At 65.1% G+C, this 55,068-nt stretch carries 55 protein-coding genes and 2 pseudogenes (1 of these 57 only partly in view); 21 read left to right on the forward strand and 36 right to left on the reverse strand.

The annotated features are described in order from the left end of the window. The first annotated feature begins 112 nt into the window (after positions 1-112). Positions 113-2,533: a Ti-type conjugative transfer relaxase TraA gene (traA, locus tag ACFQ24_RS09875; protein ID WP_429614951.1), complete on the forward strand. Its 2,421-nt coding sequence runs from the start codon at positions 113-115 to the stop codon at positions 2,531-2,533. 18 nt (positions 2,534-2,551) lie between these two features. After that, positions 2,552-3,310 (forward strand): DUF6118 family protein, encoded by a 759-nt coding sequence (locus ACFQ24_RS09880; RefSeq protein WP_380910788.1) that lies wholly within the window; start codon positions 2,552-2,554, stop codon positions 3,308-3,310. A gap of 314 nt (positions 3,311-3,624) precedes the next feature. Here ACFQ24_RS09880 and ACFQ24_RS09885 read toward each other — a convergent pair whose 3' ends face one another. The 5 genes from ACFQ24_RS09885 to ACFQ24_RS09905 all read right to left on the reverse strand — a co-directional run bounded on the left by ACFQ24_RS09885 (position 3,625) and on the right by ACFQ24_RS09905 (position 7,589). After that, complete coding sequence (locus ACFQ24_RS09885) at positions 3,625-4,056, reverse strand: ester cyclase (RefSeq protein ID WP_380910791.1); 432 nt, start codon at positions 4,054-4,056, stop codon at positions 3,625-3,627. 27 nt (positions 4,057-4,083) lie between these two features. After that, a complete protein-coding gene (locus ACFQ24_RS09890) occupies positions 4,084-4,860 on the reverse strand; it encodes an alpha/beta hydrolase (protein WP_380910793.1) in 777 nt (258 codons plus the stop codon). A 68-nt stretch (positions 4,861-4,928) separates the two neighbouring features. Continuing rightward, positions 4,929-6,122 carry an MFS transporter gene (locus ACFQ24_RS09895; RefSeq protein WP_380910795.1) on the reverse strand — a complete coding sequence of 398 codons (1,194 nt, stop codon included), beginning with the start codon at positions 6,120-6,122 and terminating at the stop codon, positions 4,929-4,931. Between the two features lie 70 nt (positions 6,123-6,192). Continuing rightward, positions 6,193-6,795, reverse strand: coding sequence for an NADPH-dependent F420 reductase (locus ACFQ24_RS09900; RefSeq protein ID WP_380910797.1), 603 nt, complete (start codon positions 6,793-6,795; stop codon positions 6,193-6,195). 41 nt (positions 6,796-6,836) lie between these two features. Continuing rightward, complete coding sequence (locus ACFQ24_RS09905) at positions 6,837-7,589, reverse strand: 3-oxoacyl-ACP reductase family protein (protein WP_380910799.1); 753 nt, start codon at positions 7,587-7,589, stop codon at positions 6,837-6,839. A 106-nt stretch (positions 7,590-7,695) separates the two neighbouring features. On the opposite strand from ACFQ24_RS09905, the gene ACFQ24_RS09910 reads away from it, so the two are divergent. After that, positions 7,696-8,625: a LysR family transcriptional regulator gene (locus tag ACFQ24_RS09910; RefSeq protein WP_380910801.1), complete on the forward strand. Its 930-nt coding sequence runs from the start codon at positions 7,696-7,698 to the stop codon at positions 8,623-8,625. A 309-nt stretch (positions 8,626-8,934) separates the two neighbouring features. Here the strand turns inward: ACFQ24_RS09910 and ACFQ24_RS09915 are convergent. The 8 genes and pseudogenes from ACFQ24_RS09915 to ACFQ24_RS09950 all read right to left on the reverse strand — a co-directional run bounded on the left by ACFQ24_RS09915 (position 8,935) and on the right by ACFQ24_RS09950 (position 15,481). Then, positions 8,935-10,286: pseudogene (locus tag ACFQ24_RS09915) on the reverse strand (alginate export family protein). After that, positions 10,279-10,700, reverse strand: a pseudogene (locus tag ACFQ24_RS09920) (DoxX family protein). The pseudogenes ACFQ24_RS09915 and ACFQ24_RS09920 overlap by 8 nt, the downstream one beginning before the upstream one ends. Then, positions 10,697-11,578: a VOC family protein gene (locus ACFQ24_RS09925; protein WP_380910803.1), complete on the reverse strand. Its 882-nt coding sequence runs from the start codon at positions 11,576-11,578 to the stop codon at positions 10,697-10,699. Before ACFQ24_RS09925 ends, ACFQ24_RS09920 begins: the two are co-directional and overlap by 4 nt. Positions 11,579-11,707: 129 nt before the next feature. Further along, complete coding sequence (locus ACFQ24_RS09930) at positions 11,708-13,636, reverse strand: amidohydrolase (protein ID WP_380910805.1); 1,929 nt, start codon at positions 13,634-13,636, stop codon at positions 11,708-11,710. Continuing rightward, positions 13,633-13,818, reverse strand: coding sequence for a DUF1427 family protein (locus tag ACFQ24_RS09935; protein WP_380910807.1), 186 nt, complete (start codon positions 13,816-13,818; stop codon positions 13,633-13,635). The genes ACFQ24_RS09930 and ACFQ24_RS09935 overlap by 4 nt, the downstream gene beginning before the upstream one ends. A 58-nt stretch (positions 13,819-13,876) precedes the next feature. Then, a complete protein-coding gene (locus ACFQ24_RS09940) occupies positions 13,877-14,536 on the reverse strand; it encodes a hydrolase (RefSeq protein WP_380910809.1) in 660 nt (219 codons plus the stop codon). 223 nt (positions 14,537-14,759) lie between these two features. Then, complete coding sequence (locus ACFQ24_RS09945) at positions 14,760-15,257, reverse strand: PIN domain-containing protein (protein WP_380910890.1); 498 nt, start codon at positions 15,255-15,257, stop codon at positions 14,760-14,762. Further along, complete coding sequence (locus ACFQ24_RS09950; RefSeq protein ID WP_380910811.1) at positions 15,257-15,481, reverse strand: type II toxin-antitoxin system prevent-host-death family antitoxin; 225 nt, start codon at positions 15,479-15,481, stop codon at positions 15,257-15,259. The genes ACFQ24_RS09945 and ACFQ24_RS09950 overlap by 1 nt, the downstream gene beginning before the upstream one ends. A 205-nt stretch (positions 15,482-15,686) precedes the next feature. On the opposite strand from ACFQ24_RS09950, the gene ACFQ24_RS09955 reads away from it, so the two are divergent. After that, on the forward strand, positions 15,687-17,051 hold the full coding sequence (locus tag ACFQ24_RS09955; RefSeq protein ID WP_380910813.1) for a cation:proton antiporter: 1,365 nt from the start codon (positions 15,687-15,689) through the stop codon (positions 17,049-17,051). Between the two features lie 3 nt (positions 17,052-17,054). Here the strand turns inward: ACFQ24_RS09955 and ACFQ24_RS09960 are convergent, their stop codons facing one another. Then, positions 17,055-18,545: a tryptophan halogenase family protein gene (locus ACFQ24_RS09960; RefSeq protein ID WP_380910815.1), complete on the reverse strand. Its 1,491-nt coding sequence runs from the start codon at positions 18,543-18,545 to the stop codon at positions 17,055-17,057. A 148-nt stretch (positions 18,546-18,693) separates the two neighbouring features. On the opposite strand from ACFQ24_RS09960, the gene ACFQ24_RS09965 reads away from it, so the two are divergent. Beyond that, positions 18,694-19,368: a peptidylprolyl isomerase gene (locus tag ACFQ24_RS09965; protein WP_380910817.1), complete on the forward strand. Its 675-nt coding sequence runs from the start codon at positions 18,694-18,696 to the stop codon at positions 19,366-19,368. A 6-nt stretch (positions 19,369-19,374) separates the two neighbouring features. On the opposite strand, the gene ACFQ24_RS09970 is transcribed toward ACFQ24_RS09965, so the two are convergent. Then, the gene (locus ACFQ24_RS09970; RefSeq protein ID WP_380910819.1) at positions 19,375-19,611 is read right to left on the reverse strand and encodes a DUF2061 domain-containing protein; all 237 of its coding nucleotides are present in this window, start codon (positions 19,609-19,611) and stop codon (positions 19,375-19,377) included. Between the two features lie 113 nt (positions 19,612-19,724). On the opposite strand from ACFQ24_RS09970, the gene ACFQ24_RS09975 reads away from it, so the two are divergent. Further along, a complete protein-coding gene (locus ACFQ24_RS09975; protein ID WP_380910821.1) occupies positions 19,725-20,465 on the forward strand; it encodes a DUF72 domain-containing protein in 741 nt (246 codons plus the stop codon). Positions 20,466-20,778: 313 nt separating this feature from the next. Here ACFQ24_RS09975 and ACFQ24_RS09980 read toward each other — a convergent pair whose 3' ends face one another. Next, positions 20,779-20,964, reverse strand: a complete 186-nt coding sequence (locus tag ACFQ24_RS09980; protein WP_380910823.1) for a PspC domain-containing protein — start codon at positions 20,962-20,964, stop codon at positions 20,779-20,781. A 35-nt stretch (positions 20,965-20,999) separates the two neighbouring features. On the opposite strand from ACFQ24_RS09980, the gene ACFQ24_RS09985 reads away from it, so the two are divergent. The 3 genes from ACFQ24_RS09985 to ACFQ24_RS09995 are packed head-to-tail and all read left to right on the forward strand — an operon-like array spanning position 21,000 to position 22,653. Next, positions 21,000-21,305, forward strand: coding sequence for a hypothetical protein (locus ACFQ24_RS09985; protein WP_380910825.1), 306 nt, complete (start codon positions 21,000-21,002; stop codon positions 21,303-21,305). Next, positions 21,298-21,705: a gamma-glutamylcyclotransferase family protein gene (locus ACFQ24_RS09990; RefSeq protein ID WP_380910828.1), complete on the forward strand. Its 408-nt coding sequence runs from the start codon at positions 21,298-21,300 to the stop codon at positions 21,703-21,705. Before ACFQ24_RS09985 ends, ACFQ24_RS09990 begins: the two co-directional genes overlap by 8 nt. Before the next feature lie 33 nt (positions 21,706-21,738). After that, positions 21,739-22,653: a dienelactone hydrolase family protein gene (locus tag ACFQ24_RS09995; protein ID WP_380910830.1), complete on the forward strand. Its 915-nt coding sequence runs from the start codon at positions 21,739-21,741 to the stop codon at positions 22,651-22,653. A gap of 46 nt (positions 22,654-22,699) precedes the next feature. On the opposite strand, the gene ACFQ24_RS10000 is transcribed toward ACFQ24_RS09995, so the two are convergent. Beyond that, positions 22,700-23,233 (reverse strand): peroxiredoxin, encoded by a 534-nt coding sequence (locus ACFQ24_RS10000; protein WP_380910831.1) that lies wholly within the window; start codon positions 23,231-23,233, stop codon positions 22,700-22,702. Positions 23,234-23,377: 144 nt separating this feature from the next. On the opposite strand from ACFQ24_RS10000, the gene ACFQ24_RS10005 reads away from it, so the two are divergent. The 4 genes from ACFQ24_RS10005 (at position 23,378) to ACFQ24_RS10020 (ending at position 26,485) form a co-directional block, all read left to right on the forward strand. Continuing rightward, the gene (locus ACFQ24_RS10005) at positions 23,378-23,911 is read left to right on the forward strand and encodes a hypothetical protein (RefSeq protein WP_380910833.1); all 534 of its coding nucleotides are present in this window, start codon (positions 23,378-23,380) and stop codon (positions 23,909-23,911) included. 49 nt (positions 23,912-23,960) lie between these two features. Next, positions 23,961-25,031: a DNA replication/repair protein RecF gene (gene recF, locus ACFQ24_RS10010; RefSeq protein ID WP_380910835.1), complete on the forward strand. Its 1,071-nt coding sequence runs from the start codon at positions 23,961-23,963 to the stop codon at positions 25,029-25,031. Positions 25,032-25,138: 107 nt separating this feature from the next. Then, positions 25,139-25,672, forward strand: a complete 534-nt coding sequence (locus ACFQ24_RS10015) for a CHAP domain-containing protein (protein ID WP_380910837.1) — start codon at positions 25,139-25,141, stop codon at positions 25,670-25,672. Positions 25,673-25,747: 75 nt separating this feature from the next. Continuing rightward, positions 25,748-26,485 (forward strand): CHAP domain-containing protein, encoded by a 738-nt coding sequence (locus tag ACFQ24_RS10020; protein ID WP_380910839.1) that lies wholly within the window; start codon positions 25,748-25,750, stop codon positions 26,483-26,485. A gap of 28 nt (positions 26,486-26,513) precedes the next feature. Here the strand turns inward: ACFQ24_RS10020 and ACFQ24_RS10025 are convergent, their stop codons facing one another. From ACFQ24_RS10025 to ACFQ24_RS10055, 7 genes are all read right to left on the reverse strand, one after another. After that, positions 26,514-26,804: a DUF3297 family protein gene (locus tag ACFQ24_RS10025; protein ID WP_380910841.1), complete on the reverse strand. Its 291-nt coding sequence runs from the start codon at positions 26,802-26,804 to the stop codon at positions 26,514-26,516. A 52-nt stretch (positions 26,805-26,856) separates the two neighbouring features. Continuing rightward, positions 26,857-27,687, reverse strand: a complete 831-nt coding sequence (locus ACFQ24_RS10030; protein WP_380910843.1) for a S1 family peptidase — start codon at positions 27,685-27,687, stop codon at positions 26,857-26,859. A gap of 3 nt (positions 27,688-27,690) precedes the next feature. Then, on the reverse strand, positions 27,691-28,113 hold the full coding sequence (locus ACFQ24_RS10035; protein ID WP_380910845.1) for a DUF350 domain-containing protein: 423 nt from the start codon (positions 28,111-28,113) through the stop codon (positions 27,691-27,693). Positions 28,114-28,176: 63 nt separating this feature from the next. Then, positions 28,177-28,494 carry a hypothetical protein gene (locus tag ACFQ24_RS10040; RefSeq protein ID WP_380910847.1) on the reverse strand — a complete coding sequence of 106 codons (318 nt, stop codon included), beginning with the start codon at positions 28,492-28,494 and terminating at the stop codon, positions 28,177-28,179. A gap of 112 nt (positions 28,495-28,606) precedes the next feature. Then, the gene (locus ACFQ24_RS10045) at positions 28,607-29,848 is read right to left on the reverse strand and encodes a class I SAM-dependent methyltransferase (RefSeq protein ID WP_380910849.1); all 1,242 of its coding nucleotides are present in this window, start codon (positions 29,846-29,848) and stop codon (positions 28,607-28,609) included. A gap of 31 nt (positions 29,849-29,879) precedes the next feature. Then, on the reverse strand, positions 29,880-30,626 hold the full coding sequence (locus ACFQ24_RS10050) for a molybdopterin-dependent oxidoreductase (RefSeq protein WP_380910851.1): 747 nt from the start codon (positions 30,624-30,626) through the stop codon (positions 29,880-29,882). Continuing rightward, positions 30,623-31,339, reverse strand: a complete 717-nt coding sequence (locus ACFQ24_RS10055; protein WP_380910853.1) for a cytochrome b/b6 domain-containing protein — start codon at positions 31,337-31,339, stop codon at positions 30,623-30,625. Before ACFQ24_RS10055 ends, ACFQ24_RS10050 begins: the two co-directional genes overlap by 4 nt. Positions 31,340-31,643: 304 nt before the next feature. Between ACFQ24_RS10055 and ACFQ24_RS10060 the strand changes: the two genes are divergently transcribed. Beyond that, positions 31,644-32,153: a porin family protein gene (locus ACFQ24_RS10060; protein ID WP_380910855.1), complete on the forward strand. Its 510-nt coding sequence runs from the start codon at positions 31,644-31,646 to the stop codon at positions 32,151-32,153. Between the two features lie 51 nt (positions 32,154-32,204). On the opposite strand, the gene ACFQ24_RS10065 is transcribed toward ACFQ24_RS10060, so the two are convergent. From ACFQ24_RS10065 to ACFQ24_RS10080, 4 genes are all read right to left on the reverse strand, one after another. Further along, the gene (locus ACFQ24_RS10065) at positions 32,205-32,627 is read right to left on the reverse strand and encodes a hypothetical protein (RefSeq protein ID WP_380910857.1); all 423 of its coding nucleotides are present in this window, start codon (positions 32,625-32,627) and stop codon (positions 32,205-32,207) included. A gap of 13 nt (positions 32,628-32,640) precedes the next feature. Then, positions 32,641-33,444 carry a YkgJ family cysteine cluster protein gene (locus ACFQ24_RS10070; protein ID WP_380910859.1) on the reverse strand — a complete coding sequence of 268 codons (804 nt, stop codon included), beginning with the start codon at positions 33,442-33,444 and terminating at the stop codon, positions 32,641-32,643. 146 nt (positions 33,445-33,590) lie between these two features. Next, entirely contained in the window at positions 33,591-34,862 is a 1,272-nt protein-coding gene (gene rlmN / locus ACFQ24_RS10075; RefSeq protein WP_380910861.1) for a 23S rRNA (adenine(2503)-C(2))-methyltransferase RlmN, read from the reverse strand. Between the two features lie 35 nt (positions 34,863-34,897). Beyond that, positions 34,898-35,386, reverse strand: a complete 489-nt coding sequence (locus tag ACFQ24_RS10080; RefSeq protein ID WP_380910892.1) for a hypothetical protein — start codon at positions 35,384-35,386, stop codon at positions 34,898-34,900. 183 nt (positions 35,387-35,569) lie between these two features. Here ACFQ24_RS10080 and dnaN point away from each other — a divergent pair, with 183 nt between their 5' ends. Both dnaN and ACFQ24_RS10090 read left to right on the forward strand, forming a co-directional pair. After that, the gene (dnaN, locus tag ACFQ24_RS10085; protein WP_380910863.1) at positions 35,570-36,682 is read left to right on the forward strand and encodes a DNA polymerase III subunit beta; all 1,113 of its coding nucleotides are present in this window, start codon (positions 35,570-35,572) and stop codon (positions 36,680-36,682) included. Between the two features lie 69 nt (positions 36,683-36,751). Continuing rightward, positions 36,752-39,367, forward strand: coding sequence for an EAL domain-containing protein (locus ACFQ24_RS10090; RefSeq protein WP_380910865.1), 2,616 nt, complete (start codon positions 36,752-36,754; stop codon positions 39,365-39,367). Between the two features lie 17 nt (positions 39,368-39,384). Here ACFQ24_RS10090 and ACFQ24_RS10095 read toward each other — a convergent pair whose 3' ends face one another. Continuing rightward, complete coding sequence (locus ACFQ24_RS10095; RefSeq protein WP_380910867.1) at positions 39,385-40,299, reverse strand: bifunctional helix-turn-helix transcriptional regulator/GNAT family N-acetyltransferase; 915 nt, start codon at positions 40,297-40,299, stop codon at positions 39,385-39,387. 89 nt (positions 40,300-40,388) lie between these two features. Further along, complete coding sequence (locus tag ACFQ24_RS10100; protein ID WP_380910869.1) at positions 40,389-43,214, reverse strand: TonB-dependent receptor; 2,826 nt, start codon at positions 43,212-43,214, stop codon at positions 40,389-40,391. A 174-nt stretch (positions 43,215-43,388) separates the two neighbouring features. Here ACFQ24_RS10100 and pip point away from each other — a divergent pair, with 174 nt between their 5' ends. Together pip and ACFQ24_RS10110 are read left to right on the forward strand one after the other, a co-directional pair. Beyond that, the gene (gene pip / locus ACFQ24_RS10105) at positions 43,389-44,327 is read left to right on the forward strand and encodes a prolyl aminopeptidase (RefSeq protein ID WP_380910871.1); all 939 of its coding nucleotides are present in this window, start codon (positions 43,389-43,391) and stop codon (positions 44,325-44,327) included. Positions 44,328-44,350: 23 nt separating this feature from the next. Beyond that, on the forward strand, positions 44,351-44,758 hold the full coding sequence (locus ACFQ24_RS10110; protein WP_380910872.1) for a membrane protease subunit: 408 nt from the start codon (positions 44,351-44,353) through the stop codon (positions 44,756-44,758). Between the two features lie 4 nt (positions 44,759-44,762). On the opposite strand, the gene ACFQ24_RS10115 is transcribed toward ACFQ24_RS10110, so the two are convergent. The 3 genes from ACFQ24_RS10115 to ACFQ24_RS10125 are packed head-to-tail and all read right to left on the reverse strand — an operon-like array spanning position 44,763 to position 48,467. Beyond that, positions 44,763-45,305: a SixA phosphatase family protein gene (locus ACFQ24_RS10115; protein WP_380910894.1), complete on the reverse strand. Its 543-nt coding sequence runs from the start codon at positions 45,303-45,305 to the stop codon at positions 44,763-44,765. Between the two features lie 12 nt (positions 45,306-45,317). Beyond that, the gene (locus ACFQ24_RS10120; RefSeq protein ID WP_380910874.1) at positions 45,318-48,056 is read right to left on the reverse strand and encodes an ATP-dependent DNA helicase; all 2,739 of its coding nucleotides are present in this window, start codon (positions 48,054-48,056) and stop codon (positions 45,318-45,320) included. Between the two features lie 48 nt (positions 48,057-48,104). Continuing rightward, entirely contained in the window at positions 48,105-48,467 is a 363-nt protein-coding gene (locus tag ACFQ24_RS10125) for a PilZ domain-containing protein (RefSeq protein WP_380910876.1), read from the reverse strand. A gap of 130 nt (positions 48,468-48,597) precedes the next feature. Here ACFQ24_RS10125 and ACFQ24_RS10130 point away from each other — a divergent pair, with 130 nt between their 5' ends. Beyond that, on the forward strand, positions 48,598-50,178 hold the full coding sequence (locus tag ACFQ24_RS10130; protein WP_380910878.1) for a lysine--tRNA ligase: 1,581 nt from the start codon (positions 48,598-48,600) through the stop codon (positions 50,176-50,178). 205 nt (positions 50,179-50,383) lie between these two features. Here the strand turns inward: ACFQ24_RS10130 and ACFQ24_RS10135 are convergent, their stop codons facing one another. The 3 genes from ACFQ24_RS10135 to ACFQ24_RS10145 form a co-directional block, all read right to left on the reverse strand. Further along, positions 50,384-50,854, reverse strand: coding sequence for an RcnB family protein (locus ACFQ24_RS10135; protein ID WP_380910880.1), 471 nt, complete (start codon positions 50,852-50,854; stop codon positions 50,384-50,386). Between the two features lie 155 nt (positions 50,855-51,009). Beyond that, positions 51,010-51,684 carry a prolyl hydroxylase family protein gene (locus ACFQ24_RS10140; protein ID WP_380910882.1) on the reverse strand — a complete coding sequence of 225 codons (675 nt, stop codon included), beginning with the start codon at positions 51,682-51,684 and terminating at the stop codon, positions 51,010-51,012. Between the two features lie 104 nt (positions 51,685-51,788). Then, a complete protein-coding gene (locus ACFQ24_RS10145; protein WP_380910884.1) occupies positions 51,789-52,721 on the reverse strand; it encodes an RcnB family protein in 933 nt (310 codons plus the stop codon). A gap of 248 nt (positions 52,722-52,969) precedes the next feature. Here ACFQ24_RS10145 and ACFQ24_RS10150 point away from each other — a divergent pair, with 248 nt between their 5' ends. Together ACFQ24_RS10150 and ACFQ24_RS10155 are read left to right on the forward strand one after the other, a co-directional pair. Then, entirely contained in the window at positions 52,970-53,509 is a 540-nt protein-coding gene (locus ACFQ24_RS10150; protein ID WP_380910886.1) for a biliverdin-producing heme oxygenase, read from the forward strand. Beyond that, a protein-coding gene (locus ACFQ24_RS10155) for an HWE histidine kinase domain-containing protein (RefSeq protein ID WP_380910888.1) crosses the window boundary here: on the forward strand, positions 53,502-55,068 show its 5' portion. Its footprint extends 989 nt past the window's final position; 1,567 of the gene's 2,556 nt are visible here — the first part of the coding sequence; it begins with the start codon at positions 53,502-53,504; the stop codon falls past the right edge of the window. The genes ACFQ24_RS10150 and ACFQ24_RS10155 overlap by 8 nt, the downstream gene beginning before the upstream one ends.

Consider the following 55,068-nt stretch of genomic DNA (forward strand, 5'->3'; position numbering starts at 1 on the left):
GTCCCGAAGGTCCTGTGAAAGTGTTCGCGCCATCCATACTGGCCTCCTCCAACCAGCAGGAAGCGTGAATCACATCAGCACGGACAAGGGAATCCCCAATGATTCAATTCGTGTGGAAACCGCTCTAGAACCGCAAAGCAAGATCGGCGGCCCCGCGCAGCGCATGGAGCAGGCAGGTCAGCTTGCCGACCGCGCCGAGCTTCACCGCGAGATCGCGCGGGAGAATGGCGAACGCATCATCGCCGATCCCGGAATCGCGTTGAATGCGATCACGCATCAACAAGCGACGTTCACCAACCGCGACCTTGCGATGTTCGTCCACCGGCATAGCGACGGCAAGGAACAGTATGACCGGGCGATGAGTGCCGTTCGTGCCTCGCCCGACCTGATCGCGCTGGGCAAGGACGGACGCGGCGATGATCGGTTCACCTCGCGCGACATGATCGAGACCGAACAGCGGATGAGCCGTGCAGCAGAACGGCTTGCGATGGAACGGAGCGATGGTCTCCCGGCGGCAGCGACCTACGCCATTCGCGCCGCCGGGAGTGAAGGTCTTGTTCTGGGAGCAGAGCAAGAATCCGCGCTGCGCCATATAACGGTCGGGCGCGGATTGTCACTGGTGCTGGGCTATGCCGGGACCGGCAAAAGCGCCGTGCTGGGCGTGGCGCGCGATGTGTGGGAAGGCGCTGGCCTTAATGTGCGTGGCGCGGCGCTGGCAGGCATCGCCGCCGAGGGGCTGGAAAACGGCTCCGGCATTGCGTCCCGCACCATCGCCAGCATGGAGCATGGCTGGGCCAACGGGCGCGACCATTTGACGGCCCGCGATGTGCTGGTGATCGATGAGGCGGGCATGGTCGGCACGCGCCAGATGGAGCGTGTTCTTTCCCATGCCGCCGAGGCTGGCGCGAAGGTCGTGCTGGTCGGCGATCCGCAGCAATTGCAGTCGATCGAGGCGGGCGCGGCGTTCCGTGCGCTGCATGAACGGCATGGCGGCGTCGAAATCACACAGGTTCGCCGCCAGCATGAAGACTGGCAGCAGAATGCCACACGGCACTTTGCCACCGGCAGGACCGGCGAAGCCATCGCCGCCTATGCCGACAAGTCCATGGTGCATCAGGCCGAGACGCGCGAGGCTGCGCGGAGCGATCTTGTCGGACGCTGGGACCGCGAACGGCAGGCCAGCCCCGATGCCAGCCGGATCATCCTCACCCACACCAATGCCGAGGTGCGCGACCTCAACGAGGCGGCACGCGAGGCGATGCGCGTGGACAACGAGCTGGGCGACGATGTGATGGTAAAGACCGAGCGAGGGGATCGGCAGTTCGCCAGCGGCGACCGCATCATGTTCCTGCGCAACGAGCGCAGCATGGAGGTGAAGAACGGCACGCTCGGCACAGTCGAAAAAGTCAGTGATGGCCATATGGCTGTCCGCACCGATGACGGGCGCTCCGTCGCGTTCGACGTGAAGGACTATCGCGACCTCGATCATGGCTATGCCGCCACGATCCACAAGGCACAGGGTATGACCGTGGACAGGGCGCATGTGCTGGCCACGCCGGGGATGGATCGCCATGGGGCTTATGTCGCCCTGTCACGCCACCGGGACGGCGTGCAGCTTCATTATGGCAAGGATGATTTTCGCGACCAGTCCCGGCTTGTCCGCACGCTCTCCCGCGAGCGCGGCAAGGACATGGCGACCGACTATGCCAAGGCGGATACGGCGCGCGAGTTCGCCGAGCGGCGCGGCATCACGTTCGGCGAGCGCGTCGCGGTGATCGTGCGGCCCGTGGTCGAGAAGGCGCGCGGGATCTTCGATGGCTTGCGCCTTTCGCTGCCCGGTCAGGATCGCGAGCCATCGACACCGCCCGAACCCCAGCGCGGCATGTTCGATGGTCTCGATCTTGGCCGCGTCACTTCCACGCCGGAGAACGATCCCGCGCGCCAGCAGCGCGACAATGACGCGCAGCCCATGCGGGCGGGCGGCGTGCGCGGCGCGGTGGAGCGTTACGCCAAGGCGGTGGACGCGATCCAGCAGACCCGCGCGCAGGGCTTGGACGCCATGCCGCACCAGCGGCAGGCGCTGGACCGGGCGAGGAATGCGCTCAACGCGGTGCGACCCGAAGGGGCATCCGCCCTCGATAGCGCGTTCAAGGGCAGCCCGGGGCTTGTTCGCGAAGCTGCCGAGGGGCGCGGCCAGGCCGCGATGCGCGCCATGCAGTTGGAGACGGAAATCCGCATGGACCCGTTCCAACGCGCCGACAGGTTTGTCGAAGGCTGGCAGCAGTTGCGGGAGAAACACGCGGAGCTTGTGCGCGACGGCAATTTTCGGGGCGCGAAGACTGCCGCACAGCAGATGGCCGATATGGCGAAAAGCCTTGAGCGCGATGCCCAGCTTGAATCGGTGCTGGGGCTGCGCAGCCGCGAGCTTGGGCTTGAGATCGGCCAGCAGATGGGGCGCGGCCTCTCCCACAACCTCGCATCCTCCATTCCCTTCGATCATGGCCGCGACATCAGCCGCGGCATGGAACGCTGATCCCAAGGAGAAGACGATATGAACGACGAACAGAGTCTTTTGAACGAACCGGAGCCGGACCCCCGGCCCGATACCGCCGCACAGGCGTTCGGGCGGCTTGAGGCGCGTGTCGGCGGCATGGAGCAGCGCCTTGACGGGCGCTTGTCGATGCTGACCCGCGCGGTCGAGCATATCACCGTCGAGAAGCAGAGCCTTGAGATACCCGATTACAGCCCCACGCTTGCCAAGCATGGGGGCCATCTCGCCACGATGGCAGGGCAGATGAAAAGACTCGCCGACGCCCCCGCCATGCAGTTGACGCCGGAGAGCATGGCGGAGCGGATGCTGGCGGCGTCGGAAGCGGCGCGCGAGCCGGAAAAGGCCACCATCAAACAGGCGCAGGCGCTCCATCGCGAAAGCCAAGCGGACCTCATGCGCGCCATCGGCGCGATCCGTACCAAGCAGGAACAGCGCTGGCACTTGCTCTACACCGGCATGGGCACAGCGCTGTCCGTCTCGCTCCTGTGGCTGCTCTATCCCGGCTGGGCGGCCAGCATCGGCCCGCAAAGCTGGAACTGGCCCGAACGGGTCGCACGCCGCGTGTTGGGCGAGGCCACGGCATGGGATGCGGGCATCCGCCTCATGCGCGCCGACAATCCCGACGCGTGGCAAGCCATCGTCAACGCCGCTGATATGGCCCGCGAGAACCGCGACGCCATCGCCGCCTGTCAGAAAGCCGCATCCAAGGCCAAGGAGCCGGTGCGTTGCACCATCAGGATTGGAGCGCCACAACCTTGACCGGAGCACTTGGAGCTACCCCCCAAAACCGACTGGACGCTACGGCGCTTGCTTGGGAGCGCGCGGCCAGTCGATTTCGTTTTGCGTCAAAGAGCGACGGCAAACCCAAAAATCGAGGTTGTCGGACACTCTCCGATCCGGCATTGATTGTCGAACTGGGACGGCCCGATACGCCTATCCGATGCCGGGAATGACGCGTTTCAGGCAAACATTCACCACCGATGTGTGACGTTGATGTGCTGTCCGGCACTATGATTTGCCATCGTGTAGGAGCGAATTTTCAGACGCCCTCTCTCGCGCTTTCCTGTTTAGCGCTATCCAGTTGTAGCCCCAAGTTGCGTAAATAGCCCCATCGCGTCAGCAACAGCCCAGTGGTCGGTGATCTGCCCATTGCGGACACGCATGATGTCAATCACGGCAAAGTGGATTTCCCGTCCGGTGGGTGAAATGCCCAGGAAATTCCCATCATGCCGTCCGCGATAGGTTTTGTAGGTCGTAACGAGGTCGCCTTCGGCAATCTGCTGATGGATATCGGCGTGCCAGCTCGCAAAGGCCGCGCGAAAGGTCTCGTAGATCATCCGGGTGCCGCTGCGATCCGGCGCGAAGTCCCCAAACGGCGTATGGTCGATATAATCCTGCGCGTAGAGACGTTCGAACAGCGCGAAATCACCGTCGCGTTGAACAGAATCGTTGGCGCTGCGAACGATCGCCTTGATCTCGGCGAGACCTGAATCGGGTTGAGACATTGATACCTCCTGCGAACATAGCGTTACTTAGCGAATCTGCGCCTCAACCCAGGCCAACAGTTCATCGGCGATCTCCTCCCACCCTGGGGAGGCGATGAGGAAGTGGCTGCGACCCGGGAAGCTGGCGAAGTCCGTGATCGCGGAGGATACCGAATATCGGCGAAGATTCTGCTGCACCATGCCGGGTTCCACCGTCCTGTCATCCATGCCGCTGACGAGCAAGAGCGGCGCACGGTCAGCCTTCTTCCAATCGATAGAGGCGCCAAGGCCGAGCACCGACTGGTAATAGATGCGCCCCGGGGCAGGCACGATGTGGTCATCAAAGGCTTTCTGCTGCTCTGCCCCGGGCAGGTCGTTAGCGAAGTTCTTCGCGAACTGTTTGAACGACATAGTCAGCGCCCGGCTCCAGCCACGCCAGGCGAGGAACACCGGAAGCGCGGAGAGAAACGCCTTCACTCCAGGTTTGATGCCCGCCGCAGGGCCGGGATCGATCGAAACGCCCGCGACACCGAGCCCACGATCAAGCAGCATCTGTACGATCAACCCGCCATAGGAGTGGCCGATGAGGATTGGCTGTTCCGGAAGATCGGCAATGATCGAGGCATAGTGATCGACTATCCGCGCGAGCGTCAGCTTGCCCAATTCCGGATGGGGATGGGCGCGAAGGTCGGATACGGGCCGGTCCATGAGCGGCCAGGATGGGGTGAGAACGTTATAGCCTTGCCCGGCGAAGCGGGCGCGCCAGGGCTCCCAGATTTCCGGGGTAAGCCAGGCACCGTGGATGAGGAGAATGGTCTTGGACATGTCGAAGCCCTTTCTATCGTGAGACGGAGGAACAGGTGGCATGGCGACAATCGTGCGACCTTTGCTGTTCAATGTATCTTGCTGGTTGACGCGATGAGCCCTGTGGTCAGCAACGCGCTGGCAGCACCGAGCCAGAGAGCGCTCGGCACGCCGAAACCATCGACGGCGATGCCGCCGATCAGAGCGCCAAGTCCGATTGCAAGCTGTGCTATCGAGACGAAAAGTGCGGCGATACTTTCCAGACGGTCGGGTGCGGAGCTGAAGAGGAAGGTTTGCATGGCGATCGGCAGCATGCCGAAGCCGAACCCCCAGGCGGCAACCCAGGCGATGGCGACAAGCATATTGTTCCCGGCAAGCAGCAATCCCGCAACAGAAACGGCGATCAGAAAAGCCGTGCCGATAAGAGCAGAAACGAAGTTCCGGCCAGCAGCCCATCCCCCGAACAGGTTCCCGGCAAAACCCGCCGCGCCGTAACCGAGCAGCACCATGCTGAGCGTGCCCGTATCGATCCCGGCTGCATCGATGAGGAAAGGCGTAATGTAGGTATAGGCAGCGAACTGCCCCACGAAAATAAGCACGGCTGCCGTCAGGCCGATCCGAATACGCCGCAGTCGCAACACGTCCGGCACCTGCTTCAGCCCTGAACTCTTCTGGGCCCGAATTGCAGGCAGCAGAAGCTGCAACGCCCCCACGACAAGCAGTGCCACACCCGACACGAGCAGGAACGCGGTGCGCCAGCCGAACAGATCGCCGATCAGCGAGCCTGCGGGAACCCCGGCGACGGTGCCCAGCGAAACACCAGAGAAGATAAGCGCGGTGGCACGTGGACCTTCCGCACCCGGACGCAGGCGTGGGCCGAGCGAACCGCCGATCGTCCAGAAACCGCCAACCGCGATCCCCAGCAGCACCCGTCCCACCATCAGCGCGGTGAAGCCTTGGGCCGTTGCCACGATGGCGTTGGAGAAGGCGAGCAGCATCAGTAGTGCGACGAGGACATGCTTGCGATCGAAGCGCGCTGCAAAACCGAGCGTCATCGGCGCTGTAATTGCCGCGAGGAAGCCGGGGGTCGTCACCATCAGTCCGGCCGTGCCCTCGCTAATGCCAAGGTCGGCGGCGATCATGGGCAAAAGGCCAACGGGCAGGAATTCGGTGGTGACAAGGGCGAAAGCGCCGATGCCGACACTGGCGACGGCTGCCCAGGTCGCCAGCGGTTTACTGTCCGTATGGCTTGCGGGAATGGTTCGGGAAACTGGCATGTCCATGGGAGATTCCTTCACGCGAAGCAGGGCGAACCGATAGAGGGGCAAGTCCCCCGGTTCGCCCCATGATCGTTCATCCGAACTTGACGAGATTGAGGGCGGGCAGCGGGCCGCCAGGGAACTGCACCAGTTTTCCGCCGACCGAGATCGGCCCGAGATCGATGCCGAAAAAGCCGAGGCGGTCGATCAGCGCGCCGACTTCCGCCTTTGCTCCTGTTTCGTCGCCGGAATAGAACAGCACCCGGCGGCCGCCTTCAGCTTGCGGATCACCCGACAGCAGGTGCGGTTGCAGATGGTTGAAGGCTTTGACCACCCGCGCGCCGGGCACGAGGCCGGCGAAGACTTCGCTGGACAGCCGGCCATTGAGTTCGGCTGGCTTGAACAGCGGCGCTTCGATTGGGTTGTTGGCATCGATGACGATGCGGCCACCGAAGTCCGGCAGGCCGGCGAGCGCAGCCGGAAGCTTCGACCAGTTGATCGCAACGAGAACGATGTCCTTCGATGCCGCTTCTTCGCGGGTGCCGGCCTCGATGGACGGGCCCATGGCCGCGACCACATCCTTCAGGCTGTCCGGGCCACGGCTGTTGGAAAGCGTGGCACGGATATTGTTGTTGGCGAGCGCGGTCGCGAAGGCGCGGCCAATATTGCCGGCGCCGATGATGCCGATGCTGGGCATGGGATTATCCTTTCCGGATTGAGGTTCGATGGTCAGGGGGATCAGGCGGTCAGGCCGCCATCGGCGACAATGTCGGCGCCGGTGACGAAAGCCGCGTCGGGGCTGGCAAGGAAGGCGACGACGCTGGCGATCTCGGAAGGCAGCCCGTAGCGGCCGATCGCCATGCCAGGGCCGACGATCGCGGCCACGGGGCCGTCGGCCGGGTTCATATCAGTATCGGTCGGGCCGGGGTGCACCGTGTTGACCGTGATGCCCTTGGGGCCGAGGTCGCGCACGAGACTGCGGTTGAAGCCCGTGATCGCGCCCTTGGTCAGCGTATAGACCGAAGCGGTCGGGAACGCGGCGTAGCGCGTCATCGACGAGCCGATATGGATGATGCGACCGCCTGCCTTCATGTGGCGGACTGCTTCCTGCGTGGCCACGAAGACGCCGGTGACATTGACGGCGAGCATCCGTTCATAATCCTCGAAGCGCATGTCCTCGATCGGGGCGTTCACCGCGATGCCGGCGTTGTTGACGAGGATATCGATGCCGCCGAAGGCTGACACCGTCTCTGCCACGGCGGCACGGACGGCCTCTGGACTGCCAGCGTCTGCCTCGATGGCAATGGCCTTCCCGCCTGCGGCTTCGATCTGGGCGACGACCTGCGCGGCGCGTTCGGGCGAGGCGCTGTAGGTGATGGCGACCGCCGCGCCATCGGCGGCGAGCTTCTTCGCGATGGCTGCACCGATCGAGCGCGAGCCGCCGGTGACGAGCGCGGTTTTTCCGGCGAGGGACAGGGAAATCTGGGTCATGATCTTCACTCCTTTAGGTTTCGATGGAGTGAAGATGGCGCAAATATTCCCTTTGGATTAGTCGGTATCGGCTTGAGATATTTTCAATGATCTGTTGAAATAAGGCATGGAAACGCTCGCCAACCTCGAATCCTTCGTGCGCAGCGCCGAGCATGGCAGCTTCTCGGAAGCCGCTAGGCGGCTCTCGCTCACGCCGGCCGCCGTCAGCCGGAACGTTGCCATACTGGAGCGCAATCTGGGTGTGCGACTGTTTCACCGTTCGACCCGAAAGCTTACCCTGACGGAGGCGGGAGAAGCTTTTCGTCTCGCCATCGCCGACAATCTGGACGGCATTCAGGCGGCAATCGCCGGGGCTGCGTCGGGAGCCGGGGAGCCGACCGGGACGCTCAGGGTCAGCATGTCGCCCACCTTTGGCATGACCCACATCCTGCCGCTGCTTCCAGCATTTCTTGCGCGCTATCCGCGCATCAGGCCTGAATGGCACTTTGAAAACCGCGCAGTCGATCTCGTTGCCGAAGGCTATGATGCAGCAATCGGCGGCGGCTTCGATCTCTCCCCCGGCGTCGTCGCCCGCACATTGGCGCCGGCCCATATCATCGCGGTAGCCTCGCCAGCTTATATGGCGGGCCGCGTTCCGCCGATCGATCCAGCGGGTCTTCAAGCCCTGAATGGCATTGTGATGCGATCGCTCCAGACAGGTCGCGTCCGACACTGGGCCATGCGCGACGTTGCGGGGAATGAAATGAGAGCGCCACTAGCGGAATCCATCGTGCTCAATGATCCGGCGGCCATGCGCGAGGCGGCCATGCTCGGCCTCGGCGTCGCTATGCTGGCAGTACCCGATGTTCTCCCGGCACTAGAAAATGGTACGCTCGTTCGCCTTGTTCCGCGCTGGTATTCCGATGCGGGCGCAATTTCGATTTATTATGCTTCGCGCGCACTGCTGCCCGCCAAGACGCGCACGTTTGTCGATTGGGTGGCAGAAGCTTTCAAGCGAGAGAGATTGGCTGAACGCTTCGCAGGCAGTCTGACATAAGGTCGGCCGCTTCGATGTGACCCACGGTCAGGTGTTTTCGATACAGCGCGCTGACCCACGGCGATAGATCAAATAGTGCCATTCATTCCCATGCAATCTCGATGGACAGTTGGCACATGTGATGGTATAAGGACCATGTTGAAAGTAATTTTCGACATTAAATCAATACCTTGCCGCGAATACCGAGTGACCGTAGGGGTCACCACGCTGATTCGGCGTGTTTTTTGGCGGTTGCCGAGTTCCCCCACCACTTAGCACGACGAGGTGCACGTCCTTTGGGAACAACTCGCGTCCGACCTTCAACGATCTTCAGAACCGGAAATTGCTCTCCAGGCCGAGCATCGCGATCGTTGGGGTCCGCCCGGTTTCCCGGATGAACCGTCCCGGCGCGAAGGCGGAGAGGGAGGCGGACAGTTCCCACTCTTCCGTCGCCTGCCATGCGACCGTCGCCTCGACTTCCTTGCCGACAAAGCGCGCGCCACTCTCGCCCGGCGCGCGGACCAGTTGGCCGGGGATATCGTAGATTCCGTCCACCTTGCTGAACCGCCAATAGGCCATGGCGGCGAGGCTCGCCGTTACGCCGTTCCCGATCGTTCCGGCGACGCGCGGGTTGAGGCTGATGATGTTGGCGGGGCCTATGGGGGAAAGCTCGCCGAAATATTTGCCCTTGGGGAAGAGCGCATTGAACGTGCCGATCTTGCCATCCTCCGCCTTATCGTCTCCGCTCACGATGTTGACGCGCATCGTGGCGTCGGGCGCGAAGGGCAATGCCGGAAAGCTGCGTCCGGCTTCCGTGCTCAGCGTCCAAGCGGAAATGCGCCGGTTCGCAAGCTGTCCGAACTGATACACGCCCTCCACATTCCAGTGCCAGAGGTTGCGCGTCCCATGAAAGCGTGCGCCGACGCTGTGCCGCCGCTCCTTCCTTGTCCGTCGAGAAAGCGCGCCACGCGGTTCCTATAGCCCAGATAATAGAGGTCGACGCCCGGCGATGCTGCATAGGCACCCCATAGAGCCTTGGTATGCGATGTCGAATCGTCGAAACCATGCGGACCCGGCTGGACCGGCTTTACCGCAAGCAGGCTGACGGTTGCAGAACCCAGCTTCATGTCGCCACGCAGCCCGTCGAACGCCAGCGGCACGTTGGGGCCGTAGCGCGTGCCCACCAGCCGCTCGGTGCCGAGTGAAAGCATCTGCCTCCCCACCCGCAGCGTCACGCCGCCCAGATCGGCTTCGGCAAACCCCTGAAGCAGATCGATGCCGCTGCGATCCGTCGGGCCGGGCGCGGGCGACATGCCGATTGCGTAGGTGGCGGTCGGCTGGACGAAAGCGCGCAGCTTGCCGACATGAAGGTCCGCATAAGGCATGGCACGCAGCCAGACATAGCTGTCATCGGGTGCTGCTGGCCCGCCCCAGAGATTGTCGCGATAACTCTCGCTACGTGCCCGCAACTCGACGCCGGTCGACAGCCATGCGTCCTCGCCGAGCGGGACATATTTGAAAGGCCCGGTCCAATGACGCGCGCGTTTGTCAGCGTCGGCGAGGTCTGACCAGTCTTCCTCATAACGGGTGACGCTGAGCGTGGGTGGCTGCCACGCTTCGCGCTGCTGCGCTTGTGCAGGCCAAGACAGCAGCGCAAAGCAGAACAGCAGCGCCTTACGCATCGTCCCTGCGCTGCCGTTGTGCGACGATGGAAATGGCGATGAAGCCGCCGATCAAGCCGATATGTTCGAAGAAGGCATTCGTCGCGATGAAGCGGTCCTGCCCCGTCATCGTCCAGAAGGCGTTGGCGGTGAAGGCGGCGAGCAGGGTGAAGACGCCCAGCATGCCTGCACCCAGCCAGACCAGCCGTCCCGTCAGGATCAGCGCAGGGCCGACAAGCTCGACCGCGATGGTGATGGCGGCCAGAGAGCGGGCGGGTTCATGCCGAAATGCGCCTGTTCGGCCACGGCGCCGTGCCAGTCCGTCAGTTTCACCGAGCCGCCCAGCAAATAGGCGCTGGTCAGCGCCAGCCGTGCGAGGAGGAAGGTGGGCCGCCACGTCAGGATGGCGGCCACAAAGCGCGGGGCGGCGTTCACGACGCGCGCCCATGGATTTCAGCAATGTATCCGCCAGGGAAGCGGACGATCACGCTCTGACGGCCACCCTCGCCACGCGGGGCGATCAGCGTCTCGACGCCAGCGGCTGTCGCCTTTTCGAGCGTGCCAGACAGGTCGGTGACTTCATATCCAGTCATGTCCCGGCCGTAGGGCCAGGGCAGTTGCCCGTCCGAAACGATCACGCTCATTTTGCCGTATCCCGAGGTGAGCCGGATGCGGCGGTAGGTCTTGCCCGGTTGGCCGATCTCGGCACCGGGCGCGGCCTTCTCGTCGGAGGTGATCTTCGCATGTGCAAAGCCCGCCCATTGGCGGACGAAGCGGTCGGCAGCGTCCGGGGTCAGGTAGATGCGGTTTTCAGGAACGGTGGCGAGCGCCGGATAGCTGGGCTTGGTGGTGTGCCAATAGAGTTGCATGTTGACGCCGCCCGCCCATTGCACGACCGCGTCGCGACCGATGGGATCGGGGAAGGTCGCGATCAGCCGGATCGCACCATGTTTCACCGCCGCAGCCACCGCCTTGTCGAGGTCGGTCACCAGATAGCCTGTCCGTTCCGCGCCGAACGGCGTCGGGATCGGCGTCAGGAAACCGAAGACGGAGATCGTCCCGGCGGGCGTCAGCGCGAGCTGTGACTTGGTGTTGCTCGGGGTGGGCGTGACCTGAAACGCGCCCTGCTTGCTGGTGGTGCCGCCGAAGGTGGCGGTGAAGCTGGCGACGAAGCGGTCGAAATCCTGCGGTTCGACATAGACGTGGGTAGTGTCATATTGCGGGCCGACCGCGAAGTCGGCGTCCTGCGCAGGGGCGGCGGCAGGCGCGAGCGCCAGCAGTGCGGTGGTCATCAGCAGGGTGAAGCGGGTCATGGCGGTATCTCCTTGGAGAAGAGCAGCGCACCGGGTGAGGCGGCGCTCCCTTCCCTAAGGGGACACCGTCATCGGATGTAGTCGAATAATGTGATCATTATTGTTCGATATTCTGGAAATGCCGTGCGCCTACACCGCCCAGCAGCCGCAGCCAAGCGCGCCCCAGAAGCTCTGCACATCGGCGGCGGGCACGGAGGATACCAGCGCCGCAGCATGATCATGGCCGTGGACGTTGCAGGCCGAATGGCATCCGCAGGCCGAAGCCATCTTCTTGGCGGTGTCGCCGCGGCGATAATGGCCCCCGAACGTCGCGACCGGCGACCAGTCTGGCATCGCCTTGGGCGCTTGCGGCGCGAGTGGCCCATAATCCCCCTCACCATAGACGATCTTGCCGCCCAGCACGGTCAGGACGGAGCGCAGATGCGCAATCTCGTCTTCCGGCACCGAGAAATAATCGTCCGAAAGCAGTGCCAGATCGGCGAGTTGCCCGGCCTTGATCTGCCCTTTCTTGCCGGTCTCGTTGGAGAACCATGTGTTCTTCTCGGTCCAAAGGCGCAGCGCGGTTTCGCGATCCAGCCGGTTGCGCACCGGATAGAGGGCGAGGCCGCCGACCGTCCTGGATGTGACCAGCCAGCTTAACGACACCCAAGGATTGTAGCTCGCAACCCTGGTCGCGTCGGTGCCGGCCCCTACCGGCAGGCCGGCCGCCATCATGCGCTTGATCGGTGGCGTGGCTTCGGCCGCCTTCGCGCCATAGCGTTCGACGAAATATTCACCCTGGAACGCCATGCGGTGCTGCACGGCGATGCCGCCGCCTAGCGCGGCGATCCGGTCGATATTGCGTTCGCTGATCGTTTCGGCATGATCGAAGAACCAATTGAGGCCCTGCAAGGGGATGTCGCGATTGACCTTCTCGAACACGTCGAGCGCGCGGCCGATCGTCTGGTCGTAGGTCGCGTGCATTCGCCAAGGCCAGCGGCGCTCGGCCAGCAGGCGGATAACCGGTTCCAGATCGCCTTCCATTTCGGGCGGCATGTCGGGCCGCGCGACGCGGAAATCCTCGAAATCGGCGGCGGAATAGACCAGCATCTCGCCCGCGCCATTGTGGCGGTATGTATCGTCGCCGTCCCCCGGCTTGATCTTCGTCGACCAGGCCGCGAAATCCTTGAGCTCCTCCTTTGGCTTCTGCGTGAAGAGGTTATAGGCGATGCGCAGCGTCAGTTCGCCATCCTTGTGCAGCTTGTCGATCACCTCATAATCGTCAGGGTAATTTTGCGACCCGCCGCCCGCGTCGATGACGCTGGTGACGCCCAGGCTGTTCAGTTCCCGCATGAAATGCCTGGTTGAATTGAGTTGATAATCCTGCGGCAGCTTCGGCCCCTTGGCCAGCGTCGCATAGAGGATCGTTGCATTGGGTTGCGCCAGCAGCAGGCCGGTGGGATTGCCGGCTGCGTCGCGGACGATCTCTCCGTCGGGCGGGTTCGGCGTATCCTTGGTATAGCCTACAGCCCGCAACGCCGCGGCATTCAGCAGCGCGCGATCATAGAGATGGAGGATGAAGACCGGTGTATCGGGCGCAGCCGCATTGATCTCGTCCAGTGTCGGCAGGCGTTTTTCCGCAAACTGGTGCTCGGTAAAGCCGCCGACCACGCGCACCCATTGCGGCGGCGGGGTGATCTGCGCCTGACGCTTCAGCATCGCCATCGCTTCGGCCAGCGTCGGCACGCCTTCCCACCGCAATTCCATATTATAGTTGAGGCCGCCGCGAATGACGTGGATGTGGCTGTCGATCAGGCCAGGGATCAGGCGGCGGCCCTTGGCGTCTATAACCTTCGCGTCGGGCGCTGCCGCGCGCACTTCAGCCTCGCTGCCGACGGCCAGGAACTTGCCGCCGCGGATCGCGACCGCCTGCGCCACCGGATTCTCGCGGTCCAGTGTCGTGACCTTGGCATTGACGATGATCGTGTCGGTTTCTGTCATGGCAAAACCTTCCGTGGCGGCAAGCAGGGGGAGGGATGCGGCGCTGGCGAGCGCCTGGCGGCGGGTGAGGGCGGTCATGTGACGGGACTTTCGAAACGGGTCAGGACCGACTGCGTGGCGGGGATCATCTGTTCGCCCAGCACTATACCGGCAAGGCCGACCAGCGCGATGACCGGCGGGGCAGGCGATTTGACGCCCAGCAGATGGTAGACGATGCCGACCAGCAATCCTGCGCCCAACGAGAGGCAATAGGCTTTCATGGCGCGTGTCCTCGCGATGCCGGGTGGAGCGGCGCAGGGCCGCTCCACGAGCGATATCTTAATGGGCGCCTTCCGACGCATCGAACATCGTCTTCGCATAGGTGATGCCGAGGCCATAGGCACCACCCCATTGACGCGCGATGCCGGTCGTCATGTCGTAGGTTTCGGTGCGCGCCCAATCGCGTTGCAGTTCGAGGAGATACTGGAGTGCGGTAATGGGCCTCGCGCCGGCCTGGATCATCCGCTCCACCGCGCGCTCATGCGCTTCCTCGCTGATGTCGCCGCTCGCGTCGGTGATGACATAGGCCTCGAAGCCTTGTTCGATCGCAGAGAGGACCGGCCCGACGATGCAGACGCTGGTCCAGAGACCGGCGAACACCAGCCTTTCCTTGCCGATGCGGTTCACTTCCTTGATGACGGTGGCGTCTTCCCATGTGTTCATGCTGGTGCGATCCAGCATCGGCTGATTGCCGAACGCCTGGGTGATCTCGCTGAACATCGGACCGGAGAAGCTCTTCTCCGCGACGGTCGTCAGGATGGTGGGCACCTTGAAGCCGGCAGCGGCGTTGGCAACCAGCGCGGCGTTGTTGCGCAGTAATTCGGGTGCGATCGATTTGGTGGCAAAGGCCATCTGCGACTGGAAGTCGATCAGAACCAGCGCATGATTGCTGGGTGAAAGAAGGGCTTTGGCAGGGGTCGGGGTGGCGGTGATCGTCATGGCGAAAACTCCTCTGAAACCTGGGTTGAGCGCCGAATGCATCGGGCTGAGAGGATGTTTATGCTTCATCTGAGCGATAGAAAATCGCGATTAAATGATCCGAACATTTCCAAAAAATAGAACGGAAGCCCTCCCTTTTGATTGAGTGGAGGTAAGCCGGGATTGTCGAAGGCCATCGTTTCCGCAGCGGCAGGTGCCCGGCAACAAGCACATTTCCCGCGGTTCAGCCCCGGATGAACAGGCCGCGCAGCCATTGCGGCTTGCGGCGGCTCGCCATGCGCCAGTCCGGCGTTTCCATCGCCTCTTCGCCGTCGATGCTGCGGGGATCGATCACTCTTATGCGCGCGCGTTTGAACGCGGGCTGGTCGAACGTAACCAGCGTCAGCCCATGCACAAGCGCGGTGGCGGCGATCAGGGCGTTGCGCTCCCCGTCGATCGCTACGTCACGGCGCTTTGCGGCGACCGCAGCATCGATCGGCAGAATATGCCCCTCAAACACGGGCAGGACTTGGCTGTCGATCCAGCTGCGCAGCGCCGTGGCCACGCCTTGGCCCTTGCGCGCGGCACTGGCATGCATGCCTTCCAGTTCCGCGAGCGCCAGCACGGAAATGAAGAGCCTGTCGCGGGATGTCCGCGCCGCCCAGGCCGCGGCACCAGCCTGCGCCCCCGGCGCTCGCGACCCATACAAATCGATCAGGATGGCCGTGTCCAGCAGGAACATCACCAGCGACGCGCCAGGTCGGGATCGATGTCGGGCGCGCCGGCCGGAGCGGCGAGCAGATCGACGATGCTATCCTGCTCGCCCGTCAACTGGCGGAACATGGCGACGCTCATCAGCACATGAGTCGGCCGCCCGCGATCAGTGACGAACAGGGGCTCGCTGCGCGCGATTCGCTTGGCCGCGCTGACATCCTGATTGAATTCCCGGCTGGTCATGACCTTCATCGTGGCTGTCCATGAGACGCAATGATTGCGCTAACTTGTACCTACAATACTACATTGTGGAGTGGGTGCAACAGAAGAGCCCGGCAGGGAAGAAATCGCGCGGCCGGGCCGATTTAAAGGTTGCCTCGCCCGCCGCTGCTGCGCTCCTCTGCCATCCGAAAGATGCCGCTGCCCGGCACGAGAAGCACATGGACAGGGGGATGGGATGAACTTGGTGCAACAGGCGTGGCTGGCGCTGACGGACGTGCTCAATCCGCACGGCCCAGCCGTGAACAGCGCAAAAAGTTATGCGCCGTTCGATTTCAGCATTCATTTCTTCCTCCAACTGGCCGTCATCATCCTGACCTGTCGCGTCGTCGGCTGGCTAGCCCGCCGCTTCCTGAAACAGCCGCAAGTGGTGGGCGAGATGATCGCAGGCGTGCTGCTCGGCCCCTCCCTGCTGGGCCTGTTCTTTCCCGGCCTTCAGGACGCGATCTTCCCGAAAGACACGCGCAACGTCCTTTATGTCGGTGCGCAACTGGGCGTGGGTCTCTACATGTTCATGGTAGGGCTCACCCTGCGGCTGGATCATTTCCAGTCGAAGGCGAAAAGCGCGGCTGCGGTGTCGGCGGCAGGCATCCTGGTCCCGTTTCTGCTAGCGGTCCCGCTGGCGCCGGTCCTGATGGGCGTAACGGGCCTGTTCACCCCCGGCATCAGCCAAGCCAACGCCACATTGTTCCTTGGCGCTTGCATCGCGCTGACCGCCTTCCCCATGCTGGCGCGCATCATCAACGAAAATGGCCTGGCCAACTCGTCGCTCGGTACGCTGGCGCTGACGGCAGGCGCATTCGACGACGCGACGTCCTGGTGCGTGCTGGCGATCGTGCTGGCGACGTTCGGGGCAGGGGCGGGGGTCGCCATCATCGCGATCGGCGGCGCGATCCTCTACGGGGCCTTCATGCTGCTGTTCGGCCGGCGGCTGCTTGCGCCGCTAGGAGAGGCGGTCGAACGGCGGGGCGAAATGAGCATGCAGGTGCTTGCCATCACCATGATGCTCTTCTGCTTGTCCGCCTTCCTGATGGACGCGATCGGCATTCATGCCATATTCGGAGGCTTCCTGATGGGAGCATGCATGCCCCGTGGCAAGTTCGTGGAGGAACTGAAGCAGAAGGTGGAGCCTATCGCGGTCGTCCTGCTGCTGCCCATGTTCTTCACCTATTCCGGCCTCAATACCCGGATGGACATGGTCAATTCGGTCAGCCTGCTGCTGATCGCACTGGTCGTGCTGTTCGTTTCGATCTTGGCGAAATTCGGTGCCTGCTATGCGGCGGCGCGGCTGACCGGGGAGGATAACCGCACCGCGCTCGGCATCGGGGCCCTCATGAATTCGCGCGGGCTGATGGAGCTCATCATCATCAATATCGGCCTGCAAAAAGGCATTATCGGCCCGACGCTCTTTTCGATGCTGGTGCTGATGGCGATCGTGACGACAGTGATGGCGACGCCACTGTTCGAGGCGGTCTATGGCCGCAAGGCGCGTCGCGACGGTGTGCTGGACGCGGAAGGCGGACAGCGGCTCGCAGCGGCCTGACGCTCAGGCGTTGATCTGGCGGATCAGGGTGCGATGGGGCGGCAGGTCTTGCATCGCCTGCTCCCCATAATGGCGGATTTGCGCGAACAGCCGCTGCGCCCCGATGTCCGACAGGCCGCTTGCTCCAGGCGCGGCCTCCGTTTCGAAGCCCATGCCGTAGAGAATATACTGATAGTTGAAGTAGGCGAAGCTCTCGAGATCCAGCAGGAAGTCGAAGCGGCTCGGCGGCCGGTGGCGCCATTGCTTCAGCATCTCCTTCAGGCTGTCGGGGATGGATGCGGGATCGGCATTGTCGCGCCAGAAAGGCTCCTCTCGCCGGCTGAGGCAATAATGGAGCTTCAGGAAATCGACGATCCGCTCGTAGCGGCCGGCGATCAACCGGTTGAAGCGGGCGGCAGGCGCATCTACCGATCCTGTCATCGGCAGCAGTTCCGCGATCATGGCGACGGCCGCCTCTATCATCAGGATGCCGGTGGATTCCAGCGGCTCCAGAAAGCCACCCGACAGCCCCACCGCCACGCAATTGCCGATCCATTGCCGCGCGCGATAACCAGGCTCGAAGGGAATGATACGCGCGGCATAGGCATCATGCCCGATATAATCCCTGAGCGTCCGCGCCGCCTCCTCATCGCTCATATGGGCGGATGAATAGACGGAGCCGATGCCCCGCGCGCTTTCCAGCCCGATGTCCCAGGTCCAGCCGGCCGCATGGGCGGCGGCGATGGTGACGCTCTCGATCGGCGCATCGGGATCGGCACAGGGAATCTTGCAGGCGAGCGCGCGATCGGTGAACAGGATGTGCCGCACGGAGGTGAAATCGGCCTGCAGCGCTTCGCCGATCAGGGCGGCGCGAAATCCGGTGCAGTCGATGTAGAGGTCGGCTTCCAACTTGCCGTGGTCGCGGGTGACGATCCGCGCGATGCCACCTGCGCCATCTGGTTCGACGCCCGTAAGCATTCCTTCGACATGGTGGACGCCGAGGTCCACGGCCCGGCGACGCAACAGGGCCGCGAATTTTCCCGCGTCGAAATGATAGGCATAGTCGAGCGGCCCGGAATAGCCGCTCTCGCTGCGTGTCTTGGGCGCGCGTCCCGCAATTGCCACGCCATGCTGGATGGTCGCCGCCTGTGCGAAGGCCGGCCGGGACCGGGCATCCTGCTGCAGCCAGCCGGGTAGCACATTGGCCTCATCGGCCTGAAAGGGCGCATCGAAAGGGTGGAGATATTGGTGGCGGCTGCCGTCCGGGCGAGGTGCGTGCAGCCAGTCGTCGAACCTTATTCCCTGCTTGAATGTGGCGGAGCTTGCGCGGATGAAATCCCGTTCCTCGATACCCAGAAAATCGAGCGTTCCCCGGATCGTGGGAAACGTCCCTTCGCCAACGCCGATGATGCCCAGGTCCGGCGATTCGAGCAGCGTGATATCGACCTGCCCGGTGCCTTCGAAGAAGCGCGCGAGATAGGCGGCGGTCAGCCATCCGGCCGTTCCCCCTCCCACGATCAGGATCCTGCGCGCGCATTGCATGACCCTTTGCTAGCCTATCCTGGCGGGCAGGTCGATCAGTCTGGGCACTGCAAGCAGCATACCCCTTTGTCACCCGCCGCCGATTTGCCTTGCGGTGAAAAAGCGTTAGGGCTTTTGGCCGATGTCCCTTCCGTTTCGTCTGCTGCTGGCGCTCCTGTGCCTGTTTTCATCTGTATTTGCCGCTGCCGCCGGGCCGGCCAATCGACCGACGCCGGGGTTCGTTCGTGTGGCGATCGACACGTCGGTCGGCAGGATCATCGTGGCGGTCGACCAGAAGCACGCGCCGCTGACGTCCGCCAATTTCCTGACCTATGTCGACGATGGCCGGTTCGACGGCGTCACCTTCTATCGCGCGGCGCGGCGGAAGAGCGATCCCCACTACGGCCTGATCCAGGGCGGGATCGATACCGACGCGCGCCGGTCCCTGCCGCCGATCCCGCACGAATCCACCACGCGGACCGGCATCCGCCATCTGGACGCCACCCTGTCGATGGCGCGGCCCAACCGCCCAAATTCGGCCATGGGCAATTTCTTCATCACCATCGGCCCGACACCCAACATGGACGCGCGCGGGGACTATATCGGCTATGCCGCCTTCGGCCATGTGGTCGCGGGCATGGATGTCGTGAAGAAAATCCTCGCCGTGCCGACCTGCTGCGGATCGGGGCCGATGCGCGGGCAGATGATCGTGAAGCCAGTTAAGATCCTGCGCGCGCGGCGATTGGACGGCACGCCCAGGCCCAGCCGAGGGGTCAAGCCTTGGCTTATCGGCCTCAATAGGGAGACAGCGAAGTAGACAGCCTCATGCGAACGTCGCCTGAGTCCGCGCCCAGCCGCGCCCGCTTCCCCGGGGCGGCCGCGCCTGTATCTTCTTCCAGGCCTGTTCGTGGAAGAAGAAGGCGACGGCGTTGATCATCGGTTCGACAAGGGCGATGCCGCCCGCCAGCGCCAGCGACCCGGTCATGACATAGGCCACGGTGAATCCGACCGTCAGGTGGATGGTCAGGTAGGTTCCGGTCTTGATGAGGTCCAGCGGCATGGGGCGTCTCCTTCCGTGTTGCAGTTAATAGTCATTCGCAACAATGGCCAACGCGTCTTTCCACTGGCTCTGATCGATCGGGACGATCATTGTCGCCGCTGAGGAGATCGCGCATGACGGGACGCATCAGGATAGGGATTGGCGGCTGGGTCTATGAGCCTTGGCGGGGCAGTTTCTACCCCGCAGGACTGAGGCAGAAGGACGAGCTTGCCTATGTGGGCGCGCATCTGACCGCGACCGAGATCAACGCGACCTATTATAGCAGCCAGAAGCCTGCGACCTTCGCCGGCTGGGCCAAGGCCGTGCCCGACGGATTTCAGTTCGCGGTGAAGGCGTCGCGCTTCTGCACCAATCGCAAGCTGCTGGCGGATGCAGGCGAGTCCGTCGCAAAATTCGTAGGGCAGGGCATTGCCGAGCTGGGCGACCGACTGGGGCCGATCCTGTGGCAGTTCATGCCCACCAAGAAATTCGACCCGGAGGATTTCGGCGCGTTCCTGAAGCTGCTGCCCGACAGCGCGGATGGCGTGCCGCTGCGCCATGCGCTGGAGGTCAGGCACGAGAGTTTCGACGATCCCCGCTTCCTCTATCTTGCGCGGCAGGCGGGCGCGGCGGTGGTGCTGGCCGATCATCCCGACTATCCGGCGATCCGCGGGGAGGATGTCGGCTTTTCCTACATGCGGCTGATGCGCGCCCAAGCTGATGAGCCGACGGGTTACTCCGCGACCGACATCGCGCGGTGGGCGAACCAAGCCAGCGAACAGGCTGCGCGTGGCGACGTCTTTGCCTTCTTCATCAGCGGGGCGAAAGAACGCAATCCCGCTGCCGCGCAGGCGATGATCGTGGCTTTAGAGTGACACCTGTTGCATTTGATGCAATTGGAAAGTCATCCTTTGCGATTGTTACAAGAGTATGACGGGCGTAGGGGCGCTCACCGCCTGAAGATAGGCGGCTATTCTTGTAATGACGGAGCAAAATATGCGTCAGGCTTTTCAGGGTGCGGTGCTTGCCATCGCCGTCGGCGTACAGATGCTGACCTTCTATTCGGTGCTGTATGCCTGATCGCGAGCGATCGCGATCTTCATCTCGATTGGACGGGATGCAAAAAGGCCGCTCCTGGGATAACCAGGGCGGCCTTTTTACTTATCATTTACCTTTTGTCTTCGGTTTTCATCCTTCCGCCAGCCAGCCTGCGAGCAGATAGGCGACGACACCGATCGGCCCTAGCGCACACAGCGTCAGGAGGACGAGCGCCACGCGAACCAGCGTGACATCCAGGCCGGTGCGGTTGGCGATGCCGGCGCACACGCCCATGATCTTGCCATTGCGACGGTCGAGGGTGAAAATGTTGTTCATGGTTCGGGCTTTCTGCTTCGGGATGGCGGAAGAGGATGGGGCGATCAGGCGACAGGGACGACGGGCACGGCGGCGCCGACGAACAGGCCTGCGAAGATGACGGCACCCAGCAGGGCGAAGGCGACGTTGTGGATCTTGACGACGGACATGACTGGATACTCCCTGATCTCTGGCCGGATCACCCGGCCTTCATGCCAAACGATATTGCAGAGGGCGTGCCAGTTTCGATTTTTGGCGGAAATGCGTCGATCAACAGCATCACGCTGCGCCAGTGTGCGATCATGATCCCCTCAAGTTGGGAAATTTCCCGGCCTGTTGGTGAAAGTTGCGCAGATGACTGACGATTTGCTCTTCGTCTACGGCACGTTGCGCAAGGGGTGCCCGCATTCGAGGGCGCTTCGGCTAGCGGCGGAGGCGGCCTATGTCGGTGCGGCAAGCGCCTCCGGGCACCTCTATCGCGTTGCCGACTATCCCGGCTTCGTGCCAGGCAGCGAAGGCAGGGTATGCGGCGATCTGTTCCGGCTAGCCCGCCCGCATGTGACGCTCGCCTGGCTCGACGAGTATGAGGAATGCGCGCCGCATTTCCCCGCGCCGCACGAATATCGGCGACAGCGGCTGACGGTCGATGGTCCGCACGGCGGGGCCGAGGCGTGGACCTATGTCTACGCGCTACCGGTCGGGAATCTGGAGCCTATCGACGGCGGTGACTTCCTGGCTTGCGCGCCCAAGGACGGCGGCTAGTCTGCCCGCGCGGCGGGAGAGGAACAGGAGAGCATGACAATGGATCGTGACGGGAAGGAGCATCCGGCGGCGGACCGGCTGGCGGAGGACATCAACTGGATCGGCAGCATCGGGCTGCAACGCCGGCATGTGCTGACCGGCGGCGCTTTTGCGGCGGGCTTCGCCGCTGCCTGCCGGCCGATCGCCAGCAGCGCGGTGGAAACGCCGGGAGACGGCCTCACCCAGGAAAGCGTATCGATTCGCGCCAGTGACGGCTTTGCCATGCCGGCGTTCGTCGCCCGCCCGGCCGGCGGCAAGCCCGCGCCCGTCATCGTCGTCGTCCATGAGATTTTCGGCGTGCATGAATGGATCCGCGACATGTGCCGGCGCTTCGCCAAGGCCGGCTACTATGCCATCGCGCCGGACCTGTTCGCCCGCCATGGCGATGCGACCAAGATCGCCGATTTCAAGCAGTTGGTCGGTACCATCGTGTCCAAGGCGTCGGACGCGCAGGTCATGGCCGACATCGACACGACCTATGCCTGGGCAGGCAGCCATGGCGGCAACGGCAAGCGGCGGGGCATCACCGGCTTTTGCTGGGGCGGACGCGTCGTATGGCTCTATGCCGCACATAGTGCCGCGCTGAAGGCCGGTGTTGCTTTCTACGGCCGGCTCGTCAGTGACAAGACGCCGCTCCAGCCGTCGAGCGTGATCGAGGAAGTGGGCAAGCTCAAGGCCCCGGTGCTCGGCCAATATGGGTCGCTGGACAAGGGCATCCCCTTGAAGGATGTGGAAGCGATGCGCGCGGCGCTGGCCCAAGCGGGCAAGTCTCCGCCCGACGCCATTACCGTGCATGAAGGAGCCGACCATGGCTTCATGGCGGATTACCGGCCGAGCTATAATGAAGCCGCCGCTGCCCAGGCCTGGTCGCAGACGCTGGCCTGGTTCGGCAAATATGTGAAAGGATAGGCTTTTCGCCTGCCCGGTCCGCGCATGTCGGACCGGGCGACGCGACCTATTTGTTCTTCATCGCCTCGACCGCTGCGAGCGTGCTTTTCACATGGCCGGCATAGTTCATTTCGCTGTGGACGAAGGCGATCCGGCCGGAAGGCGCGATGACGTAGGAGGTGCGGTCCGTCATGCCCGGCCGCATCTTGAGTGCGACGTCATAGCCCGACACGATGTTGGGGCCGGCGGACGCCACGGCGAACTTGCCCGCGCACTCCTTGGTGGAGAAGGCGACCAGATCATCCACCGGGTCGCCCGACATGCCGATGACCGTCGCGCCCGCCGCCTTGAACTTGTCGATATTCTCGGCGAACTCCCGCGCTTCGGCCGAACAGCCGGGCGTGAACGCCTTGGGGAAGAAATAGAGGACGACCGGGCCGCGCTTCAACTGATGCGAGAGCGTGAGCGTGAAGGTCTTTCCCGCCTGTGCGCCGCGCGTAGTGAAGTCCGGGGCTTTGGCGCCCACGGCGAGCGCAGCCATCGCACCGCTGGAACTCAGCATGGCTGCTGCGGCGGTGAGGGACAGGGTCAGGCGCTTCATCGGCAGGCACTCCTTCGGACGGTTCGGTCACAGGCGCGCAAGTACGCGCCATCAGGGGACGATTGATGATCCCGATGGCGCGCCCATGCAAGCTGGATAAAAGGGTGTCCGATGAGAGATAAGCAAAATTTTGGAGCGCCATTCATGGGAACCGGACCGTACGCAACCGGTTTCTGTTTCATGCGCGTCACGATCTGCCTTTCTTCGCTGATCCTGCTTGCCGCCTGCGGCAGCGAGGAAGGAGGCGGACGACAGCCGGGCGTGGCGACCAACATCGTGGACAGGGCTTTGCCCGACAGGATGGACGCGGAACCGACATCCAACGCGATCCAGACCGCCGAAGCGCCTCCCGCCGTCGATGCGCCGCCGCCTCCATACGCGCCTACCGGATTGATCCCCGCATCGTTGCAAGGGCGTTGGACGGGGGTCGATGATCGCTGCGGTGACCGCGCAGCCGATCTGGAACTCACGATCGAACCGGAAAACTTTGTTTTCCACGAAAGCGTCGGGGCGGTGCAATCGGTCACGCAGGGCGAGGAAGGCGGCGTGCGGGTAACGGCGGCCTTCACCGGCGAAGGGCAAAGCTGGACGCGTACGCTGGACCTGCGGCCCTCGGCTGACGGCGGCAGGCTGACGATCGTCAACGACGGGATCGCCACGACCCGGAAACGGTGCTGAACGCACGGCCGGTCTTTCTTCGACCGGCTCGCCCCGCTACAGCCGCGCGATGATCGGTCGGCTCACCCTAAGCGATTTCCGCAACCATGCGGACGCGCTGATCGTGCCGGACCACGCCTTCGTCCTGCTGACCGGCGACAATGGGGCGGGCAAGACCAACATATTGGAAGCTGTGTCGATGCTGGCGCCGGGCCGCGGCCTGCGTGGCGCTGCGCTGTCGGCCATGGCGCGCCAGGACGGGCCGGGCGGGTTCGGCATCGCCGCGGAGGTGGACGGCGTGGTGCTGGGCACTGGAGTGACGGCGTCCGCGCCGGAGCGGCGGCAGGTGCGGATCGGGGGCGTGGCCGCCTCCGCCAACGCGCTCGCCGATCATCTCTCGATCGTCTGGCTGACCCCGGCGATGGACCGGCTGTTCCTCGACAGTCCCGGTGGGCGGCGGCGTTTCCTGGATCGGCTGACGCTGGCGCTGCATCCCGGACATGCGGCGCACAGCGCGCGCTACGACGCGGCAATGCGGGCGCGCAACCGGCTGCTGACGGACTTGCGCAGCGCCGATCCGGCGTGGCTGACGGCGCTCGAGACCCAGATGGGCGAGCATGGTGCAGCGCTGGCCCAGGCGCGTCTGGACCTTGTCTCGCGCCTCGATCAGGTGCTGCTGGCGCAGCCTGAAGAGCCGTTCGCCCGTCCATATGTGACCATCGAAGGGGATGAGGAGGACGGCGAGCCGCTCGCCATGCGGCTGGCGCGCGGACGGCGGCGCGACGCGGCGGCGGGACGGACATTGGCAGGGCCGCACCGCCATGATCTTGCGGTCACGCACGTCGCCAAGAATCAGGCGGCCGCCCTGTGCTCGACCGGGGAACAGAAGGCGCTGCTGCTGTCGATCCTGCTGGCGCACGCGGCGCTGGTTACCGCCGATCGGGGGCAGCCGCCGGTGCTGTTGCTGGATGAAGTGGCCGCGCATCTCGACCCGTCGCGGCGCGCCGCGCTGTTCGACCGTTTGCGCCAAAGCGCGGGGCAGGTCTGGATGACGGGGACGGAATCTAGTCTTTTCAATGACCTGACGTCGGCGACCCGGCTGACGGTAACGGCGGGCCACGTCTTTCGTTCCGCAACATAACGCAACGACCCAACGACTCGTCGCCTCGCGCTTTTCATGGCCGCCGCGCTCTGGCCTAAGCAGGCCATCGGGGTTGAAGCCTACCATAAGTCGGGGTCGCACTTCACATGTCAGCTGGTTTTCGCGCGTTTTTCGCGACGTTCTTTCTTGCGCTCTCGACACTCGCGACCGTTCCCGCCTCTGCTGGCACATTGCAATGCGCGCCCTTCGCTCGTCAGGTGTCCGGCATCGATTTGCATGGCAACGCCAACACCTGGTGGGGCCAAGCCGAAGGGCGCTATGACCGTGGTCACGAACCGCGCGTCGGCTCTGTCCTCGCTTTCGCCTCCAGCCGTTCGATGCCGGTCGGCCATGTCGCCATGGTCAGCAAGGTGGTGAGCGGTCGCGAAGTGCTGCTGACCCATGCCAACTGGTCCTATCGCGGCGGGATCGAGCGTGATGTCCGCGCCATCGACGTCTCGCCCAACAATGACTGGACTGACGTGCGCGTATGGTACGGCCCCACCGGTGGCCTTGGTCTTCGGTCCAACCCCGCCAAGGGCTTCATCTACGCCAGCGCGCCCAAGGCAGCCGATGCCGCGCCGGTGCAGATCGCATCGGCCGATGCGACGGGTGCCGCCGCGCTACGCGCTGCTTTCTAAACCATTAACCTTTCCACAACGGTCCTGAGACTAGGGTCGCTCCCGGTGGGCTGATTCAGGATTTCAGGATCGCATATGGTTCGAAAGGCGATCCGGACGGCAGTCATTCTGCTGTCCGGCATGATGGCTGCGCCTTCGCTTGGCGCGGGGATGCTGCAATGCGTGCCCTATGCCCGCATCGTATCGGGCGTGGAGATTCGCGGCGACGCGCTCACCTGGTGGGACCAGGCTGAGGGCCTCTACAAGCGGGGGACCAAGCCGAAGAAGGGTGCGGTTCTTGCTTTCCGCCCCTATGGTCCGATGGCGCTGGGCCATGTCGCCGTCGTCAGCAGGATATTGGATGACCGCCGCGTGCTGATCCGCCACGCCAACTGGTCCGCGCCGGGCGCGATCGAGGAAGATGTTCTGGCGCTGGACGTATCGGCGGAGGGGGACTGGAGCCAGGTCCGCGTCTGGTACAGCCCCACCGGGCAGATGGGCGCGCGCACCAACCCCACCTATGGCTTCATCTATCCCGCCAAGGCGAAGCTGCATGATTTCACCCCGGACCCGGCGCTGGGCGACAGCATACGCTTCGCCAATGTGGATCGCCGTGACTGGGATGCGGTTGCCGCCGGGCCGCGATCGGACACGCTGCGGCGGATGCCGGTCCTTGCACTCGGACGTACCCCTCCCGCTCCGGGCAAGCGGCGCAACAGCGCTCCGCGTCTGGAAGCCGATCTCTCCATCGCCCGCTATGCAGAGGCGGTGCCTGCCGAACGGACCTTGAGCGCCATCATCGCAGACGTGAAGCGGGAAGCGGTGCTGAACTGAAAAGGGGCGCTGTTCGCGCCCCTTTTCGTCATTCGGATTCGCTGGCTTTGTCGTCGGCGGCGGGCGGTTCGGACCCGTCCGCCGGGGCCTCGAACCAGGCCTCGACCTCGCCGGTCAGCTTGATCGTCAGCGGATTGCCGTGCCGGTCGCGCGTCTTGCCGGCGGCGACCCGAATCCAGCCTTCGGAAATGCAATATTCCTCCACATCCTTGCGCTCGCGCCCCTTGAAGCGGATGCCGATGCCGCGCTGGAGCACGTCCATGTCGAAATGGGGGCTCTTGGGATTGGTGGACAGATGGTTGGGGGGCGTGTCGCTCATGGATGTTTCCTTGGAAATATCGGCCGCGCCTAGCGGTTGCGCCCCGCCGCCGTCAACCGCCTTGGCCTTCGTCCACGTCGCAGAAGATGCGGCGGATGACCCCCCGGTCGAGCCAGGCACCGAAGCGGCTTTCCGCGTCGGCCAGGCCCGTGAACGGATAGGCGATCGGCCGGTCGTCCACGCTGCGGCTGGCGGCGGCCAATCGCGTCACCGCATCGGGAGCGGCGGTCAGGATGCGGCCGCGCCGGTCGGTGGAGGCGCTGTTGAGGCCCACGACATGCCCGTCCTCGGCAAAGACCGGACCCCCGCTGATGCCCGACAATGTGCCGTCGCTTTCGGGCAAGCGGCCGCGCTCCGCCCAGGCGAGCACCGGCTGCGTCACTTCGCTCCTGCCGCGTCGGGCATTCGCTTCGCCAATCAGTTCGGAAACCACCAGCGTCGGCTCGCCGGCCGGAAATCCCATATGATAGCCGGGGGTGCCCGGTTGCGGCATGCGCGGTGACAGGGGCAGGGCTTCGGGGCTGGACAAAGCATCGGGCACCAGGGCCGCGTCCGCCTCGCGGCTTTCGATGACCCGCTGCACCGGCCGCGCGAACCGGCCTTCCTCCAGCCCCACCCGCGCGCAGCCATGGGTCACATGTTCCGCCGTCAGCCACGCCCCGTCCCGGTCGACGGCGAAAGCGGTGCCCATCGAGTCCGCCTGCCTGCCCGGCTCCTCGATGGCATATCGCTCGTCGCCCCATTGCGGCATCGGCCGGCGTGGGGATCGCGGGTCATATTGCTCGATCCTCAAAGGCGGCGTTTCCACGCCCTGTCCGAACCAGGCGAGCAGCAACAGTCCGCCAAGGGCGAAGGGCAGGCAGCCGCATCCGCCGCGCGCCATGGGTCAGCCCGCGATCGCGGCGGCGGTCAGGCAGGCGATCGCCGCCTTCGTCATCGCAAGGAAGATGGCGGCCGACCGCTCGTTCGCTTCGATTCGCGCGGGCAGCGTGCCCAGCAGGAAGTCGACAAGGCGGAAGGCGATGAGTTGCAGCACCAGCGTGACGCTGCCCCAGATGATGATGTCCCAGACATTGACCGATCCGGCAAGGCAGAAGGCGAGCGGCACCGCAAGGCCGAGCGCCGCCCCGCCGAGCGAGATGGCGGCGGCCTCGTTGCCGACGCGGATCAGTGCGAACTCGTCATGTGGCGTAATCCAGAGATAGAGCGCGAGCGCTGCAATCCAGACCAGCGTCGCGCTCCCCAGGTGCAGGAGCAAGATCGGCAAGCCCGACAGAAGGCTGTGGATGACGGGCATGGGGTCGGTCATGCCTCCCCCAATGCAGCAACCCGCCCGAAGGTTCAATCGGGCGGGTCGTTGCGGTTCGGCAAATCAGCGGCAGATGCGAACGCGGACGTCCCGGTCGCGATAATAGTCGTACCGCCACTCGGTCCAGCAGCGCTGGCGATAGGCGTAGCGGTTGCCGCGCCAACCATGGCGATCGCCTCGCCAGCCGTACCGATCACCCCGCCAGTGCCGACGATCGCCGCGCCAATCGCGGCGGTCGTCCCACCGGCGATTGTCCCAGCGCCCGTCACGGCCGTCGCGCCAGCCGCCGCCATAATATTGCGCTTGTGCCGGGACAGCGGCGGAGCCGATACCGGCAAGGGCAATGCCTAGCACCGCCGCGCCCTTCCAAAAGAGTCTCATGTGCGTCTCTCCTCATCCGACCCGCCGACCCTTGGCGGGAGCATGAAGCGGAGAATGCGCGCATCGAACTGAACCGTCCGGGAACGGTGCCGTAAGCGGCGGTTAAGGATATTCAGCGGCCCCGCAGCGCGCTTTCGGCTTCCAGCATATAGTCGCGCGTGATCGGCAGAGCGCGGCGGTCGCGGACATATTGGACCTGGAAATTCACCATCCCGCCATGTTCGAATACCGTCGCCGCGCCAGCGAGGTAGAAGGTCCAGAGGCGGAAGAAACGCTCATCGTAAAGGCCGACGATCTCCGCCTTGTGCGCCATGGTCCGCTTGTACCATTCGCGGATGGTAAGGCCATAATGAATACGCAGCACCTCGACGTCCGTGACCATCAGGCGCGTGCCCTCGCTGCCGCGTATCATTTCGGAAAGGGCGGGGATGTAGCCGCCGGGAAAGATATATTTCTGGGTAAAGGCATCGGTGATGCCCGGTCCTTCGACACGGCCGATGGTGTGGATCAGCATGACGCCGTCGGGCGCCAGCAACTCGCGGCATTTATTGTAGAAAGTGCGGTAATGCGCGGTGCCGACATGTTCGAACATGCCCACCGACACGATCCGGTGGAACGGCCCTTCTATGTCGCGATAGTCGATCAATTCGAACCGGACATGGTCGGCCACCCCCGCGTCGGCGGCGCGCTGGCGCGCGACCTTGAGCTGTTCCTCCGACAAGGTGATGCCCGTTACGTCCACGCCGCAGGTACGGTGGAGGTAGAGCGCCATGCCGCCCCAGCCGCAGCCTATGTCCAGCACCTTCATGCCCGGTTTCAGGTGCAGCTTGGCGGCGATATGCGCCTTCTTGTCCTCCTGCGCCTGTTCCAGGCTGATCCCGGCCTCATTGTCCGCGTCGGGAAAATAGGCGCAGCTATATTGCTTGTCGCGGTCGAGGAAGAGGTCGTAGAGTGCGCCCGACAGGTCGTAATGATGGGCGACATTGGCCTTCGACCGGCTCTTGTGATTGAGGCGCCAGAATTTCTGGCGCGCGCTCTTGATGCCGCGGCTGAGGACGCTCTTGGCGTCGATCGAGCGGCCCTGCTCCCAAGGATTGTTGGCGCGGATCATAGATATGAATTCCAGGATGCCCCCGCCCTCGATCGTCACTCGCCCGTCGATCCATGCCTCCGCCATGCCGAGGCGCGGATCCTTCACGATGTCGAAGGGCACGCGCCCGTCCTTGAAGCGCAGGGCCAGCGCCGGGAAGGCGGGATCGGGTTGCCCGACCGTGAAACTGCCGCCTTTCGCATAGTGGATCGTCAATTGGCCGCGCGAAACCAGGCGCTTCAGAACATGCTCGAAAATCTTCATGGGGTCGTCCTGTCAGGTCATTTCGCGGGCGTCAAATTCCGGCATACCATTCATATCCGGCATGATCTTCCCAATAGCCGCCCTTGCCGCGGCCGATGGCGGACAGGCTTTCCACCGCTTCGATCCGTGTCAGATATTTGGCCTGCTTGTAGCCCAATTGCCGCTCTACCCGCAGGCGCAAGGGCGCGCCGTTGGCGACCGACAAAGGCCGGTCGTTGAGCGCGAAGGCAAGGATCGTCTGCGGGTGAAAAGCATCGACCAGATCGATGCTTTCATAATAGGGCTGGCCGTTGCCCATCCTGTCGGCGCAGTGAAGGACTATGTAGCGCGCGCCCGGACGCAGACCGGCGGCGTCCAGCACGGTCTTCAACGGCACGCCGCGCCACCTGCCGATCGCGCTCCACCCCTCGACGCAATCATGGCGGGTGATCTGTTCGCGGTGCGGAAGTGTGCGCAACTGAGACAGTGAAAGCGACAGCTTCCGCGCGACCTGCCCATCGACGCGCAGCCGCCAGTCGGCAAAGCCGCCCCGCCACCACGCCTTGTAGTCGGGCGTGTTGGGATTGGCGGTACCGTTCGCGCGGAAGAAGGGCGAAATCTGGTCCGGGCGATACTCGGTCGCCAGCGCGTCGCGCGCCATCAGGCTGCGCTGCGCCCATTTGTGGAAATTCTCGGCGGAAAACAGCGCCTCGCGGAAGGTCGCGTTCGCCGCCAGCCGATCGCAGCCCGCCAGCGTTGCGGTCGCGCCCAGCAGAAGTGCGCGGCGCGCGATCATCATGGCCGATCCTCCGGCAGCCGGTAGCGGCCAGTGAGGATGCCGCGCAGCTGGTTCAAGGGGCCGGACAGCAGCACCATCGCGATATGGACCAGGAAGAAGGCGAGCAGGGCAAAGGCCATGATGAAATGGATGGAGCGCGCCGACTGCCGTCCGCCCAGCAGGTCGAGCAGCCATGGCATCGCCGCGTTCATGCCCGGAGACATGGTGAGACCCGTCAGGATCAGCAGGGGCAGCGCGACGAAGATGACGCCGATATAGCTCGCCTTCTGCAACATGCCGCAGCGTAGCGCGGCCTGCCCGGTCGGGAAGCGCAACCGGGCATGGTCTTTCACGTCCTGCCAGACGTGGCGGGGCGTCAGGTCCGATCGGGTGAGGGCCAGGTCGCGTTGCACATGACGGTTGGCGAGGCTCCAGACCATGTAGCCGAGCAGCGCGAAGGCAAAGAGGGGCGCGGCCGCCAGATGCCAATGGCGCGACATCGCCAGGCTGTAATGGGCGGGCAACGTGATCCAGCCCGGAAACCGATCCAGCACCAGCCACGCCGGATCGAAGTTCGCGCCATATTGGCCCCAGTAGAGGCGGGGATGGGCATTGAAGATGCCAAGGCCGCTGGTGAAAAGGATGTAGAGGAGCAACGCGTTCAGCCAGTGCCAGAGCCGGGTCGACAGGCGATGCCGGCGGACCGTCCTGCTGCTGTTGGAGACGCTGTCCATGGCCCCCAGCCTAGCCATTTCCACGGTGCCGTCCAACAGGAAAGGAGCGTCGCTTGCCCTGTCACGGATTTGCAACACAATGACCTAAATTAAAAAAATGGATTACGGGTCCCTTTGCAACGCAAAGTCCGTACCCTAGATGGCCGGTCATGATCCTGATGCAGATCATATCTGCTGAACCCATGTAAGAGGGCAGTAAGAACAAAAGAGATTTGTGTAGTCAATCTATGCAGAAACTCTGCATCGAACCTGAACGCCGGATGAATGTCTCAATAACGGCGACTAGATAAATATCGAGGACTTTATGAAGACTGTGATTTTCGCAGCGATTGCTGCTGCCTCCGCTCTGTCTGCTCCTGCTTTCGCTCAGGACGCCGCGCCTTTCACCGGGCCGCGCGCGGGCGTGACCATGGGTTGGGACAAGACGCAGGGTGAAGACGGCTTCGCCTATGGCGTGACCGCCGGTTACGACCTCGCGCTGACGCCGCGCGTCACCGTGGGTCCGGAAGTGTCGTTCGGCGATTCGACCGTCGATGGCCAGGGTTTCCACGCGAGCCGTGAAATCGCCGCTTCGCTGCGCGCCGGCTATGTCGTGACGCCGCAGATCCTGGCGTTCGGCAAGGTCGGCTACACCAGCGCGCGCATCGAGTCCGGCGCGGCCCACACCTCGCTGGAAGGCGTCCGCTATGGCGGTGGCCTGGAATATGCGGTGACGCCGCAGACTTACATCTCGGCTGAATATCAGCGCAGCGAATATGAAGACAATTTCGGCGGTCGCGACGCGGCGATCGTCGGCGTCGGCTTCCGCTTCTGATCCGTCCCGATCGGAAGAAAGAAAGGGCGGTCCGACGAGGCCGCCCTTTTTCTATGCCGGAAGCGGCAGAATGTCCGGTTCCACCCAAGCACGGCGCGCTTCCGCCGACATCAACCGATCGCGCGACCAATAGGTGAAGAGCCAGTCCTTGTCGCCCAGAGCGGACGCCATCAGCGCTGCATAGGCGGCGCAAGGCATGGCGTCGCGCTCCAGCCCCGCCAGCAACTGGCGCGCCATATGCAGCGACGCCTGCGTGATCGTCTCATGATAGCCGGACGTGTCGCTGTTCACGCCGCCGACGCTTTCATTGTAGCGGCGGATCATGTCGGGCATGTCATGTTCCGGCAAGATGTCTGGACGGCGCAGAATCAGCCATAAGGCGGTCGCGAAATGCGCGCCGTGCGTCCAGCGCTCCTTGGGCAAGGTACAGGCGCAAAAGGCGCGGGCCAGTTCCTCTATCTCTTCGTCGGTCATGGTTCGGTCCGTATCAGCTTTCGTCAGCAAACAGCGGCAGATAGCGGTAGCCGCGCGTAGGGTCCGGTAAGGCATCAGCCCCTTGCGCCTCCGCGATCATCCGCCGGGTCGCCTCGCGCGGCGACACGATCTCGACCCGGATTGGCTGCGCGTCGGCGGGCGTAGGTTCGTCCCGAGCGGCCAGCAACGCCTCCAGCAATCGCGCAGGCTCAGGCTGCCAAACGGCGTAGCCTTCGTTGGCGAGCGCAACCTGATCGATGCCCAGCCGCGCCAGCAGCCTGACCTTGGCCGCGACATCGCCCACGCCCGCAGACCGGGCCTGCGCGATGGCGAGGGCCGTCACAGGGTCGGCGATGCCGTTCATCGGATCGGAAAAGACGGGCTGCGCGCCGCCCCAGGCATCGGCCGGGCATAGCTTCTCGGCGGCCATGATCTGCCGGTCCGGCCGGATTTCGGCGGGGTAGATCCGGCACGCATTGGGGCGTCGATGATAAGCGCCGCAGCGCATGTCAGGCTGAAGATTGGGGCAGGGACCGTCGAACACGGCTGTCAGAAGCACGGCGACGGTTACGGGAAGCGCGCCACTGGTCGCCCGCACCGCGCGCGCGGCGCGATACGCCTCGCCGGAGGCTTCGGCAAAGGCAAGGTCGGGCGCGGCGTCGCACAGCAATTCCACGCGCCCGCCATGGTCCACCCAGTCAATGGCTTCGGACAGGCTGAGCAGCAGCCGCAGGCCGTGACAGCATCTGCCGCAGGCCGTGCAGGAAAAGTGCAGGGGCGAAGCCGCCTCTGCATCGGTAGGCGAAAGCATGGACATCGACGCGAACCCGGTATCTGGAAGAGGGAGCCGCCCCGCGCGTCACCCTGTTCCGGCGCACGGGCTTCCTTTTGAAATCCTCGCGCGCTCGTTTCGCTAAGGCCGGGTTTTCACGACCAGGTCAAGATGCCCGCACGAAAGGCCGATCAGCCGAGCGCGGCCTGCTTCTCCTCGGCAAGGCGCTTCATCTCCGCCTTGCTCTTCTTTTCGCTCGCGGATTTGAGCTGCCCGCACGCCGCCATAATGTCGCGGCCGCGTGGGGTGCGGACCGGGGCGCTGATGCCGCCTTCGAACACGATGTCGGAAAAGCGCCTGATCCGCTCGGGCGTCGAACATTCATAGTCCGTGCCCGGCCAGGGATTGAAGGGGATGAGGTTCACCTTCGCCGGCAGCTTGTAGTGGCGCAGCAGGCGGACCAGCTCGCGCGCATCCTCGTCGCTGTCATTCTTGTCCTTGATCATCACATATTCGAACGTGATGCGCCGGGCGTTGTTCGCGCCCGGATAGGCGGCGCAGGCGGCGAGCAGCTCGTCGATGCCGAACTTGCGGTTCAAGGGCACCAGCTCGTCGCGCACCTCCTTGGTCACGCCGTGCAGGGAGACCGCAAGGTTGACGCCGATCTCCTCGCCCGCGCGGGCCATCATCGGGATGACGCCGGAGGTGGAGAGGGTGATGCGCCGCTTCGACAAAGCAAGGCCGTCGCCGTCCATCACGACCTTGAGCGCGTCGCGCACATGGTCGAAATTATAGAGCGGCTCGCCCATGCCCATCATGACGATGTTGGTGAGCATCCGGCCGTCCGACGTGTAATGCGACGCCTCGTCGCTTTCATCGTCATTGGCGCTCGCCATATTGCCGCGCGGCCATTCGCCCAGCGCATCGCGCGCCAGCATCACCTGCCCCACGATCTCGCCGGGAGTCAGGTTGCGGACGAGGCGCATCGTGCCGGTGTGGCAGAAGCTGCAATTCAGGGTGCAGCCGACCTGGCTGGAGACGCAGAGCGTGCCCCGATCCGCGTCGGGGATGAACACCATTTCATAATCCTGCCCGTCGTCGGAGCGGAGCAGCCATTTGCGGGTGCCGTCGCTCGATACCTGCGCCTCCACGACCTGCGGGCGGCCGACGACGAACCGTTCCGCCATCCAGCCGCGCATCGGCTTGGCAAGGTCGGTCATCGCCTCGAAATCGGTAACGCCGCGATGATAGAGCCAGTGGAACACCTGCTTGGAACGCAGCTTGGCAGCCTTCGCATCCAGCCCGGCTTCCTCGAACGCGCCCTTCATCTGCGGGCGCGACAGACCCATCAGGTCGGTGCGCCCGTCTTCGCGCGGGGTCACGGCGCGCGGCACGGGCACAGGATCGATAGCGCCGGGAATCGGCATCAGGGGGCTGGCGGATGTCTGCATGGCCGCGCACATAGTCGATTTCGCGGCTTTTTTAAAGGCGTGTCGCGTCAGCGCAGACGCGCGCAGCCCAGCGCCGCCGCGTCGATGGCGGTGGCCGCGCCGCGCAGCGCGTAATTGTCGGCAAAGCCGCGGCCGTTCGCGCCGACGCTGGCGATGCTCATGCCGGTGGCGGAGCGCATCGCCGCGATGATCTGCGCGTCGGCCCGCGCGTCCGCAGCCCAGGCATCCATCTGCCCCGCGACCAATGTGAAGCGGCGCTCGCCGACCTTCAGAAGCACCGGCGCGTCGCTCCTGCGCATCCGGCTCAGGCGGAAATGTACCTGCCCGCGCACCCGCTGGCGGGGCCAGGTTCCGACCGAAGCGAAGCCCCTGGGCGTCTGGCCGGCCGGCAGGATGGGCTGCGCGATGGCGTAGCAGCGCGGCGCGCGAGGATCGCGAAAGGCACCCCAGCTATCGAAGATGCCCAGAGAATCGCGCGCCGCCGCCGGGCCGGCGATCGACAGGGCGCATATCGGCAGGAGGAGGAAGGCGCGCATCGGACCGGCAAAGCGCAAGCCTTACCCTTTTGCAACCCTTGGCATGGCAGGCGCGACTTTCAAAAGCCGACACGCCCGCTTGCAGGGGGCGCAACAGCGGTTATGAAGAAGCATCCATCATTGTCGGCGGGATTCGACCGGGTCCATAGCAGCCACTTACAACAGAACGGACAGAACAGGGACATGAAGGCCACCATCGAACGCGCAACGCTCCTCAAGAGCCTGAGCCACGTCCAGTCGGTGGTAGAGCGGCGGAACACCATCCCCATCCTGTCCAACGTACTGATCGAGGCGTCGGCGGACGGCGCAATCAAGCTGATGGCGACCGACCTGGACCTGCAGGTGGTGGAAAGCGTGGCGGCGCAGGTGGAACAGGCCGGATCGACCACCATTTCCGCGCACACGCTGTTCGACATCGCCCGCAAACTGCCCGAGGGAAGCCAGGTGTCGCTGCATGCCGCCGAGGGCAAGATGCTGATCCAGGCGGGCCGCGCGCGGTTCAACCTGTCGACCCTGCCGCGTGACGACTTCCCGGTGATCGCGGAAGGCGACCTGCCTACCCGGTTCGAGCTGCCGGCCGAGACGCTGAAGCAGATCATCGACAAGACCCGTTTCGCCATCTCCACCGAAGAAACCCGCTATTATCTGAACGGCATCTATTTCCATGTGTCGGAAGAGGCAGAGCCGGTGCTCAAGGCCGCCGCCACTGACGGGCATCGCCTCGCCCGCGTCACCGTCAGCCGCCCGGACGGCGCGGAAGGCATGCCGGGGATCATCGTGCCGCGCAAATGCATCGGCGAACTGCGCAAGCTGCTCGACGAGGTCGAGGGGTCGGTGCAGATCAGCCTGTCGGCCAGCAAGATCCGCTTTGGCCTCGGCAGCGCCATCCTGACCAGCAAGCTGATCGACGGCACCTTCCCCGATTACAGCCGGGTCATCCCGACCGCGAACGACAAGCTGCTGAAGATCGACCCGCGCAGTTTCGAGGACGGCGTGGACCGCGTCGCCACGATCGCGACGGAAAAGACCCGCGCGGTCAAGATGAGCCTGGACAAGGACCGCATCACTCTGTCGGTCACCAGCCCCGAAAACGGCACAGCGGCGGAAGAGGTGCCCGGCGCGTTCCAGGGCGAGGGGTTCGATATCGGCTTCAACGCGCGCTACTTGCTCGACATATTGGCGCAGATCGACAGCGACCTTGTCGAACTGCATCTTGCCGACGCCGCCGCGCCGACGCTGATCCGCGAAAGTGACGACAGCCCCGCGCTCTACGTGCTGATGCCGATGCGCGTTTGAGCCGCTGAAACATCTCCATTTCTGCTGCTAAGTAATTCTCTGGCAAGGAGTTTGGGCTAGGTAGGGCCCATGTCCCTGCTGCGCGCTTCCGTCACCGACACGCCACCCCGTTCAATGACACTCATGGTGGCGCTCGGACTGGCGGAGAGCGGCACAGAAGTGTCGCCATTCTGGATTTCCGGCGCCTTCGCGCATATCGCCCGGCTCTGGCCGCTCATCCTGCTGGCGAAACTCTGCATATCGCTGTTGCTCAGCCTGTCCCCGCTGTCGGGCGGCGCGGTCCAGCTCGGCATCTTCGTGGCTGTGCTCGCGATCGACGCCATCGTCATGACCGTGCCGCGAACCGTCTGGTTCCAAGGCCACAAGCCCCATCTCCAGAAACGGATGATGTTGCCCGCAGTGTTCCTTTCGGGCCTGACCTTCAGCCTGTGGCTGTCGCACCAGCCGCCTGCTGCGACCGACACGTTGTTCCTCGCCGCCGTGCCGGAACTGGCCGTGGCCCTGCTCGCGGCGAGCATCTTCGGCAATCGCCGCCTGCTAGGCATCAGCTACTTCACCGGGGCACTGATCGTTTCCGCCATCGAGAAAGCGGGGTTGGCGCAGATCGGCCTGCTGATGAGCTGCGTCATCGTTATGCTGGTCGCCGCGCTGCGCCAGGCGATGCACGATCGCGAGCATGCGATCGAAGGATATCGGCAGGAGCTGCGTGCGAAACGATCCGACCGGCTGCTGCAGGAACATGAGCGGAGCGGCCGCGGCTGGTTCTGGGAAACGGACCGGCAGGGGTGCCTGACCTACCTTTCCGATCCACTCGCCCGGACGCTGAACCTGTCGGCGGACGCGCTGATCGGCCGTCCCATCACTGACATCGTCCGGCCGGGCGACAAGAAGCAGGGCGATGGCGAGCGGACGCTGGGCTTTCACCTGTCGGCGCGCACCGGCTTTTCCGACATTCCGGTCTGCGCCGCCCTGGTCAAGGACGAGGAACGCTGGTGGTCCATCTCAGGCCAGCCCGTGTTCAACGAATATGGCCAGTTTCACGGGTTTCGCGGTTCCGGCACCGACCTCACCGAAATGCGCCGCAGTCAGGCGGAAGTCACCCGGCTGGCGCAGTTCGACAGCCTGACGGGCCTCGCCAATCGCATCCAGATGCTGCGGTCGCTGGAACAGGCGGTCGCCAGCCGCCACGGCAAGCCTGGCGAATGCGCGCTGCTGATGCTCGATCTGGATCGCTTCAAGAGCGTCAACGACACGCTGGGACATCCGGCGGGTGATGCGCTGCTGCGTCAGGTCAGCCAGCGCCTGCAAACGGTGGTGGGGGACAAGGGGTTGGTCGGCCGGCAGGGCGGGGACGAATTCAAGATCCTGCTGCCCGGCGGGCAGGACGCGAAGCTGCTGTCCCATCTGGCGCAGGCGATCATCAGCGACGTGTCGCAGCCCTATATGATCGAAGGCACCGCCGTCGTCATCGGGGTGTCGATCGGCATCAGCAGCGCCCCGCAGGATGGGGTCACGGCGGACGCGCTGATCCGCAACGCCGACCTTGCGCTTTATGCGGCCAAGGGCGACGGGCGCGGGGTCCATCGCTTCTATTCGTCGGACATGCATACGGACGCGGAGGATCGCCGCCAACTGGAGCAGGATCTGCGCCAGGCGCTCATCAATGACGGCCTGCATCTGGTCTATCAGCCGGTCGTGTCCTCCAAGACCGAACAGGTCACCGGCTATGAGGCGTTGCTCCGCTGGAACCATCCGGTGCGCGGCGCGATCTCGCCCGCGGTCTTCGTCCCCATTGCGGAAGATACCGGCCTCATCGCGCAGATCGGCGAATGGGTGATGCGCACCGCCTGTCGAGACGCGGCCCAGTGGCAGGACGGCATTCGCGTGGCGGTCAACGTGTCGCCGACCCAATTCGCCAATCCGGGCTTCCCCTCCACCGTCATGGGCGCGCTGGCCGCGTCCCAGCTCGCACCCGAACGGCTGGAGCTGGAGATCACCGAGAGCGTCTTCCTGAACGACGACGACGGCACGGACGCGATGTTCAGCCGGTTGAAAGGCATTGGCGTACGTCTCGCGCTCGACGATTTCGGCACCGGCTATTCCTCGCTCGGCTATCTGAAGAAGGCGCCGTTCGACAAGATCAAGATCGACCAGAGCTTCGTGCGCGGCGCCGCTGCGAAGGGCAGCCGCAACAGCGCGATCATTAAGGCGATCGTCAGCCTGGCCGAGGCTCTGGGCATGGACACGACGGCGGAGGGCGCCGAGACGCAGGACGAACTCGACCTGATCCGTCAGCTAGGGTGCAGCCATATCCAGGGCTATGTCTATGGCCGGCCCATGCCGATGGCGGACGTGCTCGCTCGCCAGCAGAGCGCCGGCACGGCCGCATTCGCCGAAGGATTCAAATCCAGCCGACCCGAGCGCAAGAAGATGCTGCGCACAGTCGCCGTCCATCATGACGGTCATGTCTATAACGCGCGCATCCGCAACATCTCCGCCACCGGCGCGCTGATCGAGGGGCTGTGGAACGTGCCGGAAGGCACGCTCTTTGCCGTCGAGATCGCAGAAAGCCAGTTCGTCAACGCGACCGCGCGCTGGTCGAAGGAAGATCGCACCGGCGTGGAGTTCGCAGGCGCGATCGACCTCAGCAGCCTGCGCGCCGCGCCCAAGGCCTTGGCCGGCTAGGTCCGGCCCCCGGACACCTATGCCTCAAGCGTGAGGCGCCAGGTTTCTCCCTGCACCGGATCACCGAATTCGCTGTGCATCTCGACATCGATGCATTCGAAGCCGTGCCGGGCATAGATGCGGCGGGCGGCGTCCAGCACCGTGTGCGTCCAGAGCATGATCCGATCATAGCCGACATCCCGCGCGAACTGGACGCAGCTGCGCACCAGCGCGTCGCCTATCCCCCGACGCCGGGCGAACGGCTCCACATGCAGCAGGCGCAGCCGTGCCGTCCCGTCGCCTTCATCCGTCAGCAGCACGGCGCCGGCTATCACGCCCGCCAGGTCGGCGACCCAGCATTGTTCCCGGTCCGGCTTGAAGTCGCGCAGGAATGCGGCGACCGTTTCGGCTTCCAGCACTTCCAATGCACGTCCCCAGCCGTGGCTTGCGGCATAGAGGATGGATTGCCGCGCCGCGATCTGGCTGACCTCTCCCGTCCGCGCGGGTCGGATGACGAAGTCCATCGGCGCGCCGGGATCGAGGAGGAGGCGCGCTTTGGTCAGCGCCTGGACCAGCTCGTCGCGTTCAAGCTCGGCGAGGGGGGCAAGATCCTGCGCTACGGCGGCGCGCTGGCGCCTGTCGATCTGGTCGAACGCGGCGCGCCCTTGCTCCGTCAGGCTGATCGATCGGATGCGGCCATCCCCTTCGCGGCGATCCCGCCTGATCCACCCGCGCTGCTCGAAACGCGCGATCACGCGGCTGAGATAGCCGCGGTCGATGCCGAGTTCGGCCTGCAACGTCTGCGCCGCGACCGGTTCCCGCTGCGCGATCTCGAACAACAGCCGCGCTTCGGGCAGGCTGATGTCTGTGTCGAGGAAGCGCGCGTCGATCGCGCCGACATGGCGGGTGAAGAAGCGGTTGAAGCTGCGGATCGATTCAATGGCGGCGTCCATGCCGCAGGAAAACGCCATATAGTTGACTGAGTCAACTTAATTCGCATGAGCTTTGTATCTCGGACGTGGTCGATGGAGCCGACGACTGCCTAACCACGTCTTCCGCGCCCGGCCCCGAAATTGGGGGAGAAGAGTTTGCGGAAGCTGATCGACACCGTCCGGCCCTGCGCATCCAGGTAGCCCGGCTGGTAGCGCAGCGGCGTCATGCCGGTGGCGTCGGTTACGTCGCGTCGCTGGTTGAAGAGGTTGTCGACGCTGATCTGCACCCGCGCCCCGCGCAGGAAGGGCACCCGCTTCACCAGACTCGGCATCTGGGTGAAATTGGCGAACAGCCGCAGGTCGACGGTGGCGAGGCTGCCGAAGTCGAGCCGGCTGTTGCCGCCCAGCGCGCCGTCGACATGCGTGCCGCTTTCCCAATCGACACCCAGCCGCGCGCCGATGCCGTTGTTGCTATATCCGATGCGCGCCTGAAGCTCGTGCCGGGGCTGGCCGCCCGACGATCCGGTGGCGTCCCCGTCCAGCAGGTCGAGCGGCGCGATGCCGGGCGCGATCAGGATGTTCTCGGTGAAATGCCAAGTGTGGTAGAGGCTGAAGCTCAGCCGTCCACCGCCACCGCCGCCTGGTCCGCCGCCGAAGCCGCCGCCGGGAGGACCGCGGAAGCCGCCTCCGCCCGGACCTGCGCCGCTCGCACCGCGCCCGCCACGCTCGCCGCCCTGTCCCGCGCCGTCTCCCGGCGGAGGTGGCGGGGCGTCGCCGCCCTGCCGTGGCGGCCGGCCGCGCATGAACGCCGCGCGGATGTCGTCCAGTTCCTTCGGGCGATCCTCAGGCTTGGAGCCCGCGGCGCGCCATGCCTCGATCACCTTCTGGATGTGTGATTTCAGCGGGACCGACAGGTCGAAGCCCCAGCGCAGTTGCTCGCTCTGCGCGCGCAGGAAGTTGAGCGGCCGCGCATCGATCTGAAGCAGGTTGCCGTCCGCGTCGCGCAGGAAGCGCTGGGGGAAGGCGGCTTCCAGCGCAGGCGTCGGCGTGGGGAAGGCGAAGATCGGATTGCGGGTGCGGCTGTTGAGGTAGGTCGCGGTCAGCGTCAGGTTCGGTTTCTCGAACGGCTTGACCGTGGCCGTCAGCCGGAACTGGTCGCGCACGCTCTCGCGCAGGGTCGGGTTGCCGCCCGACAGCTGGGTCACGAACACGCTCTGGCCCGTCGCATAGTCGAACACGGACAGGTTGGGCGTGGCGATCAGCGGATCGGTGATCTGCGCGCCAGTGGGAGCGGCGCGATCCTGGCTGGCGGACGCCAATATCTGCACGGCGGCCACCGGCTTCCAGCGCAGCCCGTAGCCAAGCGTGGAGAGCGTGCCGAAATCCGAATAATGCTGCGCCGCCGCGTTCACATTGACGCTGACGTCGCCGACCGCGCCCAGCACGCCGCGCGACCGGCTGGTGATCGGCAGGTCGATGCTGACCTGGCCGCTGCCGATCTCCCGGTTATAATCGGTGCTGCTGGCGATGCCGCCGCGCAGCGACCGGCTGGAAAAGCCGTTGGCCGACGCGCCGACCCGGATCGATGTCATGACCTTTCCGGCGGGCAGGTCGAAGGGCGATCCGCTGACCAGCAGGTCGCCCTGCAGCGCCTGGCTCTTCGCCCGCGCGCTGTCGACGATGCGTGTGCTCACCAGCGTGCCGGCGAAGGTGCCATAGGGATTGACCGCCGGGTCGCCCGCGTCGATCGCCGACTGGATCGCGCCTGTCGCCACCCCGCGATCGGTGTGCGTGTTGGTGACCGACAGGTCGCCATTGCCGGTGAAGGACCATAGCCAGCCGCGGCCCAGCCCGCCGTTCAGCGTCAGCCCGACATGGCCGGTATTGCCGCGCACCTGCTGTTGCAGCGCGCCCGCCTGCGTAAGGTAGCGGTACAGCGTCACGTCGCTGGCGAAGGGGGAGAAGGGGCTGCCGCCCGGCAGGGTCAGCGCCGCCTGCGACAGGCCCTGGAGCGTATCGCTGTCCGACAGCTGCAGCCTGGCGTTCAACGTCGCGGACACGCCTCCCAGCGCGCGGGACAGGGTGGCGTTGGCGGCGAAGCTCTCCGTCGCGGGGCTGAGCGTGCGATAGCGTGTGACGTCGCTGACTTCCGGCATGTTCGCGCCGGCGACGAAGCTGGAGAGGGACGGCGGTGCGCCGGCTGGGCTCGCAGGCACGGCCGCCACGGTGACCGGCTGGCCCGCCAGCGCCGACAGGGCAGGATCGATCTGCGCGCCCGCAATGGCTGAGGTGATATTGCCGCCGATCGCATAGGGCCGACCGGGCGCAGCCGACACGATGCCCCGCTCGCTTTCCAGCAGGTCGGCGGCACGGTTATATTCCAGATTCAGGCTAAAACGGTTGTCGCCGCGAATGCGCAGCAAGCCGCCCTCCACCTCGCCGTTTTCCCCGCCGCCCTGCGTGGTGGTGCCGCCGCGCAGTTGCGCGGTTTCCGCCCGGAAACGCTGCCGCAGCACGATGTTCACCACCTTCTGCGTTGGTGCATAGCCATAGGACAGGGCGACCTGCTCGGGCAGGATGTCGACGCGAGCGATGGCTTCGGACGGGATGTCCTGGATCTCGGAAAAGCTCGAAATGCGCTTGCCGTTCAGCAGGATGACGGGCGTCCCGTTGGTCTGCGGCGCGAGTTCGGTGATGAGTTCGGAGATGGAGGTGACGCCCAGCGCGCGCACGTCCGCCGCGCCAAGCGACTGTTCGGGCTGGATGTTGCCGATCACCGATCCGCGCGGGGCCTGTCCGGTGACGACGATCTCATCCTCGTCCGGGGCGGCAGCGCCACCCTGTGGCTGATCCTGCGCCCGTTCCTGCGCCAGCAAAGCGCCGGGCGCTGCGCCGAGCAGGAGGGGAAGCAGAAAGACGGTTGCGGATCGACGCACGAAAACCCCCGAACAGAAACAAGATGCTGGTTTCGGCCTAGCCGCCACTTGTCGCAGGACATTGGCAAAGGCCAGGCTAAACTGTCGCAAGATGTAACGTCGCGGCTGAACCGGCGATGGCCGGGACGGCAAAGAGGCTGGCGGCAAGCGGGCGTGCGGCATAGAAGAAAGGCCATGCGCACTCTGTATCCGTCCATCGATCCTCATGCGTCCGGCCATCTGGATGTGGGGGACGGCCACGCCATCTACTGGGAACGGGCCGGCACGCCGGGCGCGAAGCCGGCCGTGTTCCTGCATGGCGGGCCGGGCGGCGGCATTTCGCCCGATCATCGTCGCCTGTTCGACCCGGCGCGCTACGACGTGCTGCTGTTCGACCAGCGCGGCTGCGGCCGGTCCACCCCGCACGCCAGCCTGGACGCCAACACGACCTGGCATCTGGTCGCCGACATCGAGCGTCTGCGGGAGATGATGGGCGTCGACCGTTGGCTGGTGTTTGGCGGCAGTTGGGGATCGACGCTGGCGCTCGCCTATGCGCAGGCGCATGTGGACCGCGTGACCGAATTGGTGCTGCGCGGCATCTTCACGATCCGCAGCCGAGAAATCGACTGGTATTATCAGGAGGGTGCGAGCCGCATCTATCCCGACAAGTGGGAGCGGTTCGTCGCGCCGATCGCGCCGGACGAGCGGAACGATCTGGTCGCGGCCTACCGCCGTATCCTGACCGGCGACGATCGCGCGGCGCAACTGTCGGCGGCGCGCGCGTGGAGCGTGTGGGAAGGCGAAACCATCCGCCTGCTGCCCGATCCGATCTTGTCCGCCACCCACGACGCGGACGATTTCGCGCTCGCCTTCGCGCGGATCGAAAATCATTACTTCACCCATGGCGGCTGGCTGGAGGAAGGGCAGTTGCTGCGCGAAGCTGGTCGGCTGCGCGACGTGCCTGGCGTGATCGTGCAGGGGCGCTACGACATGGCCTGCCCGGCCGAGACCGCCTGGGCGCTGCACCGGGCGTGGCCGAAGGCACGCTTCGAAATGATCGAGGGCGCGGGCCACGCCTATAATGAGCCGGGCATATTGGACGCGCTCATCCGCGCGACGGACGGGTTTCGTTAGAACAGCATGATAAGGAGGGGGCAATGCGAATTTCGAGCGGCGGGATAATCGGGATATTTCTTTTGGTCCTGATCACCCTTTCGGGGGCGCTGTGGGGTTGCCCCAGCTACCGCGTCTACAGCCAGGAGCAAGCCGGGCGGGCAGCGCTGGCCGAGGCGCAGTCATCCCGCCAAATCGCCGTGCTGGAAGCCAAGGCCCGGCTTGAAAGCGCCAAGATGCTGGCGGATGCCGAGGTGGTTCGGGCAGAGGGTGCTGCACGTGCCAACCGCATTCTCCAGGACAGTCTGGGCGGTCCAGACGGCTACCTGCGCTATCTTCAAATCCAGGCAATCGACAGCAAGGACGCCAGCATCATCTACGTCCCCACCGAAGCCGGATTGCCCTTGCTGGAAAGCAGCCGTTTGGTGGCACGGCCGCAACAGCCGGAATAGCGGGCTAGCGCGTGCCGGGGCCGAGGGCGGGGTCCAGGTCGCGGGGGCGGGTGAAGCTGGCGAGTGTCGCGACATTGTCCCGCGCATCGCTCCAAGCTTCGACGGCCAGGTCCAGGACCGCGAGGCTGGCGGTCGGGAACTTGACCTCTACATCCTCGCGCAGGGGGCTGGCGCCATCGTCGGGCACCAGGTCCAGGATCAGCTCCTCCAGCCCCGGATTGTGCCCCGCCATCAGCACCGTGTCGGCGCTGCCGGGCAGGTCGCGCACCACGTCCATCAGCGTAGCGGGGGAGGCAAGATAGATGCGCCGGTCCCAGCGCGCCTCCAGCGTCTCGCCATAGCCAGCGAAGAAGGTTTCCAGCGTTTGCACCACCCGAACGGCGGGTGAAGCGACCAGCAGGTCGAACCGCATCCCCTTTCGCGCGGCATGTTCTCCCATCAGCCGCGCCGCTTTCTCCCCGCGCCGGTTGAGCGGCCGGTCGAAGTCGCGGGCGACCGGATCGTCCCAGTCCGACTTGGCGTGGCGCAACAGGGTCAGGCGCTTCAACATCAGTCTCCGTTACGGCAGGCCGGATTCGAATCCCTGATGCCCCAAAGCGGTCGGTGCGCCAAGCGATTGATCGCGCGCCTGCCCACTGACCGCAATGATGGCTTCGTCCAGCGTCACGCGGCGCACCGGCGTGCCGGGTGGAAAGGCGCTGAGCAGGCGGCTGGGCATGGCGGCGGAGAGGATCACGAACTGCCCCCTGTCCTCCGCGCGGCGGATGAGCCGGCCGAACGCCTGTGCCAGCCGCGCGCGAATCAGTCGGTCGTCATAGGCGTTGCCGCCGCCGGCCAGCCTGCGCGCCGCATGCAGCACCGTCGGCTTGGACCAAGGGACGCCCTCCATCACCACCAGCCGCAGCGAATGGCCGGGCACGTCCACGCCATCCCGCAAGGCATCGGTGCCCAGCAGCGACGCGCGCGGATCGTCGCGGAAAATGTCCACCAGCGTGCCCGTATCCATCGGGTCGACATGCTGGGCGTAGAGCGGCAAGCCGCCACGCGCCAGCCTATCAGCGATGCGCGCATGGACCGCGCGCAGTCGCCGGATCGCGGTGAAGAGGCCGAGCGTTCCGCCGCCCGCCGCCTCGATCAGCCGGGCATAGGCGCCGGACAGGGCGGCGATGTCGCCGCGCTTGATGTCGGTGACGATCAGCACTTCGGCCCGGCCCGGATAGTCGAAGGGGCTGGCCGCCTCGAACCGCTCCGCGCCATGGGGCAGGTGGATCGCCCCGCTGCGCGCTGCCGCATTGTTCCACTCGCCCCCGCCCTTCAGCGTCGCGGACGTGACGATCACGCCCTGCGCGGGCTTCAGCACGGTTTCCGCGAGCGGTCGCGTCGGATCGAGCCAATGGCGGTGGAGGCCGATGTCGAACTCCCGCCCCTCCATGCGATCGACCGTCATCCAGTCGACGAAGTCCGGGTCCGCCGGCCCGCCGATCCTCGCCAGCAGGGCGAGCCAGGCCGCGATCAGGTCACGCCGCCAGCCGAGCGAGGCGACCGCGCCCTCGATCCGCGCCCGCGCCGCGCCGTCCAGCCAATCGGGCGCATCCTCGATCACGGCTTCCAGCCGCCGGGCGAGGCGGACGAGCGGCTTGATGAGCGCGTCGAGTGCCAACGCAGCCTCCTGCGCCGCCTCCACCAGCGCGCCGTCCGGTTCCGCCAGCTCCGTCTCCAGCCCGTAACCGGCATCCGCCTCGCCAGCGTCCGCAGCGCGCGCATAGACGGTGCCGCGCACGGCGGCGAGCAGCGCCTCCAGAGGGCCGAAGGGTTCGCCGGCGACAACGCGCTTCAACCACTCGTCGGCGGGCAGCGCCTGTGCTGCATCGATGGCAGCGCGGATCGCCTGGCCGCCTTCCTCGTCATAGCTGGCAAGATCGGAGAGGCGCGCGGCAAGACCCCGCCGCCGCCCGCGCGATCCATTTTCCGGCCCCATGATCCAGCGGCGCAGTTCGATCGCCTCCTGCCCCGACAGCGCGACGGAGAAGGTCGAATCGGCCGCGTCGAACAGGTGATGGCCTTCGTCGAAGATGATCCGCTGGGGCCGCTGCCCGGTTTCGCGTCCGCGCGCGGCGTTGATCATCACCAGCGCGTGATTGGCGATGACGATGTCCGCATCGGCGCTTGCGCGTGCAGACCGCTCGATGAAGCATTTGCGATAATGGGGGCAGCCGGCATAGATGCACTCGCCGCGCCGGTCTGTCAGCGCGGTTGATCCGTTGCGGCGGAAGAGCGTGGGCAGCCAGCCCGGCAGGTCGCCGCCCACCATGTCGCCATCCTTGGAAAAGGCCGCCCAGCGCGCGACCAGTTGCGCCAGGATCGCGGCGCGGCCCGCAAAACCGCCCTGCAACGCATCTTCCAGGTTCAGCAGGCAGAGGTAATTTTCCCGCCCCTTGCGCACCACCACGCGCCGCGCCGCCACCGCGGCATCGGGAAACAGGCGCAGCGATTCCCGGTCGAGCTGGCGTTGGAGCGCCTTGGTATAGGTGGAGACCCACACTGTGCCCTGCGCTTCGCCGGCCCAGAGCGATGCGGGCGCGAGATAGCCCAGCGTCTTGCCGATCCCGGTCCCCGCTTCGGCCAGCAGCATGTTGGGCTGGTCGCGATGGCGCTTGGGCGTGAAGGCGGCGCTGGCGGCGGCGGCATAGGCGCGCTGGCCGGGGCGGGGTTCCGCGCCGGCGCCTGTCAGCCGGTCCAGCCGCGCCAGGACCTGATCCTCGCTGAGGCTGATCGTGCGCGGGGCCGGGCGCGGCTGCGCCTCCTCCCATTCCGGCAGCTTCGAAAAGAGCCAGCGCTCCGCCTCTCGCGGTCGGGCGATGCGCGGCGCGACAAGCGGCGACCAGGCCCAGCGCAACCGGTGCAACGACTGGGCGGCGGTCCACGCGCCCTCCCGCTCTATCCAGTCGGTCGCGTCGATCCGCGCCAGCAGTGCAGCCGTCGCCTGCTGCAACAGCGCGGGAATGTCGCCTTCCTCGATTGGGGCGGGCAACCCCAGCGCCGCCGCCAGCCCCTTGGGCGTGGGCACCAGAAAACGGGCGGGGTGGATGAAGGCCCAGAGTTCAAGCAGGTCGAGACCGTTGAGTTCGGGGTAGCCGAGCCGCTGGCCGGTCAAGGGCGCGTTGAGCAGCAGCACCGGCGTCTCGGCCGCGCGGGCGATGGCCTGCCCCTTGGCAAGGCCCTGCGTATGGCCACCTTCGCGCAGCCAGATGCCGCCATGGCTGGCGTGAAGCGCGGGCAGGTCTGCGGGATCGATCACGTCGCCGATCTAGGCCAACGGGAACAAAAGGAAAACCTTAAAAAGCCGTCAGACCATCCGTCGGCCGAAGCCGCCCATAACGGGTGCCGCCATCTGGGGCCGGGGCCGCGCGGGCGGCGGCGCATGTCGCGGGCCGCGCGCCATTTTGAGCCGCTCGTAGAGGGGACCGTCGCTTAAGAGATAGGGGAAGCGGATGCCCATGCGATCCTCTTCGGACCATTGCACCGTGCCGAACACGGTATAGCCGTCCAGGTCGATCTGGCATTGCGAACGCGCAGGAAGGGAGCAGCCGACGATCTGCGCGCCGCCCTCGCTGAGGTCGACGATCGTGCCTTCCAGGCTGTCGAGCACCGTCGTCACGACTATGGGAATGTCGACGATGATGCGTTCGCGACTACGCTTGACCTGCATGAGACCTCCTGTCCGAAGGAATTATCGACAAGCAGGGTAAATGGGGGGTTAATTTTTGAGACGTCAGCGAAATGATTTGGGCGAATCTTGACCGTTTTCTTTCGCCGCGTGCGGGGGTAGGGGGCTGGGCATGACCATGTCCGACATCATCCGCACCGCCGCGCAGGCGTCCAAGGCCTGGCCCTATGAAGAAGCCCGCAAGCTGCTGAAACGCTATGCGGCCGGCGCGCCCGACAAGGGGCATGTGCTGTTCGAAACCGGCTATGGTCCCTCGGGCCTGCCCCACATCGGCACCTTCAATGAAGTGCTGCGCACCACGATGGTACGCAACGCCTTCCACGCCCTGTCGGATATCCCGACCCGGCTGGTGGCGTTCAGCGACGATATGGACGGCCTGCGCAAGGTGCCCGACAATGTGCCCAACCAGGCGATGCTGGCCGAGCATCTGGGCAAGCCGTTGACGCAGGTGCCCGACCCGTTCGGGAAGTATGAGAGCTTTGCCCACCATAACAACGCGATGCTGCGCGAATTTCTCGACCGCTTCGGCTTCGACTATGAATTCGTGTCGGCGACCGAGCAATATCGCGCCGGCGCGTTCGACGATGCGCTGCGGCAGGTGTTGCGGCGCTATTCCGCGATCATGGACATCATGCTGCCGACCCTGCGCAAGGAACGGCAGGCGACCTATTCGCCGGTGCTGCCGATTTCGCCAAGGAGCGGCATCGTGCTTCAGGTGCCGGTCGAGGTGATAGACGCCGAAGCCGGGCTCGTCCGTTTCGAGGATGAAGGCGAGACGATCGAGCAGTCGATCCTTTCGGGCGGCGCCAAGCTGCAATGGAAGGTCGACTGGGCGATGCGCTGGTATGCGCTGGGCGTCGACTATGAAATGGCGGGAAAGGATCTGATCGATTCCGTCACCCAATCGTCGAAGATCTGCCGCGCGCTCGGCGGACGCCCGCCCGAGGGCTTCAATTACGAGATGTTCCTCGACGAAAAGGGCGAGAAAATCTCGAAGTCCAAGGGCAACGGTCTCAGCCTCGAACAATGGCTGACCTACGGCCCGCAGGAAAGTCTCTCCTTCTACGCCTATCGTGAGCCCAAGAAGGCGAAGCAGTTGCACATGGGCGTGATCCCCCGCGCGGTGGACGAATATTGGCAGTTCCGTGGCAATTATCCCAAGCAGCCGGTCGAGCAGCAACTGGGTAACCCGGTCCATCATATTCATGACGGCAAGCTGCCCGCGGGCGAATTGCCGGTGACCTTCGGACTGCTGCTGAATCTGGTCGGCGTGATGGGCGATGCGACCCGCGAGCAGGTCTGGGGTTATCTCCAGAATTATGTGCCCGGCGCGAGCGCGGAAACCTATCCCGAACTCGACGCCCTGATCGGCCACGCGCTTGCCTATCATCGCGATTTCGTCGCGCCGACGCTCAAGCGGCGCGCGCCTGAGCCCAACGAAGCGGCGGCGCTCACGCGGCTGGACGAGCAACTGGCGGCGCTGCCCGAAAACGCCTCGGCAGAGGACATCCAGAATATCGTCTATGCCATCGGCAAGGACGAAACCTTCGGCTTTGCGGAGTTGCGCGACTGGTTCAAGGCGCTCTACCAGACGCTGCTGGGTGCTGATCAGGGGCCGCGCATGGGTAGCTTCATCGCGCTATACGGCGTCGCCAACAGCCGCCGGCTCATTGCGGAGGCGCTCGCCGCCTGAAGCCCGTATTCCCGTGGCATTGCGCTGGCTCAGGGAACTTTCATGCGGGTCGGTGGTTACGGCGAACGGTCCACCCCCCTTTCGGACTGGTGGCGCGCCTTCGCGCACGTCATCGGCCGCGTGCGCCCGGAAACGGGCGACGCGGCCAAGCGGGGAACGGCGGCCCGGAACCGATTGGTTCCGGGCCGTTTCGTTTTCGTGGGCCTTACCAGAAGAAGCCGCGATTGACTTCCACCACCCGGCCGGTGCGGACATTCACCAGCAGCACGTCATTATAGTGGCGGACCCAGCGCAGGTCGCGGCCGGCCGGCCGCAGCCGATAGCGATAGGGGTCGCTGACATAGTAGCGCGGCGCATAAAAGTTGGGGCGAAGCCGCGCACCGACATTCCACTGGTTGTAGCGGAACGGCGCGTTCCAGTTTCCGCCGCGATAGACGTCGCGATGGCTACGGCGATAGTCGCGCCAGTCCTCGCGCACTTCGGCGCGGGCGTCGCGCACATCGCGCCGCGCTTCGCGCACGTCGCGGCGGTCGCCATAGCGCTGCGCCTGGCGCAGGTCGCGCTGTTCTTCGCGCAGTTGTCGTTCGCTGCGGCGCACTTCGCCATAGGATTGGGCGGAAGCGACGCTCGGCACCACGGTCGCGGCCAGCAGGCCCAGGATGATGAACTTACGCATTGGTCTCGTCTCCCATCTGTCTCGGCAAAGGCTTGGGGAAGCCTTCGCCACGAGATCAGATATGCGCGCATTCCCCTGAACGGTCCGGGAATGGGGCTGTCAGATTCCAGTCATCTATGTCGCAAAGTGTAACGGCGATGGCCGGGCCGGTGTCATCAGCCCCACGGCCTTTCCCGGAACCATTTGGTGACGACATATTTGACGCCGCGCTCCACCGGGCGGGCGGCATGCAGGCTGGAGCGGTTGGGCGCGCCGTCGCGATCCATATTGTTCCAGATCAAAACCATGCCTTCGACCGGTGGGACCATGAACTGGCACATCGGGAAATGCGTCTCGCCGCCCGCTTCCACCGGGGAAAGATAGATCATGGCGGTCCAGGTCCGCTGTCCGCCGGTCTTGCGCATCGCCTGCCAATAGTCGGCGGCCGGGGGGAAATAGTCGCAATGGACCTTATATTCCTGCCCCTGCGTGTAGCGTTGCCCCTGCAGCGTCTCGCCATGCGTCGCCGGCAGGCCGGTAAGCGCGCAGATCCGATCGGTGACGCTTTCCACCAGCGGGTTCCAGGGCGACAGGTTGCCGCTGTGGCTGGTGCGATAATCCGCGTTGGCGCTGCCGGAAAAGAGCGTCGAAGGCTTGGCGCTGGCATCGATCAGCGCGCGCATCTCCGCGCACTCCTGTGCGCTCAGGAAATTCTGCCGGCCGTAGATTTCGAGGTCAGCCGCGTCGATGCGGCTGACCATCGGATTGCGGTCCAGCCGCCTGCGCACGCTTTCGCCAAAGGCCGCGCGCGCCGGCGAAGCGATGCCGCCATCGTCGATCGTCTCTGTCATGCCGCCGTCCTGCCACAGCGACGGCGGCCATGAAAAGACCCCGGAGCATCGCTGCCCCGGGGCCAGTGGTTCCTGAAGGCCAGTTCAGGAAGCCGCATGCCACATCACCAGAAGAAATCATGGATCACGTCGACCACATAGCCGTCGCGAATATCGACCAGCAGCGCGTCGTCATAATAGCGGACCCAGCGCAACGTGCCGTAGGCCGGTGGCAGGCGGTAGCTATAGGGATCGTCCAGCCAATAGCTGTTGCCGTAGAGCAGGCTGTTCAGGAAGATCCCGACCGAATAGCGCTGATAGCCGTAGCTCCAGCCGCGCGGCGCATAGTAGCGGCCGATGCGGTAGCGGTCGCCATAGCGGTTGCGATAGCCGTACCAGTCATAGCGCCGGTCCTGTCGCCAGCCATTGTCCCAGCGCCGTTGCGTGCTCCAGCGGGTGCGGTCGTCGAACCGGCGGCCCCCGTTCCAGTTCTGGCCGTTCCAGGCGCGGTCGTCCCGGCGATCGTTGCGCCAGTCGCGCCTGTCGTCCCGGCGGTCCTGTCGCCAGTCCTGCCGCACATCCCGCCGGTCCTGACGCCAGTCCTGCCGATCATCGCGACGATCATCGCGCCAGTCGCGGCGCTCCTGCGTCCGGTCGCTTCGCCAGTCCTGCCGGGCAGGCGCCTGCGGCCGGTTGCGTACATCGTCGCTTTGCCAGCCGTTGTCGCGCCGCTGCTGCCAATCCGTGCCCATGCCCGGCTGGCCTGTGGGACGGCCCGGCCGGTCGTCGCCACGCTGGTGCCAGCGCTGCGCCTGCATGTCCGGCCTTGGTTGCGTCACGGCCCTGTCGGCGCGATCGGGTCCGCGCTGCTGCCAACGCTGACCCACTTCCGACCGTCCGGGCTGCCCTGCCGGACCTCCCCGCCACCCGCCGCCGTCCGGACGCGCGCTCCGCTCGCCGCGATCGCCACGGCTCGGGGCGTCCTGCGCAAGGGCGGGTGCAATGCCGCCCATTACCGTGGCGGTCATCAGGCCCGCCAGCATCATCTTCCTCAACATCGTCCTGTCTTTCCTCGATGCGGACGAGGGGGATGTCCGCCATGACACTCCTTCTAGGACCGCCCGGATGTCGCAAGACTGAACCCCGCCGTCAGCGATCAGAAAGGAAGGCAAGGCTCTGGACAGGGGACGCAGAGCGACCCAAAGTAGGAAAATTCGCGCCGTGATGACCGAATTAAAGCCGGTCCGGGGCAATATTGTTAATTGAGATCAATGCGACCGCGTTGACATGGCCCTAGGACGATTGCGTGACGAAAGCCTCCACCACCGGCCATGTTCGCCAGGCCCTGCGCGAAGCGACGATGGAGGATCATCGACGGGTCGACATGGTCTTTTCCGGCTATGACCTTGGTTCGCGCGCCAGCTATATCGACTTCCTGACGGCGCAGGCGCGCGCGCTCGGCACGCTGGAAACGCTCGCTCGTCCCGATACGCCGCGCCTGCCGCTGCTGGCGCAGGATCTGGCCGAGCTGGATAGCGCCTATCCAGACCCGCTGCCGCTGGCCGATGCGGGAACGGACGGGTTCCGTTGGGGCCTGCGCTACGCGCTGGAAGGGTCGCGGCTGGGCGGGGCGATGCTGGCGCGGCAGGTGGGCGACGGATTGCCAAAGGCCTATCTGTCCGCCGCACATGGCAAGGGAGACTGGATCGCCTTCCAGCGCGCGCTCGATGGCGCGGCGGAGGAAGGCGGCGAAGGCTGGCTCGGTGACGCCGTGCAGGGCGCCCGGGCCGCCTTCGCCCTGTTCGCGCGGTCCGCCGGCGCCGATATGGCGCCTGCCCATGGCTAAGTCCGATATGGCGCCGCCTGCGGCGGTGGACCTCACCAATTGCGACCGCGAACCCATCCATGTGCTGGGGACGGTCCAGCCGTTCGGGTTCCTGATCGCGCTGACTGCCGACTGGCTGGTCTCGCGGGTTTCGGCCAACGCTGCCGACTTCATCGGCCTGTCTCCGGAAGAGATGCTCGGCAAACCGGTCAGCGCCGTGTTGAGCGCGGACGCCATCCACACGCTGCGCAATCGCATCACCCTGCTGCGCGGACCCGATGCGGTGGAGCGCGTCTTCTCCCTCGCCCTCATGGACGGCGGCCCCGCATTCGACGTTGCAGTGCATTTCTCCGGCCAGCTTGTGGTGATCGAGGCTGAACCCGCCAGCCATGACGAGATGGAGGCGAGCAGCACGGTCCGTTCGATGGTCGCGCGCCTCGGTCAGGTCGAAGGGATGGCAGCCTTCCTGCGGGACGGCGCACGGCAGGTGCGGGCGCTGACGGGCTTCGACCGGGTGATGGTCTATCGCTTCTCCGGCAGCGGGGACGGGGAGGTCGTGGCGGAGGCGCTGCGGCCGGGGATCGAGAGCTTCTTTGGCCTTCATTATCCCGCGTCCGACATCCCGGTGCAGGCGCGCGCACTTTATCTGCGCAACATCTTCCGCGTGATTGCCGACGTAAATGCGCTGCCTGTCCCGGTGGTGCCGCAACTCGATCCGGCGGGCGTGGCGCTCGACATGTCGCTCTGCCTCACCCGCGCGGTGTCGCCGATCCATATCGAATATCTGCGCAACATGGGCGTAGGCGCTTCGCTTTCCATCTCGATCATCGTGGAAGGCAAGCTGTGGGGGCTGTTCGCCTGCCACCATTATGGCCCGCGCCTGCCGACCTTCGCGCAACGCAGCGCGGCGGAGCTGTTCGGCCAGATATTCTCGATGATGCTCGAAAGCCGCGAGCGGGCCGAGACCGCCGACTATGAGGGCAAGTCCCGCCAGGTCGCCGACCGGCTGCTCTCCGCCGTCGCGCAGGACAATGAACTGCTGCACAATGCCGCCTGGCTGGGCGACATCATTTTCGACACGATTCCCGCCGATGGTGTGGGGGTCTATATCGATGGTCGGATGGTCCTGTCGGGCCTGACGCCGGACGAGCCTGCCTTCGCTGCGATCGTCAACATGATGAACCGGGTCGCCGCAAGCCAGGTCTATACCACCGACAGCCTTGGCAGCGTCCTGCCCGAAGCCGCCGCCTATGCCGATCGCGCGGCCGGCGTGCTGGCGATTCCGCTGTCGCGCCGGCCGCGCGATTATGTCGTCCTGTTCCGCGCCGAGCAACTGCGCTCCGTCCGCTGGGCCGGGCAGCAGGATAAGCATGTGGAGGAGGGGCCGGACGGCCCGCGCCTCAGCCCGCGCAAGAGTTTCGAGGCCTGGTCGCAATTGGTGCAGGGCAGGGCGCTCCCCTTCACGCCCGCCGAACTGCGCGTCGCCGAAACGCTGCGCACCGCCCTGCTGGAGGTGATCCTGCGCCTGTCCGATTCGGTCGACGCGGAACGGCAGCGGGCGCATGAGAAGCAGGAACTGT

The sequence above is a fragment of the Sphingobium olei genome (genome assembly GCF_042678845.1).
Classification (GTDB): domain Bacteria; phylum Pseudomonadota; class Alphaproteobacteria; order Sphingomonadales; family Sphingomonadaceae; genus Sphingobium; species Sphingobium olei.

Bases quoted from the DNA above. Each gene is read 5' to 3' on its own strand.
- ACFQ24_RS10040 (WP_380910847.1), bottom strand. From the start codon at position 28,494: ATGAGACTCTTTTGGAAGGGCGCGGCGGTGCTAGGCATTGCCCTTGCC.
- ACFQ24_RS10090 (WP_380910865.1), top strand. From the start codon at position 36,752: ATGTCCCTGCTGCGCGCTTCCGTCACCGACACGCCACCCCGTTCAATG.
- ACFQ24_RS10050 (WP_380910851.1), bottom strand. From the start codon at position 30,626: ATGATGATCGCGCGCCGCGCACTTCTGCTGGGCGCGACCGCAACGCTG.
- ACFQ24_RS09955 (WP_380910813.1), top strand. From the start codon at position 15,687: ATGAACTTGGTGCAACAGGCGTGGCTGGCGCTGACGGACGTGCTCAAT.
- ACFQ24_RS09940 (WP_380910809.1), bottom strand. From the start codon at position 14,536: ATGACGATCACCGCCACCCCGACCCCTGCCAAAGCCCTTCTTTCACCC.
- ACFQ24_RS09970 (WP_380910819.1), bottom strand. From the start codon at position 19,611: ATGCCGCTGGACCTCATCAAGACCGGAACCTACCTGACCATCCACCTG.
- ACFQ24_RS09975 (WP_380910821.1), top strand. From the start codon at position 19,725: ATGACGGGACGCATCAGGATAGGGATTGGCGGCTGGGTCTATGAGCCT.
- ACFQ24_RS09990 (WP_380910828.1), top strand. From the start codon at position 21,298: ATGACTGACGATTTGCTCTTCGTCTACGGCACGTTGCGCAAGGGGTGC.
- pip (WP_380910871.1), top strand. From the start codon at position 43,389: ATGCGCACTCTGTATCCGTCCATCGATCCTCATGCGTCCGGCCATCTG.
- ACFQ24_RS10065 (WP_380910857.1), bottom strand. From the start codon at position 32,627: ATGACCGACGAAGAGATAGAGGAACTGGCCCGCGCCTTTTGCGCCTGT.
- recF (WP_380910835.1), top strand. From the start codon at position 23,961: ATGATCGGTCGGCTCACCCTAAGCGATTTCCGCAACCATGCGGACGCG.
- ACFQ24_RS09985 (WP_380910825.1), top strand. From the start codon at position 21,000: ATGGGGCGATCAGGCGACAGGGACGACGGGCACGGCGGCGCCGACGAA.
- ACFQ24_RS10015 (WP_380910837.1), top strand. From the start codon at position 25,139: ATGTCAGCTGGTTTTCGCGCGTTTTTCGCGACGTTCTTTCTTGCGCTC.
- ACFQ24_RS09945 (WP_380910890.1), bottom strand. From the start codon at position 15,257: ATGTTCCTGCTGGACACGGCCATCCTGATCGATTTGTATGGGTCGCGA.
- rlmN (WP_380910861.1), bottom strand. From the start codon at position 34,862: ATGTGCGCGGCCATGCAGACATCCGCCAGCCCCCTGATGCCGATTCCC.
- ACFQ24_RS09905 (WP_380910799.1), bottom strand. From the start codon at position 7,589: ATGACCCAGATTTCCCTGTCCCTCGCCGGAAAAACCGCGCTCGTCACC.
- ACFQ24_RS10140 (WP_380910882.1), bottom strand. From the start codon at position 51,684: ATGACAGAGACGATCGACGATGGCGGCATCGCTTCGCCGGCGCGCGCG.
- ACFQ24_RS09950 (WP_380910811.1), bottom strand. From the start codon at position 15,481: ATGAAGGTCATGACCAGCCGGGAATTCAATCAGGATGTCAGCGCGGCC.
- ACFQ24_RS09930 (WP_380910805.1), bottom strand. From the start codon at position 13,636: ATGACCGCCCTCACCCGCCGCCAGGCGCTCGCCAGCGCCGCATCCCTC.
- ACFQ24_RS09925 (WP_380910803.1), bottom strand. From the start codon at position 11,578: ATGACCCGCTTCACCCTGCTGATGACCACCGCACTGCTGGCGCTCGCG.
- ACFQ24_RS09895 (WP_380910795.1), bottom strand. From the start codon at position 6,122: ATGGACATGCCAGTTTCCCGAACCATTCCCGCAAGCCATACGGACAGT.
- ACFQ24_RS10005 (WP_380910833.1), top strand. From the start codon at position 23,378: ATGGGAACCGGACCGTACGCAACCGGTTTCTGTTTCATGCGCGTCACG.
- ACFQ24_RS10020 (WP_380910839.1), top strand. From the start codon at position 25,748: ATGGTTCGAAAGGCGATCCGGACGGCAGTCATTCTGCTGTCCGGCATG.
- ACFQ24_RS10025 (WP_380910841.1), bottom strand. From the start codon at position 26,804: ATGAGCGACACGCCCCCCAACCATCTGTCCACCAATCCCAAGAGCCCC.
- dnaN (WP_380910863.1), top strand. From the start codon at position 35,570: ATGAAGGCCACCATCGAACGCGCAACGCTCCTCAAGAGCCTGAGCCAC.
- ACFQ24_RS09995 (WP_380910830.1), top strand. From the start codon at position 21,739: ATGACAATGGATCGTGACGGGAAGGAGCATCCGGCGGCGGACCGGCTG.
- ACFQ24_RS09965 (WP_380910817.1), top strand. From the start codon at position 18,694: ATGTCCCTTCCGTTTCGTCTGCTGCTGGCGCTCCTGTGCCTGTTTTCA.
- ACFQ24_RS10095 (WP_380910867.1), bottom strand. From the start codon at position 40,299: ATGGACGCCGCCATTGAATCGATCCGCAGCTTCAACCGCTTCTTCACC.
- ACFQ24_RS10000 (WP_380910831.1), bottom strand. From the start codon at position 23,233: ATGAAGCGCCTGACCCTGTCCCTCACCGCCGCAGCAGCCATGCTGAGT.
- ACFQ24_RS10070 (WP_380910859.1), bottom strand. From the start codon at position 33,444: ATGTCCATGCTTTCGCCTACCGATGCAGAGGCGGCTTCGCCCCTGCAC.
- ACFQ24_RS10060 (WP_380910855.1), top strand. From the start codon at position 31,644: ATGAAGACTGTGATTTTCGCAGCGATTGCTGCTGCCTCCGCTCTGTCT.
- ACFQ24_RS09890 (WP_380910793.1), bottom strand. From the start codon at position 4,860: ATGTCCAAGACCATTCTCCTCATCCACGGTGCCTGGCTTACCCCGGAA.
- ACFQ24_RS10035 (WP_380910845.1), bottom strand. From the start codon at position 28,113: ATGACCGACCCCATGCCCGTCATCCACAGCCTTCTGTCGGGCTTGCCG.
- ACFQ24_RS10110 (WP_380910872.1), top strand. From the start codon at position 44,351: ATGCGAATTTCGAGCGGCGGGATAATCGGGATATTTCTTTTGGTCCTG.
- ACFQ24_RS10080 (WP_380910892.1), bottom strand. From the start codon at position 35,386: ATGCGCGCCTTCCTCCTCCTGCCGATATGCGCCCTGTCGATCGCCGGC.
- ACFQ24_RS09885 (WP_380910791.1), bottom strand. From the start codon at position 4,056: ATGTCTCAACCCGATTCAGGTCTCGCCGAGATCAAGGCGATCGTTCGC.
- ACFQ24_RS09880 (WP_380910788.1), top strand. From the start codon at position 2,552: ATGAACGACGAACAGAGTCTTTTGAACGAACCGGAGCCGGACCCCCGG.
- ACFQ24_RS10045 (WP_380910849.1), bottom strand. From the start codon at position 29,848: ATGAAGATTTTCGAGCATGTTCTGAAGCGCCTGGTTTCGCGCGGCCAA.
- ACFQ24_RS09980 (WP_380910823.1), bottom strand. From the start codon at position 20,964: ATGAACAACATTTTCACCCTCGACCGTCGCAATGGCAAGATCATGGGC.
- ACFQ24_RS10135 (WP_380910880.1), bottom strand. From the start codon at position 50,854: ATGCGTAAGTTCATCATCCTGGGCCTGCTGGCCGCGACCGTGGTGCCG.
- ACFQ24_RS10125 (WP_380910876.1), bottom strand. From the start codon at position 48,467: ATGCAGGTCAAGCGTAGTCGCGAACGCATCATCGTCGACATTCCCATA.
- ACFQ24_RS10145 (WP_380910884.1), bottom strand. From the start codon at position 52,721: ATGTTGAGGAAGATGATGCTGGCGGGCCTGATGACCGCCACGGTAATG.
- ACFQ24_RS10055 (WP_380910853.1), bottom strand. From the start codon at position 31,339: ATGGACAGCGTCTCCAACAGCAGCAGGACGGTCCGCCGGCATCGCCTG.
- ACFQ24_RS10030 (WP_380910843.1), bottom strand. From the start codon at position 27,687: ATGGCGCGCGGCGGATGCGGCTGCCTGCCCTTCGCCCTTGGCGGACTG.
- ACFQ24_RS09935 (WP_380910807.1), bottom strand. From the start codon at position 13,818: ATGAAAGCCTATTGCCTCTCGTTGGGCGCAGGATTGCTGGTCGGCATC.
- ACFQ24_RS10130 (WP_380910878.1), top strand. From the start codon at position 48,598: ATGACCATGTCCGACATCATCCGCACCGCCGCGCAGGCGTCCAAGGCC.
- ACFQ24_RS09900 (WP_380910797.1), bottom strand. From the start codon at position 6,795: ATGCCCAGCATCGGCATCATCGGCGCCGGCAATATTGGCCGCGCCTTC.
- ACFQ24_RS09910 (WP_380910801.1), top strand. From the start codon at position 7,696: ATGGAAACGCTCGCCAACCTCGAATCCTTCGTGCGCAGCGCCGAGCAT.